We start from the raw sequence: 55,169 nt of genomic DNA, 5'->3' as shown, positions 1-55,169 counted from the left end.
CACCATAGCGAAAGCAGTCAACGATTAACAGCAACGTTAACCATGTGGACGCGACCCTGGCCGCGCTGGCCGATCCCACCCGGCGCAAGGTGATCGACCTGCTGCGCGACGGCCCGCGCCCGGCCGGCGAGCTGGCCCAGGCCGTCCAGATGAGCGCGCCCGCGCTGAGCAGGCACCTGCGCGTGCTGCGGGCGGGCGGCCTGGTGCGGGCGGAGGCCGGCGGTGACGACGCCCGCCTGCGCCTGTACTCCCTGCGGCAGGAGCCGTTCACCGCCTTGCAGGCGTGGCTGGACCAGGTTCAGGCGTTCTGGGCCGAACAGCTCGGCTCGTTCAAGGACCACGTCGAAGCCGCCCGGGAGGGCGATGCGCGATGAGCTCGGTCCAGGCCGTCGTCACCGTGCCGGTCGACCCCGGCACCGCCTTCCGCGTCTTCACCGACGAGATCGACCGCTGGTACGTACGCGGCCCGTACAGCTGGACCGACCCGGAGCGCGCGGTCGGGATCCGGTTCGAGGACGGGTTCCTCCGCGAGATGTGGTCGGACGGCGGCCATGTCGACACCGGCCGGATCGTCGCCTGGGAGCCGCCGCACCGCCTCGTCTGGGCGGACCTGCTCAACCCGACCGGCCGGATGGAGATCGAGGTCGCCTTCACCGCCGTCGAGGGCGGCACGCGGGTGCTGCTGGAGCACCGGGGGCTGGACACGCTGCCCCCCGCCGTGGCGGCGCGGATCAGGCGCGGCTACTCCTGGAACATCGTGCTCGGCTGGTTCGCCGGGCAGTGGAGCTAGCGTTTGCCGTACTTCTTGTGCACGGCCTGCTTGCTCACCCCGATCGCGTTCGCGATCTGCGCCCAGGCCAGGCCGGCCACCCGGGCCCGCCGCACGTGGACGGCCTCGATCCGCTCGAGCTCGTGGCGCAGCGCGGTGGTGGCCTCCAGCGCGCGCAGCGGATCGTCGTCCTGGGCCTGCCGCATCAGCGTCGCCAGATCGCTCGTCATGCTCTAAAGGTAGTCCAGCAGCAGCCCGGTGACCTCCGCAGGCCGTTCCAGCGCGGGCAGGTGCCCGGCCCAGTCCAGCTCGACCAGCTCGGCGTGCGGCAGCTCGGCGGCGATGTGGCGGGCGCTGCGCCGGAAGAACTCCAGGTCGTACGGGCCGGTGACGACCAGCGCGGGCGCCTGGATCGCGCCGAGGTCGTAGCCGGGCCGGAACTGCGACGGCTCGGGGTCGGCGGCGAGCTGCATGGTGAAGGCGTGGTGCTGCATGGCGACCACCCGCCGCCTGGTCTCGTCGTCGGCCTCCGGGCCGAGCCAGGTGCGGGCGTTCAGCTCGGCGGCGCCCTGCGCGTCGCCCGCCTCCAGCAGCCGGTCCTCCTCCTCGGCGAACGCCGTGAGGTCCGGGGTCCTGGGCAGGTCGGAGCCGGGGTTCATGAGCACCAGCCGGGTGGCGAGGTGGGCCAGCTCCAGGGCGACGGAGCAACCGTACGACGCGCCGACCAGCGCGGCCCGCGACACGCCGAGCACGGCGAGGATTTCCGCCACGTCACCCGAGTCGCTGTACGGCTCCGCCGCCGCGTAGGGCGTGTGGCCGAATCCGCGGTAGTCCACTCTGATCACCCGGAAGCGCTCGGCGAGCGGCTGCCACTGCGCGTCCCACATGCCGGCGTCGGCCGCGCTCGAAGCCAGCAGAACCACCGGCTCACCGGAGCCCGCCTCTTCGTACCAGATCGTCACTTGGCCTCCAGGACCAGTCGTATGCCGAAACCGATGAGAACGACGCCCGAGACGCGCTCCAGGCGGCGCCTGACCTCCGGGCGGCCGAAGAAAGCCTTGGCCGTGGCCACCGCCCAGATGAGCGCGGCGTACCAGAGCAGGTCGACCAGCACCCACACGACGGCGAGCACGGCCAGAGTGAGGGGGATGTTCTGCCCCTGCGGCACGAACTGCGGCAGGAACGACATCGCGAACACCGCCGCCTTGGGGTTGGCCACGCAGGTGCCCAGCCCGACGAGGTAGGACCTGCCCCGGCCGGGCACGGCCAGGGGTTCGGCCGCCGGCCGGTCCTTACGCGCCTGCCAAAGTGCCTGCGCACCCATCACGACCAGCACGATCGCGCCGACGACGCGCATCAGGTCGTAGGCCGCCTGCGAGGCCAGCAGGAGCGCGGACAGCCCGAAGGCGGCGGCCAGCCCCCACAGCAGGATGCCGGTCTCGTTGCCTAGCGTGGCCGCCAGGCCGGAGCCGCGCCCGGCGCGCAGCGTCTGCCTGAGGATGATCGCGGTGCTGACGCCCGGGACCATGGCCACCAGCAGGCACGCACCGATGAAGGCGACGAGGTACATGCCGGGCATCGTTTCAGATCAGGCCGGGATTCCCCCATACATTTTTCCGAGCTCCGCGACCGACTCGGCCATGAGGGCGCGCAGTTCGGGCGGGCCGAGCACCTCCACGCTCGCGCCCATGCGCAGCAGCAGCCAGCGGGCGTAGGTGAGGGACTCGACGGGCACGGTCAGGGTCCGCCAGCCTTCCGCGTCGGGCGCCGTATCGGACGCTGTGCCGTCGGCCAGTGCCGCGGCCACCACGTCGGCGCCCATCGTGTAGGAGAGCAGCTCCTCCATGCCGGGGGCCAGCTTGATCTCCGCCGTCGCGGTGTACATCCGCTCGCGGAACTCCGCCGCGTACGCCTTCCAGAACTGTCCCAGCTCGAAGTCCGGCGGCGGGTCGAAGTGGCCGGGCAGCGTCCGCACGGTGAGGACGCGCGCCACCCGGTAGGTGCGCGGGCTCGCGCCGGGCGGGGCGGCGACCATGTACCAGGAGCCGCCCTTGAGCACCAGCCCGTACGGGTGGACCACCCGCTCGACCTCCTGCTTGCCCCAGCGCCGGTAGGTCATCAGCAGCGGCCGCTGCTCCCACACCGCCTCCGACACCTCGCTCAGATGCGGCACGTCGTCGGCGCTGCGATACCAGCCGGGCACGTCCAGCAGGAACCGCTCGCGCATCCGTGCGGCGTGTGAGCGCGGCTCGGGCGGCAGCGCGGCCAGCAGCTTCAGCTCGGCGTTGGCCGCCACCTCCGCGAGCCCCAGCTCTGCGGCCGGTCCCGGCAGCCCGGCCAGGAACAGCGACGACGCCTCCGCCACCGTCAGGCCGTTCAGCCTGGTGCGGTAGCCGTCGAGCAGCTGGTAGCCGCCTGCGGGCCCCCGGTCGGCGTAGACCGGCACGCCGGCCGACGACAGCGCCTCCACGTCGCGGTAGACCGTCCGGACCGACACCTCCAGCTCTTCGGCCAGCTCGGGCGCGGTCATGCGGCCGCGCGTCTGCAGGAGCAACAGGAGGGAGAGCAGACGGCTGGCACGCATGCTGTCATTGTATTGCGCACATTTCCTGTGTTTATATGAACATATGGAGCGTTTACATCTCATCATGAACAGGCTGCGCACCAACGACTCCGTCTCCGTCGCCGAGCTGGCCGAGGAGCACGGCGTGTCCGACATGACGATCAGGCGTGACCTGGACGAGCTCGCCCAGCAGGGCGTCGTCCGCCGGATCAGGGGCGGCGCGCTGTCGCTGCTGCTGCGCGGCGAGGAGCCGCCGTTCGGCATCCGCGAGCGGGAGGCGGTCGAGGTCAAGCAGCGGATCGGCGCCGAGACGGCCGCGTTGATCGCCGACGGGGAGGCGGTGGTGCTCGACGGCGGCACGACCGCGCTGGAGGTGGCGCGCAGCCTGCTGGACCGCCGCCTGACCGTGCTGCCGCTGGCGTTGCAGGCGGTGTCGCTGCTCGCCGCCGCGCCGCGCGTGCGGCTCGTCCTCCCAGGAGGAGAGGTACGGCCCGGCGAGCTGAACTTCATGGGCCCGCTCACCGAGAGCTCGATCAGGGCGCTGCGCTTCGACACGGCGGTCATCGGCTGCTGCGGGCTGTCGTCCGAGCACGGGCTGACCGCGCACGACCTGCCCGAGGTGGCGGTCAAGCAGGCGGCCATCGCCGCCGCCCGCCGGGTGATCGCGGTCTGCGACTCGGGCAAGTTCACCCGGACGGCGTTCGGCGCCGTGTGCCCCATCTCGCGGCTGGACGTGGTGGTGACCGACGACGCCGTCCCGCGCGACCAGCACGACGCGCTGCTCGCCGCGGGCGTCACCGTCCGGCTGGTCAAGGAGCTCGCGTGACGCCGCTGCGGCGGGCCCGCGTCGCCGTCTACCTGCTGTTCCTGCTCGCCGGGGCGGCCGTCGGCACCTGGACGGCCCGGATCCCGGCCATCAAGGAGGGCCTCGGGATCGGCGACGGGCAGCTCAGCCTGGCGCTGCTGGCCATCGCGGCCGGGGCCGTCGCCGGCATGCAGGGGGTGGGCCGCCTGGTGGACCGCTACGGCAGCTCCCCTGTCATGCTCCCCGCCGCCCTGCTGCAGGGCGTGATGCTGGTGCCCGCCGCGTACGCGCCGAACCTGCTCACGCTGGCGGTGGCGTTGTTCGGCTTCGGCATCGTGCACGGGGTGCTGGACGTGTCCATGAACGCCAACGCCGTGGAGGTGGAGCTGGCGTGGGGAAAGCCGATCATGTCGTCGTTCCACGCCGTGTTCAGCATCGGCGGGTTCGCGGGCGCCACGCTCGGCGGCGTGTTCGCGCATGCCGGGCTGTCCCCCGCCGCGACGTTCTGGACAGGCGGCCTGGTGATCGCCGCGCTCGCCGCGTGGGCGGCCCGCTGGGCGCTGCGCTCGGCCCCGGCGCGCACGGCCACGGCGGGAGAAGAGGCCGGGCATCCCCGGCGGATCGTGTTCCTCGGCGTGCTGGCGTTCTGCTGCCTGGTGGGCGAGGGCGCGGCGGCCGACTGGAGCTCGGTCTACCTGCGCGAGGACCTGGGCTCCTCCGCCGGGTTCGCCGCCGCCGGGTACGCCGCGTTCGCCGCCATGATGACGGCCGGGCGGCTGGCCGGGGACCGGCTGGCGGCGCGGTTCGGCCCGGTGCCGCTGGTGCGGGCCTGCGGGCTGCTGGCCGCCTCCGGGCTCGGCGTGTCACTGCTGGCCGGACATCCGGTGGCGGCGGTGATCGGGTTCGGCTGCTTCGGCGCGGGCCTGTCGTGCATCGTGCCCCAGGTGTTCTCCGCCGCCGGCCACCGCGACCCGGCGTACGCGGGCAGGGCGCTGGCCAGGGTGGCGAGCATCGGCTATCTGGGCTTCCTGTCGGGGCCGGTGCTCATCGGCGCCGCCGCCGAGCTCACCGGTCTCCCGCGCGCCCTGGCCCTGCCGGCGCTGCTGGCCGCCTTCGTGGCCCTGGCCGCCACCGCGCTGCGCACACGGGTGCGGGCCTAGCCGAACTGCTGCCAGGCCATCCTGGTCACCATCGCCGCCACCACGCACAGCAGGATGATCCGGACGAACCCCGTACCGCGTCTGATGGCCATCCTCGCGCCGAGCTGCGCGCCCGCGATGTTGAACGCGGCCATACCCAGTCCCAGCCCCCACAGCACGTGCCCCTGCGCCCCGAACACGAAGAGCGCGCCCAGGTTCGTCCCGGTGTTGATGATCTTCGACGTGGCGGACGCGGACACGAAGTCGAGCCCGAGGATCGTGGTGAACGCGATGATCAGGAACGTCCCCGTACCCGGCCCCATGATCCCGTCGTAGAACGCGATGCCGACCCCCGCGACGGCCACCGCGACAGCGACCCGCGCGTTGGTGCGCAGGTGCGGATGCGCCACCGCGCCGAGCGCCGGCCGCAGCGTCACGAAGGCGGCCACGCCGAGCAGGATCACCATCACCGCCGGCCGCAGCACCTCGGCCGAGATCGCCGCCGCGGCCGAGGCGCCGAGCCCGGCGCTCAGCATCGCCAGCCCGGCTCCCGGCAGTGCCACCTGCCGGTCGAACTTGGCGGTCAGCGCATAGGTGACGGCCGCCGAGGCGGTCCCGAAGACGGAGGAGAACTTGTTGGTCGCCATGGCCTGCACGGGCGGGATGCCGGCCACCATCAGCGCGGGCAGTTGCAGCAGCCCGCCGCCGCCCACGACGGCGTCCACCCATCCCGCCCCCGCCGCCGCCACCAGCAACACGAGCACCTGTTCCAGCGGCACGCGACTCTCCGATTTCCCCCGATAAACCCCAAGAGACCCTATAACCCCGCCTTTTTTCGCCGGATACCGCCTAGGGACGTCGTGCGTTGAGCGCCTCGATCCCGTCGAGCAGCAGGTTGAGGCCGAACACGAAGTCGGCGTCCTCCACCCAGCCCTCGGCCCCCCGGAAGACCCCTGAGTGCACCGCGGCCGACAGGGCGGGGTAGCTCAGCGGATCGAGCACCTCGGCCAGCACCTCGCCGTATTCGGCCGCCCCGCCGATCCCGCCCTCGTCCGGCCCGCCCGCCTCCGCGCTCATGCCGTGCGCGCTCATGCCATGCGTGAGCGTGGCGTCGGACAGCGCGTAGCCGGTCAGCGCCGTGGCCGCCCTCACCTTCTCCCCCTCGTCGAGCGCGGTGCCGGCGAGCGCGTCCAGTGCCCGGTCCAGCCACAGCATGCGCCTGGGCCCCATCGGCGGGGTCATCCGGTCGAGGGACAGCAGCCACGGGCGTTCGAGCAGGAAGTCGCGATTGGCCCGCGTCCACAAGGCGAGATAGTCGCGCCAGGACAGCTCGCCGCGCGCGGGCGGCGCGGGGACGGCGCTGTCGGCCATCACGGTCAGCAACTCGTCCTTGCTGCCGACGTACCGGTACAGCGCCATGGTCGCCACGCCCACCCGGGCCGCCACGCTGCCCATGGAGACCCCGGTCAGCCCTTCGGTGTCGGCGAGCTCGATGGCGGCGGAGACGATCCGGGCCAGGTCCAGCCGTGGACGCGGCCCCCGGCGCGTCAGCGGCTCCCGCCCCCACATACGCGCCACGACGGGTGGCAACGCGCGCTCCTGTGCCATCTGACTCCCTTCACAGAACTGCGTACGTCATATAGCTTAGTATCTATGTACGGCATACACAGTACGACGCACGCAGTAGGCGGGGCGGCGATTCAGGCTCGCGGCCTGCACAAATCCTTCGGCGCCACCCATGTCCTCACCGGCGTCGACCTGACCGTCCCTGCGGGCACCCTGCAGGCCCTCCTCGGGCCGAACGGGTCCGGCAAGACGACGACCGTCCGGATCCTGACGACCCTGCTCGCCCCCGACCGCGGCACCGCCACCGTCGGGGGCCACGACGTCATCCGTGACAGCGCCGCCGTGCGCCGCGACATCGGCCTGACAGCCCAGCAGGCCACCGTCGACGACCTGCTCACCGGCAGGGAGAACCTGGAGTTGTTCGCCGGCCTCTACCACCTGGGCAGACGCGAGGCCCGCCGCCGGGCGGCCGAACTCCTCGACCGCTTCGACCTCGCCGCCGCCGCCGACCGCCGGGCCGCCACCTATTCAGGCGGCATGCGCCGCCGCCTGGACCTCGCGGCCAGCATGGTCGCCGCCCCCAGGATCCTCTTCCTGGACGAGCCCACCACCGGCCTCGACCCGCGCAGCCGGGCCGAGCTGTGGTCGGTGATCCGCGAACTGCTCGCCGCCGGCACCACCATCCTGCTGACCACCCAGTATCTGGAGGAGGCGGACCAGCTCGCGGACCGCATCGCGGTGATCGACGCCGGCCGCGTCGTCGCCGACGACACCCCCGCCGCGCTCAAACGCCAGGTGGGCTCCGAACGCCTGGCTCTCCGCCTGGCCCACGCCGACGACCTCCCCCGCGCCGCCGCCACCCTGGCCTCGGGCGACGCCGGCCCGCACCTCGACCCGGACGCCCGCGAGCTCACCCTCGCGGTCCAGAACCCCGACCACCTGCGCCACACCCTCGACCTCCTCCACCGGGCGGGCATCACGGTCGACCAGGTGGAGCTGCGCACCCCCACCCTGGACGACGTCTTCTTCGAGCTCACGGCGGCCACCACTCCCCCGACCCCCGCTACCCCATGACCCGGTGACCCCGCGACCCCCGTGATTCCCAGACCCCGCCCATGACCCTGACCCCGTGACCTGCTCCCACGAACCCGCGTCGCACCCCCTTTCCCGCCAACCCGAATCGGAGCCGGCATGACCACCACCACAGCGCCCAACCGCGCCCCCTCCCTCGCGACGAGCCTCGCCGACCTGCGCCGCCTCGTCACCCGCACACTGCGCCACGAGGCCCGCACGCTGGACGCCCTCATGGTGAACATCGCCCTGCCGGTCCTCATCATGATCATCTTCGTGTACGTCTTCGGCGGCGCGATCACCACCGGATCCAGCGGCCTGGCGTACATCGACTTCGTCGTCCCCACCGTCCTGCTCATGGCCGGCGGCTACGGCGCCGCGCTGTCCGCCGTCAACATCGCCGAAGAGATGACCGGAGGCATGATCGACCGCTTCCGCACCCTCCCCATCAGCGCCTGGACCCTCCCCGCCAGCCACGTCATCGCCTCACTGGTCCGCAACGTGGCCGCGACCGCGTGCGCCCTGACCGCGGCCATCCTCCTGGGCTTCCGCCCCAACGCCACCGCCACCGACTGGGCCCTCGTACTGGCCCTCATCACCGGCTACATCCTGGCGGTGTCCGCCATCGCGATGCTGTGGGGCCTGCTCGTCACCTCACCACAGGCGGCGGGTGCCTTCAGCTTCGTCGTCATCTTCTTCCCGTACCTGTCCGACGGCGTCGTCCCGGCGGAGACCATGCCGGCACTACTGCGCGGCTTCGCCGAGCACCAGCCCACCACCCCCATGGTGGAAACCCTCCGAGCCCTGCTGCTCGACCTGCCACTGGGCAACTCCGGCTGGCTGTCCGCAGCCTGGCTGACTGCGGGCGTGGTCATCAGCATGCCCATCGCCGCCCTCCTCTTCCGCCGCCGCACCGCCACATGACCCGCCCCTATCCCACCCTCGCCTCCCCTATCCAGACCCTCGCCTCCACCTCACCGCCTCCACCTCACCGGTTGAAGGGCGAGAGCAGGGCGGGAGGGGGAGCCCCCTGGCCTCTCGCCGCCGGCCGCTCGCCACCCGTCGTTGCCACCCTCGACCTACAGCCCATCGCTACCCGCACGCTCCCCGCCGGCTCGTCGCGCATCGCCCGGACTGCTCACCATCCGTCACCCGCCGTTCGCACTCCTGGCCGCCCATCGCCCCACCACTCACCGCCCCACCACTCATCGAACACTGCGAGTCCCGGAGATCACCGACTACCGATAGCCGCTCGCAGTTGTCGCTTGTCGCTTGTCGCGATCAGGGGTACGGCTCTGAACCGACGCGCGCAGACGCCTGCGACGGCCTACCTCCTCCGAGACCCACAGGACTCAGCAGGCAGCCGCCGTACGCCCTACAAGGCATGCTGTCGCCCGTAGGCCAACCGCTGCGTGTGGGACGCGGATTCGGCGGTCGGCGCGTGAGCGCCGGGCCGCGATCGCGCTGAACGGACGGACAGCCGGCCAGGGGCAGCCAGATTCTCACCAGTTGCACCCGTGGCGCACCAGGCCGCTCAGCTGCTACGACGAGCAGCTCGTCAACCTGGCCGAGCCCCGCGAACTGGCCGCCCAGGCGAAGAACGGGCAGCGGAGCAGGGACACCGTCATCGGCGCGATCACTTCCAAGAGGCTCGATCGGGTCTCCGCAGCACATAACTCCCGCCGGCCGACCCCGGCAACGAGTCTCGCCTGCACTGTCACGCTGACCTCGCGGGCCTGGTCAGCAGCGTGCAGAGCACGTTCACATTCGCCGATTGTCTCGACGAACCGGAGGACAAGGCCCTCCATGTCACTAGAAACCTCGGGCGCCCCGAAGTCTCCGAAGCCTAGACCCCCAGCTCAGCGCCTCGGACAGCAGCGGGACCCCCTCCTTCGGAGCACCTAACGTTCTTCTGAACTCAGGGCGTCTTTCGGTACCCGCTCTGGGGCTGGGGAGCTCTGGGGTCTGAGGGAGCTGGGGGTCGGGGGAGCCCTGAGGTGTTGGAGAGAAGGGTCCTGGGGGTGGTCCAGGGTTCCGGAACGCCTGGAGCGTCCAGGGCTTCCTGGGGGGTCAAGGTTCCGGGGTATCGGGGTTTCGTTGGTGGGGCGGGTTTTGGGGTGTCCGAGATGTTCGGAGGCGTTTTGAGGGAGGGCGTCGGCGTCTGGGGGCTCACCGGTTTGTGGAGTTGGGTGAGGGGTCAGTGGGTGGTGGTCAGGGTGCGTTTTCTGGAGGCGTAGATGTCGTCGATCAGGTGGTAGGTGCGGGCCTGCTCTGCCGTGAAGATGCGGTCTCGTTCGATGTCCTTGCGGATCTCCAGTGGGGTCCGGCCGGTGTGTCTGGCCAGGATCTCCTCCTGCTGGTCGCGCATGCGGAGGATCTCTCTGGCGTGGATCTCCAGGTCGCTGGACTGGCCGCGGCCGCCTTCGGTGGCGGGCTGGTGGAGGAGGATGCGGGCGTGGGGCAGGGCGGCGCGTTTGCCGGGGGTGCCCGCCGACAGCAGGACCGCCGCCGCCGAGGCCGCTTCGCCGATGCAGACGGTGTGGATGTCCGGCCGGATGAACTGCATCGTGTCGTAGATGGCCGTCATCGCGGTGAACGATCCGCCGGGCGAGTTGATGTAGAGGTTGATGTCCTGGTCGGGGTCGATCGACTCCAGGGTGAGCAGCTGCGCCATCACGTCGTTGGCTGAGGTGTCGTCGATGGGGGTGCCGATGAAGATGACCCGGTCCTCGAAGAGCTTGTTGTACGGGTTCATCTCCTTGATGCCGTAGGAGGTGCGCTCGGTGAAGGAGGGCAGCACGTAACGTCCGCTCATGTCAGTTCATCCCTTCGGCGATGTGGTCGACGAAGCCGTACTCCAGCGCCTCCCGGGCGGTGAACCAGCGGTCCCGGTCGGAGTCGGCCTGGATGCGCTCCAGCGGCTGGCCGGTGTGGTGGGCGATGAGCTCGGCCATCAGGCGCTTGGTGTAGAGGAGGTTTTCGGCCTGGATCTGGATGTCGGTGGCCGAGCCGCCGATGCCGCCGAGCGGCTGGTGCATCACGACCCGGGCATGGGGCAGGGCGTAGCGCTTGCCGGGAGCACCGGAGCAGAGCAGGAACTGGCCCATGGACGCGGCGAAGCCCATCGCGACCGTCGCCACGTCGCAGGGAATGAACTGCATCATGTCGTACAGCGCCATCCCGGCGGACACGGAACCGCCCGGGGAATTGATGTAGAGAGTTATGTCCGCCTTAGGATTCTCGGCCGCCAGCAAAAGGAGCTCGCCGCACAGCTTGTTGCAAATGTCGTCGTCGACCTCCTGGCCGAGAACGAGGATGCGCTGCTGCAGCAGGCGCTGACTGAGCTGGTCAGGCCACTGCGGGCGCAGAGTCTCCGTCATGGGCATCGCCTTTCCGTGGAATCAATTACACCGATGACGCTAGCCCCGGACGTCGCGCATAAAGGAATCTTTTCGCTGGCGGCGCATTTCTCTCAAGGCGCATTACTCCATGAGCGAATTAAGGTCGACATACAATCACTGCTGTGAGATGGAACCTCTTGCTGGCCCGGCGCTGGGCATGCCTGATCCTGGGCGGAGCCCTGTTGATGCCGTACATGATGGCGGGGGTTCTCATCTCCGGGCTGGCGCAGGGCGAGGCGGCCAACCTGCTGTTGCCCGCGCAGATCGGCGTCTTCGGCGCGGTGCTGCCCGTGGTCGCGCTCACCGGGCTGTTCCTGCCGGTGCGCTCGCTGGAGGTGAACGCCGCCCAGGGATTGTTGGGCGCCCGTGTGGAGTTCGCGTCCGGGCCCGCGCACGGTCGCCGGTCGTGGCAGGAGCGGCGGCGCACGGCCGCCTGGTTCACGCTGCACCTGGCGATCGGCGGTCTGGTCAGCGGGTTCACGCTGGCGGTGGTGCCGTTCACCCTGTTCTCCCTCTCGCTGCCGTTCGTCAGCCTGTCGACGGAGGTGCTGGGCCTGGCGGTGGAGCCCGGCTGGCCCGGGGTCGGCTGGGCGCTGTTCGGGCTGGTGATGCTCGGGCTGCTGGTCGTGGTGGCGGCCGGAGCGGGGGCGCTGCTGGCCCGGCTCGCTCCCGCACTGCTCGGCCCCACGCCCGCCGAGCGGCTCGCCGCCGCCGAGGAGCACGCCCGCACCCTGGCCGAGCGCAACCGGCTGGCACGGGAGCTGCACGACTCGGTGGGTCACGCGCTCAGCGTCGTCACCCTGCAGGCCGCCGCCGCGAGCCGGGTCCTCGACCGAGACCCGGCCACGGCGAGAACCGCCCTGGCGGCGATCGAGCAGTCCGCCCGCGCCGCCCTGGAGGATCTCGACCACGTCCTGGGCGTCCTGCGTGCGGGCGAGGATCGAGACGGGGACGTGCGAGGCGAAGGCGGGAAGCGGGGTGGCTCCCCTACCGCCGAAGACCGTTCATCAGGTGCTCCCGAAGAGGGCCGTGGAGGCCGGGGCAGCGGCGAGCCGGTGTCACGGGGCAGGTCGCCGCAGGCGACGCTGGCCGATCTCGACGCGCTCGTCGCCGCATCGGGCGCCGAGGTGCGGCGGGAGGTGAGCGACCTGTCCGGCGTCCCCGCCATGGTCTCCAGGGAGGCCTACCGCATCGTCCAGGAGGCACTCACCAACGCGATCAAACACGGTCAAGGTCCGGTGGACCTGACGGCCGGCGTACGAGAGGACGTGCTGGACCTCCAGGTCACCAACGCGACAGGCCGCTCCGCTGAAGACGGCGCCGAGCATGACGGCGGGGGCCGCGAGCTCAGGGGTGGCAGGGGGATCACCGGGATGGCGGAGCGGGTGCGGCTGCTGCGCGGTGAGCTGGACGCCGGCCCGGTGGAGGGTGGCTGGAGGGTGTCGGTGCGCCTGCCGCTACGGTCGCTGTCATGACAATCAGGGTCGTGATCGCCGACGACGAGGACCTCATCCGCACCGGTCTGCGCATCATCATCGACTCCGAGCCCGGCCTGAGCGTGGTCGGCGAGGCCGCTGACGGCGCGGCGGTGCTGCCGGTGGTGCGCCGCGAGCGGCCCGACGTGGTGCTGATGGACGTACGGATGCCGGCGGTGGACGGCATCCAGGCCACCAGCCGCCTCATGGAGCTGGAGGCGCCGCCGAAGGTGCTGGTGGTGACCACGTTCGAGAACGACGACTACGTCTACGACGCGCTCCGGGCGGGCGCCGACGGGTTCCTGCTCAAGCGCACCCGGCCGGACGAGCTGGTGCGGGCCGTCAAGCTGGTGGCCGCCGGCGAGTCGCTCCTGTTCCCGGCCGCGATCCGCACGCTCGCCGGCCGCCGGCCCGTCGCCGAGGTGCCCGGCATCGGCCGGCTGACCGGCCGCGAGGGTGACGTGCTGCGCCTGATGACCAAGGGGCTGTCCAACGGCGAGATCGCCGCCGAGCTGGTGGTCAGCCCGGAGACCGTCAAGACGCACGTCGGGAACGTGCTCACCAAGCTGGGCGCCCGCGACCGCACCCAGGCGGTCATCGCCGCTTACGAGTCCGGCTTCGTCTCACCTCGCTGACGTCCCGGGGGGCGATCCGTACAGGGGGTACGCGATCCGTACGAGCCGGAAAGCCCGCGACTACCTCCGCACGAGCTCCGCGACCGGCAGTCCCGTGGCCTGTGCCGCCGTCATGCCGGTGGCCGCGAGATGCTCCTCCACCAGGCGCAACCCCACCGCATATCCCGACATATCCGGAATGCCGCGCGGCTCTTGGCCGAACAGCCGCATCGCGCTGTCCCCCAGCACGTACGCGGACGTGTGCTGCATGCCCGCCAGCTCGAAGTCCGCCATGATCAGCTCGTAGGCCCGGTCGTACTCCTCCCCCCGCACCATGCCCGACCAGGGTCCCATGGCCTCCGGCCCGGACAACTCCCTGACGAAGGCCTCCGCCAGCCCTTCCGCCACGACGTGCTCGCCGACCGTCACGGTCGCCGGGTTCCACTCGACGTTGGTGTAGCGCACGTTGTGGTGGAACTCGTGCACGGCCAGGTGCGCGATCCGGCCGATGATCTCCTCGTCGGGCCAGGCCAGCAGGTACAGCCAGCCGGGCGCGCCGCCCATGCCGTAGTAGCCGCCGCTGACCTTCATCAGGTGCTCGTCGTCCGGGTTCCCGAGCACGAACATCACCTGCAGCGTCTCGGCCTGCTTCAGGTGGCTCAAGGCGCCGGCGGCGCGGGTCAGCTCCCGTTCGACCTGCCCGAGCACGTCGGCGGCGGCCAGCCGCTGGACGGCGTCGAGGTAGCGCGGGTCGTCGGCGTCGACGCGGAAGCCGCCGCCCTGGTGGTGGATGTCGACGATGTCCCCCGGCATCGGGACGGCGGAGCGGATCGGCGCGAGCAGCTCGCGGAGCGCGTCGGGCCGCCGATCCAGCGGCTGCCGCAGCAGTCCGGCCATGGCGGCGACGGTGTCGTGAACGATGAATCTCATGCCGTGGACGCTAGAGCCTCACGTCACGGGAGGCTCAACTCACAATTGCGGCTCCTGCGGCGGCTGATCCCCCGGCGACCGTCCGGGCGTCGGCTCGCCACTGCGCGGGGGCGACGGGGACGGCGACGGCTCCTGCGGGTAGGGCGTGGTGGGGATCGGCGGCGGGGTCGGCAGGAAGACCGTCGGCGGCAGCTGCCTGGGCATCGGATCGCTGCCGGACCTGCCCAGGAGCATCAGCAGCACGATCGTCACCAGGAGCAGCAGCAGCGCCAGGAGCACGGCCGTGGCGATCAGCACCCGCCGCCGCGTCTCGGTGAGCGGCCGGCGGCGCACCGGCGGCGCGAGCGCGGGAGCCCGGTCGGTCAGCCAGTAAGGGACGAAGTCGGGGCCGTGCGCGACGCCGATGAGCGTCCCGCCGACCATCACCGGCTCCAGGAACCGCTCGGCGCCCGGCCTGCCCGGCACGTACGCGACCGCGACCCAGGGCGCGTGCCCGGTGTTCATGTCGAGCACCGGCGGCGCGTCCTCGGTGACGGTCGCCCGCGTCCTCGCGCCCAGCCCGAGCCAGCTCCGCACGCCCGACCGGTCCCCCGCCGGCGCCGCCTCGCGCAGCGCGGTCACGAACCGCTCGCGGGCGGCCGCGTCGATCGCCGCCCCCCGGGTCAGTACGGCCAGCGAGACCGCACGCCCGTCGGCCGCCTGGCCGAGATAGACGAACCCCGCCGGGGCCGATTGCAGGCGGGCCTGCACCACGAACGGCCCCAGCCGTGGCGGATCACCGTACTGCAGCGGACTAGCCACATCTGCCATGAAAGCACAGACGTGGCGTCGTGCACGTTTGCGGCACGTTTGGTGGAATAGCGTCATGAGCGTCGCCGAAGAGCAGCCAGGCGGAACGGACGCGGCTCTGCTGCGTCAAACCCTCGACGAGGTACGGCGTGTCATCGTGGGGCAGGACCACATGGTGGAGAGATTGGTCGTCGCCCTGCTGGCGCGCGGCCACTGCCTGCTGGAGGGGGTGCCCGGTGTGGCCAAGACGCTGGCCGCCGCCACCTTGGCCACGGTCGTGGGCGGCACGTTCGCCCGCATCCAGTTCACCCCCGACCTGGTGCCCAGCGACATCGTCGGCACCCGTGTCTTCCATCCCTCCACCGAGAAGTTCGACGTCGAGCTGGGCCCGGTGTTCGTCAACTTCCTGCTCGCCGACGAGATCAACCGCGCCCCGGCCAAGGTGCAGTCGGCGCTCCTGGAGGTCATGGCCGAGCGTCAGGTCACGCTCGCGGGTGTCACCCACCCGCTGCCCAGGCCGTTCATCGTGCTGGCCACCCAGAACCCGATCGAGTCCGAGGGCGTCTACCCGCTGCCGGAGGTGCAGCGCGACCGGTTCCTGTTCCGGGTCCGGGTGCCCCATCCGAGCGCGCACGAGGAGCTGGAGATCCTGCACCGGATGAGCGTCACCCCGCCCACGCCCGCGCGGGTGCTCGACCCGCAGCAGCTGATGGCGCTGCAGGCGGCGGCCGAACAGGTCTCGGTGCACCAACTCGTCGCCGACTACGTGGTCCGCCTGGTCATGTCCACCCGCGCCCCCGCCGAGTACGGCCTGGCCGACCTGACCGACACGATCGAGATCGGCGTCAGCCCGCGCGCCACCCTGGGCCTGGTCGCGGCCGGGCGCGCGCTGGCCGTGCTGCGCGGCCGCGACTATCTGCTGCCCGACGACGTGCGCGACGTGGCCGTGGACGTGATGGCGCACCGCCTGATGCTCACCTTCGACGCGCTGGCCGACGGCGTCGATCCCGAGCAGGTCGTCAAGCAGATCCTGCACGCCGTGCCGCCGCCCCTCGTCGTCTGGAACCAGAACCGGTGAGCGACCTATGAATACCGCCGAGCAGGCACTGCGCCGGCTGGAGCTCACGGTGACCAGGCGGCTGGACGGCCTGCTGCACGGCGCGCACCAGGGCCTGCTGCCCGGCACCGGCAGCGAGGCCGGCGACAGCCGCGTCTACGTGCCCGGCGAGGACGACGTGCGCCGCATGGACTGGGCGGTCACCGCGCGCACGACCGTGCCGCACGTCCGCGACCTGATCGCCGACCGCGAGCTGGAGACGTGGGCGCTGGCCGACCTGTCGCCCAGCATGGACTTCGGCACCGCCGACACCGACAAGCGGGATCTGGTGGTGGCCGCGGTCGGCGCGATCGGCTTCCTGTCCAGCAGGATGGGCGACCGGTTCGGGGCGCTGGTGCTGCACGACGAGTTCCTGCACCGCATGCCGGCCCGCACCGGCAGGCCCGCGCTGTACGGGCTGCTGCACTCGCTGATGGACGCGCCGCGCGGCCAGGTGGTGCCCGACCCGCCCGACCTGGCCGAGGGCATCGACGTGCTGTCGGCCTCGCGCAGGCGGCGCGGCATGCGGGTGGTGGTGTCCGACTTCCTCGACGCGGAACCGAGCCTGGACCCGGAGGTGGAGCGCCCCTGGGAGCGGCCGATCAGGCGGCTGGCCGCCCGTCACCAGGTGCTGGCGGTGGAGGTGATCGACCCGCGCGAGCTGGAGTTGCCGGACGTGGGCCGCGTCGCGTTCGCCGACCCCGAGACCGGGAAAGTACGCGAAGTGCACCTTTCACCCAAAATCCGCCACGCGTACGCCGAGGCCGCCGCCCTGCAGCGGGACGGCACCCGGATCGCCCTCCGCCGTGCCGGCGTGGCCCACCTCGTGCTCCGCACGGACCGGGACTGGGTGTTCGACATCGCGCAGTTCGTCATGCGCCAGCGGCGCACCCGCCACCTGGCACACCGGAAGGTGACCTCTTGACTTTTCTGTCGCCTGGCTGGCTCTGGCTGTTCGCCCTGATGGCGTTGCTCCTGGCCGGATATGTCGCGGCGCAGTTCGCGCGGCGCCGCTACACCGTGCGCTTCACCAACCTGGCCCTGCTCAACCTCGTCGCGCCGGCCGGCCCCGGCTGGCGGCGGCACGTGCCGCCGGTCCTGTTCCTGCTCATGATGTCACTGCTGGTCGTCGGCGCCGCCAGACCCGCCGACGAGGTACGCGTGCCGCGCGACCGGGCCACCATCATGATCGCCCTCGACGTGTCGCTGTCCATGGACGCGGCCGACGTCGAGCCCGACCGGATCAGCGCCGCCAAGGCCGCGGCCCAGGCGTTCGTCGAGGAGCTGCCGGACCGGTTCAACGTCGGCGTCGTCTCCTTCGCCCGCTCCGCCAACGTGGTCGTCTCCCCCACCACCGACCACCAGGCCGTGGCGACCGCGATCGGCAACCTGACCACCCGGCCCGGCACCGCGATCGGCGAGGCGGTCTTCAACTCGCTCGACTCGGTGCGCTCCTTCGACCAGGACGCCGCCACCGACCCGCCGCCGGCCGCCATCGTGCTGCTGTCCGACGGCGACAACACCTCCGGCCGCTCGGTCAAGGAGGCCACCGACGCGGCCCAGCAGGCGAGCGTGCCGGTCAACACGATCGCGTACGGCACCCAGGAGGGGACGGTCTCCATCGACGGCCGGCCGGTGAACGTACCGGTCAACAAGCAGACCCTGCAGGCCCTGTCCGACGGCACCAGCGGCCGCGCCTACAGCGCCGAGTCGGGCAGCGAGCTGCGCGACGTCTACGAGCAGATCGGCACCTCGCTCGGGTTCAAGCTGGTCAACCAGGAGATCACCCAGCAGTTCATCGTGGCCGCGATCATCCTGGGCCTGCTGGTCGCGGGCGCCGCGGTCCTGTTCGGTACGCGTATCCCGTAACGTTTTCCCACGTGGCCCATTACTTCTCCGAGGACCCGGCGACCGCGAGCCGCCCCGGCTCGGTCGACCTGGTCCTGCCCGACCTGCACCTGCGGCTGGAGACCGACAGGGGCGTGTTCTCGCCCGAGCGGGTCGATCTCGGCACCCGGGTGCTGCTGGAGACGGTGCCGCCGCCGCCCCAGCACGGCGACCTGCTCGACCTGGGCTGCGGTTACGGCCCGATCGCGCTGACCATGGCGACGCGGGCCCCCGAGGCGACCGTCTGGGCCGTGGACGTCAACCGCCGCAGCGTGGAGCTGACTGAGCGCAACGCACGGGCCGCCCGCCTTTACAAAGTACGGTCGGTGCATGTGGATGAGATGCCCCCCGACGTCACGTTCAAGGCCATCTGGTCCAACCCCGCCATCCGCATCGGCAAGGCGGCCCTGCACGACATGCTCACCAGGTGGCTGTCGCGGCTGACACCCGACGGCGTCGCCCACCTGGTCGTCCAGAAACATCTCGGCTCCGACTCCCTGCAGCGCTGGCTCGGCGAGCAGGGCTGGCAGGCCTCCCGCGAGGCCTCCCGGGCCGCCTACCGAATCCTGAAGGTGCACCGATGAGAAGGCAACTGCGCCCCACCGACGTCAAGCGGCTCAACCGCACCTGGCGCAGGAACACCGGGAACAGGCTCGCGCTGATCCTGGAGTCGGTCACCGGCCCGTTCAACGTCGGCTCGATCTTCCGCAGCGCCGCCGCGTTCGGCGTCGACACGATCTGGCTGGCCGGCAACGCCACCCCGCCGACCAACCCGAAGGCGGGCAAGACCGCGCTCGGCACCGAGCGCCTGGTCACCTGGCACGACGCGGTGCCCGCCACCGAGGCCGTCAAGGCCGCCAGGGACGACGGCTACACCGTGCTGGCCATCGAGCTCACCGGCGACGCCGTCCCGCTGCACCGCGCGGACCTGGCCCGCGACGTGTGCCTGGTGGTCGGCAGCGAGGACCACGGCTGCTCCCCCGCCCTGCTGGACGCCTCCGACGGCGTCTGCTATATCCCACAGGTCGGGCGGGTCGGCTCGTTCAACGTCTCGGTGGCGGCGGCCATCGCGCTCGCCGAGGCCCGCCGTCAGGAATGGCAGAATCTCCCTGATTCGTAACCTCATTGTTCACCCGCGAAAGGCATACTGCAGACCGTGCTCAGCCGTCGATTCTCCTTTCTCGACCACCCGGGCCCGCTCGCCTTCGCCCACCGCGGCGGCGCCGCCGAAGGCGCCGAGAACTCGGCGGCGGCGTTCGAGCGGGCCGTGCGACTCGGCTACACCCACCTGGAGACCGACGCGCACGCCACCGCCGACGGGGTGCTGCTCGCCTTCCACGACCACACCCTGGACCGGGTGACCGATCGCCGCGGCCGCATCTCCGAGCTGCCCTACAGCGCGGTCAAGCGGGCCCGCATCGGCGGCACGCACGAGATCCCGCTGCTGGAGGACCTGCTCGGCACCTGGCCGGACATCCGCTTCAACATCGATGTCAAGGAGGCCGCCGCCATCGCGCCGCTGGCCGAGGCGGTCAGGCGCACCGACTCCTACGACCGGATCTGCCTGACCTCCTTCTCCGACGAGCGCCTGGTGCTGGCCAGGGCGGCGCTCGGCCGCGAGGTCTGCTCGGCGCTCGGCCCGCGCGGCGTCGCCACCCTGCGCGCCGCCGCCACCACCTCCGGCTACGGCCGCCTGCTGGCCCGCCTGTCCCGGGCGGGCATCCCGTGCGCCCAGGTCCCGATGGGCTTCCGCGGGCTGCGCGTGACCACCCGGCGCCTGGTCCGCACGGCGCACGCCGTCGGCATGCAGGTGCACGTCTGGACGATCAACGACGCCGCGCAGATGGAGCAGCTGCTCGATCTGGGCGTCGACGGCATCATGACCGACAACATCACCGGGCTGCGCGACGTGCTCGAGCGGCGCGACCAGTGGCATCCCGGCCGCATGGCCGCTTAGGAGCGACTCGACACATGCCCACCACCGCACCCCCCGCGGACCCCACCGCCGAATCCCCCGCGGCACGCAGGCGCGAGCAGCGTGGCTGGTATCTCTACGACTGGGCCAACTCCGCCTTCTACACCACCATCATCTCGGTCTTCCTCGGCCCGTACCTGATCCCGGTCGCCAAGACCGCGGCCTGCGCCAAGGACTTCCCGCAGATCGCGTCCGCGACCTGTGTGGCGGGCTTCGACGAGCTGGCCGTACAGAATCCCGGGCTCGGCTACGTCGACGTGCTCGGCATGGACATCAGGCCGGCCGCGTTCTTCGGGCTGATCACGACCGTGGCGGTGCTGGGGCAGATCCTCATCCTGCCGATCGTGGGCGCGCTGGCCGACCACATCGGCCGCAAGCGGGAGATGCTCGGCGTCTTCGCCTACGCGGGCGCGCTGGCGGCGATGGGCCTCTACTTCGTCGAGGGCGACCGCTACCTGCTCGGCGGGGTCCTGTTCGTCCTGGCCAACCTGGCCTACGGCGCCTCGATCGTGGTCTACGACTCGTTCCTGCCGCAGATCTCCACGCCGCAGGAGCGCGACCACGTCTCCTCGCGGGGCTGGGCCATCGGCTATCTGGGCGGCGGCCTGCTGCTGGCCCTCAACCTGGCGCTCTACCTCAACCACGAGGGTCTCGGCCTGACCGAGGGCGAGTCGGTGCGGATCAGCATGATGTCGGCGGGGCTGTGGTGGGCCACGTTCACGATCGTCCCGCTGCTGAGGCTGCGCAACCGGCCGGTCCCGGCGCACGAGCACACCACGCGGGCCGCGGTCGGCGGCAGCTTCCGCCAGCTCGGCCGCACGCTCAAGGGGCTGCGCCAGTATCCGCTGACGCTGCTGTTCCTGGTGGCCTACCTGGTCTACAACGACGGCATCCAGACCGTCATCGGCAACAGCGCGGCCTTCGCCTCGGAGGCGCTCAAGCTGGACCGGACGGTGCAGATCAGCGCGATCCTGATGGTGCAGTTCGTCGCCTTCTTCGGCGCGCTGCTGCTGGGCACGCTGGCCCGCCGGTTCGGCACCAAGCGCACGGTGCTGGCCAGCCTGGTGCTGTGGACGGTCATCGTGGTGATGGCGCTGTTCGTGCGCGAGGGCGACGCGCTGCAGTTCTATCTGATGGCCTTCGCCATCGCGATCGTGCTGGGCGGCAGCCAGGCGCTGTCGCGCTCGCTGTTCTCCCAGGTGATCCCGAAGGGCAAGGAGGCGGAGTACTTCAGCCTCCTGCAGATCAGCGACAAGGGCTCGGCCTTCATCGGCGCGCTCACCGTGACGATCGCGCTGCAGCTCACCAACAGCTATCGCATCGCGATTCTGTCGATGATCGTGTTCTTCGTGCTGGGCTTCGTCCTGCTGGCCCTGGTCAACCTGCCGAAGGCCATCCGCGCCGCGGGCAACGAGGTCCCCGAGGGGATCTGAGGCCGGGATCTCGACGCCTCAAGAGCCCCCGCCGTCCAACTGCTAGCCGGTAGCGCGATTGGATCACGCCGTGGATGGGAATCCCATCACGGTACCAAGCGTTACACACCGTGGGAGACAGACCCCCCACGCATGGGGGCCCTGTAGGAGGCATTTAAACATGGGCGAGCGCGCGCTTCGTGGCACCCGGCTCGGGGCAACCAGCTACGAGAACGACCGTAACACGGATCTGGCCCCCCGCCAGGAGGTGTCCTACACCTGCCCAAAGGGTCATCACTTCGACGTTCCGCTTGCCGCCGAGGCCGAGATCCCCGCTACCTGGGAGTGCCGCATGTGCGGCGCGACCGCGCTGCGGGTGGACGGCGAGCAGCCGGAGTCGAAGAAGACGAAGCCCCCGCGGACACACTGGGACATGCTTCTAGAGCGGAGGTCCATCGAGGACCTGGAAGAGGTGCTCAACGAGAGGCTGGCGGTCCTGAGGGCCCAGCGTCGCAAGAGCGCCTGACGACATCTCACGGTGAAAACCCCCGGGCCCATGGCCCGGGGGTTTCTCTCTGCCGTGACCACGTGCCGGTCGCCGGATGGGCGTCTCGGGTGAGGCGCGTGGGCGGCCCAGGTGGGACCGTTCGCTCAGCGTGCGGCCGGGGCCCGGCCGAAGAGCCGCCCGGCCAGGTCGACGCCCACGATCGCGCCGCCGTCGTCGCGGGTGAAGAAGCCGCGCTGCCCCTTCAGACCACCCTCGGTGATGATGTACTCCTCGCCGTCGCCGGCCAGGAAGCCCATGGTGGCCGGCGCGTGGTCCGGAGGCATCTCGGCCTCCGAGGCCTGGCGGATCTCCGGCTTGATCCCTACCTCCAGGGTGAGCCGGTGGCCGTCGGTAACGACGTCGAGGTTCATGGCGTCGATCTCGTAGCGGCCGGCGACCTCCCGCGCTCGCGCCTCGTCGTACGGGATCGGCTCGGGGTCCCGCTCGGCCACGCCCAGGTAGTGCTCCAGCGCCCAGCGGACGACGGCCTGGTTGAAGGGATAGCCGTTCGGGCCGGCGTTGGCCAGGGAGACGACGGCAAAGTCGTGTTCGGGCACGATGAGCAGTTCGGCGAACTGCCCGTTGCCCGATCCGCCGTGCCCGATGGTGCGGACGCCGTCCACCTCGCGCAGGAACCAGCAGATCCCGAAGGCGTCGCCGAGCGTGCTGGCCCGCAGCTCGACCGTCGGCTCCCGCATGCGCCGCAGCGCCCCGCCCGGCAGCGTCTCGTCCCCGGCGCCGAGGTGGAACCCGGCCCAGCGCAGCAGGTCGCTCACCGAGGACGCCAGGCCCCCGCCGGGGTTGTTGGCGCGCGAGCCGGCCCGCCACGACGTCCACGGCCGGGCGGACCGCGGTTCCCCGTCCTCGCCCGGGTTGTGGCCCACGGCGAACCTCCGGACCATCACCTCGTCCGGCTCGAAGAAGGTGTTCGACAGCCCGGCCGGCTCCAGGACCAGCGCGGCCACGGCCTTCTCGAAGGTCAGGCCGGTGACCTTCTCGATGACCCGCCCGGCCAGGTTGTAGCCGGCCTGGCTGTAGGAGGCCCGCGCCCCGGGCGGCGCGATCAGGCTGAGCCCGGCCATCCTCGCCACGAACCCCGGCAGGGAGTCGTCCTCCTCCCCGGTGTCGATCAGGTTCCAGTCGAGGCCGGCGGTGTGGTTGAGCAGGTTCAGCACAGTGATCCGCGCCGCGGCCCCCTCGTCGGCGAGCGTGAGCTCGGGAACGTACCGGCGCACCGGCGCGTCCAGATCCACCTTCCCCTCCGCGGCCAGGCGCATCAACGCGGTCGCCGTGAAGGTCTTGGTCACCGAGGCCAGGTGGAACAGCGTCCGCTCATCGACCGGCAGTGGAGTGTCCAGGCTCGTCACACCGTGGGACGCGTAGGTCTCCCGGCCGCCGGTCAGCACCCCGGCGGACACCCCCGGCACGCCGAACTCCCCGGCCGCCGCCGCCACGAAATCGGACAGCTTCTCCTGCGACATGAATGCCCGCCCTCCGCCACTTGAACTATGTACAAGTGGAGGCTACGCAGGTCTTGAACAATGTGCAAGTAGCCGCTTGAACTTTGATCAAGCAGGGCGGTCAGGCGTCGCGGTCCTCGCGGATGACCTCGCCGTGCACGACCCGGCCCTGCGGCGACTCCGCTCGCGCCGCGCCCGCGGGCGCCGCACCGGGCGCCGGGAAGAGGTTCGCGTACGGCGAGGCCGCCGCCATCCTCTTGACCCGCCGGTCGAAGAACCACATGCCGAGCCGCCGCATCGCCGGCCGGGTGAACGGCATGATGCACAGCAGACCCAGCACGTCACTGAAGAACCCGGGCGTCAGCAGCAGCACGCCGCCCACCAGGATCAGCCCGCCGTCGGCCAGCTCGCGGTCGGGCATCCGGCCCGCCTGCAGCGAGCTCTGCAGGTTGTTCCAGGCCCTGCGCCCCTCGCGGCGGACCAGCCAGGTGCCCAGCAGGCTGATGATGACCAGCAGGCCCACGGTCGGCCAGCCGCCGATCACCGTGCCCACCTGAATGAGCAGCCAGATCTCCAGCACGGGGATCAGCAGGAAGGCCAGGAAAAGCAGGAGCCGCATCGTCGCCTCGCTTCAGCATTCGTCTACATCAAGGACAACGCCCGGTGCGGCCGATGCGTTCCGGGGGACCGGGATCAGACCCGCCGTCTGCGCAGCCTGGCCGGCAGGCCGGTGATCCCCCACTGGGTAACGCGCCAGAACGCCTCGGCCATGACCCGGCCGCTCATCTTGCTGGTGCCCACGGTGCGCTCCACGAACGTGATCGGCACCTCGGCCACCCGCAGCCCGTGCCGGGCCGTACGCAGGGTGAGGTCGACCTGGAAGCAGTAGCCCTGCGACTCCACGTCGGCCAGGCCGACCTTCTCCAGGGTGGCCGCCGGGTAGGCGCGGAAGCCCGCCGTCGCGTCGCGGACCGGCAGGCCGAGCATGATCCGCGTGTAGAGGTTGGCGCCCCTGGACAGGAACTCCCGCGAGGCCGGCCAGTTGGTCACCCGGCCGCCGGGGACGTAGCGCGAGCCGATCGCCAGGTCGGCGCCGTCGACCAGGGCCGCGAGCAGCTTGTGCAGCTCCTCGGGCTGGTGCGAGCCGTCGGCGTCCATCTCCACCAGCACGTCGAAGCCCTCCGACAGGCCCCAGCGGAATCCGGCGATGTAGGCGGCGCCCAGCCCCTGCTTGGCGGGCCGGTGCAGGACGTGGACGTGATCGTCGCCGGCGGCGAGCGCATCGGCGATCTCGCCGGTGCCGTCGGGGCTGCTGTCATCGGCCACCAGCAGGTGCGCCTCCGGCAGCGCGGCCCGCAACCGCTCGGCGATCTTCGGCAGGTTGTCGCGCTCGTTGTAGGTCGGGACGACGACCAGCACCCGCCCAAGAGTCTCCATCGTCACTCATTCCCCATCCGGTCGTGCCGCCGCCTGCGCCATACGGCCGCGAAGGCCGCCACCGCTCCCAACCCGATCAATGCCCACTCGGGTGCCGCTCCGACCTTGGTGGCGACCGTCATTTCGGTCCGCACCGGCACCTTCACCACGGTCATGTCGGCGACCAGCTCGCGAGTCTGCCAGGAGACTTTACCGTCAGGGGTGACAAACGCGGATATACCGGTGGTTGCGGCGGTGACGAAGGCCCTGTTGTGCTCGACCGCCCGCAGCTTTGACATGGCGAGTTGCTGCGCGGGCAGATTGGTCAGCGCGTAGGAGGCGTTGTTGGTCTGCACCACCATCGGCGTGGCACCGGTCCGCACGGTCTCGCGCACGGTGTCGTCGTAGGCGACCTCGTAGCAGTTGACCGCGCCGATGGTGACCGGCCCCAGCTTCAGGTCGCCCGGCCCCACGCCGGGGACCGACTGCCTGCCGACCATCGCGGCCCGGTCGTACAGGGCCATCACGAGGTCCTTGAACGGGGTGTACTCGCCGAAGGGGACCAGCCGCTGCTTGTCGTAGTAGGCGCCCGGTCCGGTGGCCGGGTCCCACACCAGGCTGCGGGTGGCCCGGTGTTCCTCGCCGACCGCCACCACGGCGCCGACCAGCGTGGGCACGCCGACGTCCTTCACCGCCTCGTCGATCGTCCGGTAGGCGGAGGTGTCGCGGTAGGGGTCGATGTCGGTGGAGTTCTCCGGCAGGACCACCACGTCGGGCTTGGGCAGCTCGCCGGCCCGCACGGCCCGCGCCAGCCGCTTGGTCTCCTCGGCGTGGTTCTTCAGCACGACGGCGGGCTCGTCGCCGAGGAAGTACATGCCCCGGCCGGGCACGTTGCCCTGGACGATGCCCACGTTGACGGTGCGCCCCTCGTCGGTGTGCCGCGGCACGGCCAGGCCGAGCAGCGGCACGGCCAGGGCGAGCGCCAGCGGGATCGCCTGCCGCAGGCCCGCGGCGGGCCGCAGGAGCGCGTAGGCGAGCAGGGCCCCGCACAGGGCCACGGCGAACGACACCAGCGGCGCGCCGCCCAGCGCGGCGTAGGGGGTGAACACCGACTCGCCCTGGCTGAAGGCGATCCGCGCCCAGGGGAAGCCGCCGATCGGCACCAGGCCGCGGATCCACTCCATGGCCACCCAGAGCGCGGCGAAGTAGACCGGCCACAGCCGCAGCCTGAACACCAGCGAGACCGGCACCGCCAAGGCGGCGTAGAACAGGCTCTCGACGCCCACCAGCATCAGCCAGACGTCGTCGCCGATCGGCCGCACCCAGGACAACGCCGGCAGCAGGAACACCACGGCGCCCACGTAAGCCACCCAGGCCGCCCGTCTGGGCCTGGCGCCGTAGAGCGACGCCACGACCAGCCCCAGCCCCAGCGGGGCGCACAGCCACCAGTCCAGCGGCGGGAAGGACAGGAAGAGCAGCGCGCCCCCGGCGACGGCGGCGGCCACCCGGCCGGACAGGATCCACCTCGACTCGGGAGCGGGCGCGCGGCGACGCGGCTCGGCGGCAACCGAACCGGGCGCGAGGGTGGGCGATGTGCCCGTCTTTTCCTGCACCACTCAGGTTCTCCTCGCGACTCGCACGCCTTCTCAGCGAAAACGCTACCGCCCCGGGGCCGCGCTCAGGTCACGGCACGACGAAGGGATCCGGCCGTCATCGGCCGTCATCGGGCGGTGTCGTACCGGATCGGGCTCCGGCGAGCGGCGCGCGGCGCGACGCCGGGCGCGAGGAGCGGCAGGGTGATCCCGTCGCTGACGAGACCACCCGGCGCGCTGACATCCCGCGCACGAGAGCGGGAAGAGGGCCCGAGAACCCTTCGGACCGGATCCGTCTCGTCGGCGGCGAGCGCGAAATTCCGTTGTCTACTGGGCTCCCGGGCCCGTCCCGGGTCCAACCCCCCGCCCGGCTGGGGTGCCCCGACTCGACGGACCGACGGCCCTGCACCTGGCTGTGTGGACGGAGCTCGCTCCGTCACGGGCGCAGGATCCGACGATGTCAGAGACGGCCAACCGGCCAAGTCCCGTGCTGGACTGGGCAGCAAACTACCGACTCCACCTCAGATGTCAACCGTGTCCCGATCAGCGAGAACATCAAGTTTTCGCAGGTGGGAGCGTCTGGGCCAGCACCACTAAAGCACGTTAATCACCATTTGCAGGCCCGTTCGAGCGGCTTGGCAAGCCGCTCAACGCCTGCGACAGGGGCCGTTCGTGGACGACTCCGAGCCGTTGCGTGGCACGGGTGAGAGCGACGTAGAGGTCGCTCGGCCCGCGCGGCGACTGCCCCGCGATGAGGTCGGGCTCGGCGACGATCACCGAGTCGAACTCCAGCCCCTTGGCGTCGGCCACCGCGAGCACGGCCACCGGGGCGTCGAGAGCCGCCGCGCCGTGCGCCCGGCCCGCCCCCGGCGCGATCACCACCGCGCCGTCGACCGCGCCGAGGACCACCTCGCCCAGCTCGGCGAGCATCGCGTCGGGCACCACCACGGCCACCTTGCCGCCCTCCCCGACCTCCGCCTTGACCAGCTCCGGCAACGCCGCCAGCGGCGCCGACCAGGGCTCGACACCGCCTTCGCGGACCGAGGTCGGCGGCTCCAGCTCCGGATCGATGGTGGCGAGCACCCGGGAGGCCAGCGCCATCAACTCCACCGGCGTGCGGTAGTTGACGCTCAGCCGTTCCTGCCGCCAGCGCCCGGCCACGTACGGGTCGAGCACGTCGGCCCAGGAGCGGGCCCCGGCGGTCGAACCGGTCTGCGCGATGTCGCCGACGATCGTCATCGAACGGGTGGGGATGCGGCGCATGATCGAACGCCAGGCCATCGGCGACAGCTCCTGCGCCTCGTCCACGATCACGTGCCCGTAGGCCCAGTTGCGGTCGGCCGCCGCGCGCTCGGCGGTGGTCAGATAGGGGCCGTCACCGCGGTGCCGCTCGGCGAGGCGCTCGGCCTCCATGACGTCCGACAGGCCCGTCAGCTCCAGGACCTCGCGGGCGTAGGAGAGCTCGGCCTCGCGCTCGTGCTCCTCGGCCTCCCGGGCCGCGGCGAGCTCCTCCTCGGCCTGCATCGCGCTGGCGCGCAGCACCTGCTCGTCGATCTCGCCCAACAGCTCGGCCGCCTCGTCGAGCAGCGGCACGTCGGACTCGGTCCACTCGGCGGCCCCGTCGCGCCGCAGCAGCTCCCGCTCCCGCGGGGACAGCGCCGAGGCGGCGTGGTCGAGCCGCTCCGCGGAGCCGTACAGGCTCAGCAGCAGGCGCTGCGGGGTGAGATAGGGCCACAGCCGGTTGAGCGCGGCTCGGACGACCGGCTCGGTCCGCAGCTCCTCGCGCAGATCGGCGAGCTCGTCGTCGTCGATCAGCCCCTTGCCGAGCTTTCTGGCCACCTGCCTGGCCAGGGCGTTGAGCAGGGACCTGACGAAGGTGGCGCGCGCCTGGTTGTGCGGGCGGCGGGACCGGGTGGCCTTGCCGCGCGCCGACTCCAGCATGTTGCGGTCGATGGTGAGGGTGTAGCGGCCCAGGTTCAGCTCGACGGGCTTGCGGGGCACCCGCTGCCGCTCGCGCACGGCCTTGGCGAGCACCTCGGCCATGCGCAGGTCGCCCTTGAGCGCGGCCACCTCGGACCGTTCCCTGGCGCCGGCGACCAGGCCGGGGTAGAGCTCGCCGACGGTGGACAACAGCACGTCCGTCTCGCCGAGCGAGGGCAGCACCTGCTCGATGTAGCGCAGGAAGGTGAGGTTCGGGCCGAGGATGAGCACGCCGCGGCGCTCCAGGCGCTCCCGGTGCGTGTAGAGCAGGTAGGCGGCGCGATGCAGGGCGACGACGGTCTTGCCGGTGCCGGGGCCGCCCTGGACGACGAGCACGCCGTTGAGGTCGGACCTGATGACGCGGTCCTGCTCGGACTGGATGGTGGCGACGATGTCGCGCATCCGGCCGGTGCGCCGCTCGTCCAGCGCGGCCAGCAGCGCGGCCTCACCGTTGAGCGTGGCGCGGTCGTCGTCGGTGAGCGCGTCGAAGTCGAGCAGGTCGTCCTCGACGGCCTTGACCACACGTCCCTTGGTCTGCAGGTGGCGGCGCCTGGTCACGCCCATCGGCGCGGACGGGGTGGCGCGGTAGAACGGCTGCGCGATCGGCGCCCGCCAGTCGATGAGCAGCCGCTCCTGCTCGTCGTCGCTCAGACCGAGCTTGCCGATGTAGAGCCGGCCCTCGTCGACGTGGTCCAGCCGGCCGAAGGCCAGCCCGCGCTCCACCGCCCACAACCTGGCCAGCCTGGTGGCGTACATCTCGGCGAAGGTGTCACGCTCCGACCTGTTCTGCATCGTCCCGACGGCGCCGGCCGCCAGCACGTCCTTGAGTTGCCCCTGGGTGCGCTCACGCAGCACGTCGAGACGGTCATAGAGGCGGGTGACGTACGCCTGCTCCTTGGCGAGCTCTGTTTGACGCGTTGCCGCCAGACCATTAATGTGGGTAATGGGACACTCCGGGCTATTCTGCTTGTTGTTACGACAAACGATGACATTAGCATGCCCGTCGAGGGACGCCCACTCTTTCGCGTGATCCCCCCTTCCGCCGGTGATCACGGCTCGGTTTCGACTCTTGACCGAACCCCCTCGCACTCCTTACGTTCCTTTTCGTTAGGAAAGTTTCCTAACGTTGCGAAGGGGTGACAGTGAGCGCTCCCGTACCGGGCACTCCCAGTCTGCTACGCGCCATCAATGATCGCGCCGCTCTGCGCGTGCTTCTGGAGCGCGGCCCGCTGACCCGCCCCGAGATCGGCACGCTGACCGGCCTGTCCAAGCCGACGGCCTCCCAGCTCCTGTTCCGGCTGCAGGAGGCGGGCCTGGTGGTCCTGGACGGCGTCCGGCACGGGCTGCCGGGCCGCACGGCCGAGCTCTACCGCATCAACCCCGCGGCGGCGTACGCGGCGGCGCTCGACGTCACCGCCACCCGCGTCGAGGCCAGGGTGGCCGACCTGTCCGGCGCCGTCGTCGGCGAGCACACCCTCGTCACCGGGCCGCGCCCGCGCGGCACCCTGATCGACCGGTTGCGCGCGGCGCTGGCCGGCGCGAACCCGCCCGCGCCGCCGCGCCGCGTGGTGATCGGCGTCCAGGCGGCGCTCGACCCCGCCACCGGCAGGCTCGGGTACGCCACCGCGCGGGACATGCCGGGATGGCACATCGACGACCTGGAGCCGGCCCTCACCGAAGGGCTGGGCGTGCCGGTCTCGGTGGAGAACAACGTCAACCTGGTGGCCCTGGCCGAGCAGGCGCACGGCTCGGCACGCGGCACGCCCGACTTCGTGCTGCTGTGGGCCGACGAGGGCATCGGCGCGGCCATCGTGCTCGGCGGCCGGCTGCATCGCGGCGCCACCGGCGGCGCGGGCGAGGTCGGTTACATGCCCGCGCCGGGCGCGCCCACGGCCCGCGAGACCGGTCAGTACGCCGACCACGGCTACCAGGCGCTCACCGGCGGCGCGGCCGTGCTGCGCGTGCTGCGCTCCCACGGCGTGCCGGGCGCCGACCTCCGCCAGGCCGTCTCCCACGCGGCGGCCGCAGCCGCGGGCCCCGCGACGGTCAGCCCCACAACGGTCGGACCCGCGATGGTCGGCCCGGCGACGGTCGGACCCGCGACGGTGGGGGCCGAGGTGGCCGTGGTGGCGTTGCGGGAGGTCGCGGCGCGGCTGGCGGTGGGGCTGGCCGCGATCACGTCCGTGGTGGATCCGGGGCTGATCGTGCTGACCGGCGGGGTCGTCCTGGCTGGTGGGGAGACGTTGCGCGGGCTGATCGAGGAGGAGCTGCACGCGCTGACGATCGCCCGCCCTCGGGTGCGGTTGTCGGCGGTGCGGGGGAACCCGGTGCTGGCCGGGGCGCTCGACCTCGCCCTGGCGACCGTCCAGGACGAGATCTTCGACTCCACGGGGCCCAGACGGTGAGCCTCCCGGGAGCGCGACCATGACAGGAGTGAACGGTTGAGACTGGCTGTGGTCGGGGGCGGTTCGACGTACACGCCCGAGTTGATCGACGGTTTCGCGCGGCTCAGCGATGAGCTGCCCGTCACGGAGATCGCCCTCATAGATCCTGATAAATCGAGACTCGACGCGGTGGCGGGGATGGCGCGGCGGATGCTCGCGCACGCCGGGCATCCGGCCCGGATCGTGGCCACCTCCTCCGTCGAGGAGGGGGTCGCGGGAGCGCGGGCCGTGCTGTTCCAGCTCCGGGTCGGCGGCCAGGCCGCTCGCGACGTGGACGAGACGCTGCCGCTGCGCTGCGGCTGCGTGGGACAGGAGACGACGGGCGCGGGCGGCCTGGCCAAGGCGCTGCGGACGGTCCCGGTGGTGCTGGAGATCGCCGACGTGGTGCGGCGCGAGGCCCCCGGCGCCTGGATCGTCGACTTCACCAACCCGGTCGGCATCGTGACCAGGGCGCTGCTGGACGCGGGGCACCGGGCGATCGGGCTGTGCAACGTGGCCATCGGCCTCCAGCGGCGCTTCGCCGCCACGCTGGGGGTCGAGCCCGCGCGGGTGTCGCTCGGCCACGTCGGGCTCAACCACCTGTCCTGGGAGCGGGCGGTGTTCCTGGACGGGCGGGACGTGCTGCCGTCGCTGCTGGCCGGCCACGCCGAGGAGATCGCGGCCGACGTGGGCCTGCGCGCCGGGCTGCTGCGCAGGCTCGGCTCGGTGCCGTCCTACTACCTGCGGTACTTCTACGCCCACGACGAGGTGGTGGCCGAGCAGCGCGCCAAGCCGTCGCGCGCGGCGGAGGTGGCGGCGATGGAGAGGCGGCTGCTGGCGATGTACGCCGACCCGGCGGTGGTGACCAAGCCGGAGCTGCTGTCGGAGCGGGGTGGCGCCTTCTACTCCGAGGCCGCGGTCGCACTGATCGCCTCCCTGCTGGGCGATCGGGGTGACACCCAGGTGGTGAACGTGCGCAACGGCGGCACGCTGCCGTTCCTGGACCCGGAGGCGGTGATCGAGGTGCCGGCGACGGTCAGCGCGTCGGGGGCCGCGCCGCTGCCGGTGACGCCGGTGGAGCCGCTGTACGCGGGACTGATCGCGCATGTGTCGGCGTACGAGACTCTCGCGCTGCGCGCGGCCCTGCACGGCGGGGCGGACCGCGTGCGGGACGCTCTGCTGGCGCACCCGCTGGTCGGCCAGGACGCGGTCGCGCAGGAGCTGACCGGCCTGCTGCTGGAGGCCAACCGCGGCCACCTGCCGTGGGCGGTGGGTTAGTGGCGGGCTCGCGGGACGCGGCCTTGGGCGCCGGGTTAGCGGCGGGCTCGCGGGACGCTGTCGCGGGCGGTGGGCCGGTGGCGGCTCGCCGGCTGCTGCTGGCGGTGGACGGCGGCAACAGCAAGACCGACGTGGCGGTGGTGACCGAGGACGGCGAGGTGCTGGCGACCGGCCGCGCGGGCCCGTTCCTCCCGCAGAGCGCGGGCGTGGCGGCGGCGGTCGACGTGGTGGAGCAGGCGCTGGCCGCCGCGCGGGCGGACGGTGGGCCGGAGGGGGCGCTGTCGTCGGCGTGGCCGGGTGGGGTGGGGTTCGACCATGTGGCCGCGTTTCTGGCGGGGGCGGATCTGCCGGTGGAGGAGGAGGCGCTGGCGCGGGAGTTCGCCGCGAGGGGGTTCGGCGCCGACGTCGTGGTCCGTAACGACGCCTTCGCGTTGCTGCGCGCGGGCGTGTCGGGTTCGTGGGGTGTCGCGGTGGTGTGCGGGGCGGGGATCAACGCGGTGGGCGCCTCCCCCACCGGGCAGGTCGCCCGCTTCCCCGCGCTCGGGCGGCTCAGCGGCGACTGGGGCGGCGGCGAGGGCCTCGGCCAGGAGGCGCTGTGGCACGCGGTCCGCGCCGAGGACGGCCGTGGCCGGGCGACCGCCCTGGCCGAGCTGGTGACGACCCACTTCGCCGCCGCCACGGTCGAGCAGGTCGTCCTGGCGATGCACTTCGGCGAGCTGGACGTGAACCGGCTGCACGAGCTCGCCCCCGGGGTCTTCGCCGCCGCCGAGGCGGGTGACGAGGTGGCGGGCGCGCTGGTGGACCGGCTTGCGGACGAGGTGGTGGTGCTCGCGGAGGTGTGCCTGCGCCGCCTGTCGTTGCTGGACACGCCCGCGCAGGTGGTGCTGGGCGGCGGGATACTCACCGCCGGGCATCGGCGGCTGACGGGCCGTCTGGAGGCCGCGTTCGCGTCCAGGGCGCCGAAGGCGGAGCTGGTGCCGGCGCGGCTCGCGCCCATCGCCGGGGCCGCGCTCAGCGGCCTGGACCACCTGGGCGCCACGCAGGCCGCCAAGGCGCGGCTCCGCGCCCACTACGCCACCGGGGGCTCCCGGTGAATGGGCGATTGTGCGGCGCGAGTGCCCTGACCGGCGTCATCCTGCGGTCATGGACGGGTTTCTGGACACCAGCACCGCGGGAGTGACCGAGTTGCGCGTGCACGGCGTTTCCGGCACGCCGCCGAACTCGATGCTCAACCACCCTCATCCCCACCCGGTGGCCGGCGACCGGACCACCGGGTTCTACCGGCGCTGGTGGCCGTCCGGCAGGCCCGCCGGGCGGGACGCGGACGTGCCGGGCGTGCGGCATCGGGAGGCGTACGCGTGGGGCGGGCTCACCTCCGGCGGGCGGACCATCGCGCTGTGGCTGCTCCTGCTGCCGTTCTCGATGGCGAACCTGGCGTACTTCATGCTGCCGCGACCGGACGGCGGGCGGCGGCTGCGCCATACCGTCGAGGCGGCGCAGCGGCTGTTCGCGCTGCTGCTCACCGGGACGCTCGTCGGCGCCCTGGTCCGGGCGAGCGTCGATCTCGTCGGCTGGCAGTGCACGGCGGCCGGGCGGGCCTGCGCGCGGGAGGGCGCGCCGGTGTGGGTGCACTGGATGAGCCAGTTGTGGGGGACGGAGGAGTCCCGGCGGCTGGCCGTCACCGCGCTGGTGCCGCTCGCGGTCGTCGGGGTGCTGTGGGCGATCGCGCGGCGTACGTGGCGGCGGGACGAGCGCACGGTGCTGCCTCCCGACGGGTTCGGCCATCCGGGGGTGCTGCTGGCCCGGCGGCGGCTGTGGCACGGTGGCGCCCCGGTGTGGCGGCTGCGGAGCGTGCACATCGCCTTCGCGCTCGGCGCGATCGGGCTGGCCGTGTCCGCGCCGTTCGCCCGTTCGGCGGGCGGGGCGGCGCTGACCGTGGCGAACGCGGCCGTCCAGGTGGCCGCGGTGGTGCTGGTGGTGCTCCCGGGGATCGGCCGCCGGGTGGATCCCGAGGCCGGCGACGCGGACGGCGGGTGGCTGACCCGTGCCTGCCGGGCGCTGGAGATCGCGGCACCCGTGCTCTTCCTGGTGACGTTCGGGTGGGCGCTGGCCGGGCTGCCGCTCGGCGTGCCGCGCGAGGCGCTGAGCGCGCAGTTGCCCGGAGTCGGGGCTGGAACGGTCCAACTCGGGATGACGATGGTGCTGGCGGTGGTCGTCGGGGCGGGGACCTGGGCGCTCGCCCGGATGGACCGGCCCGCCGGTCGGGCGGCGGACCGGATCGGCCGGGCGGCGGTTCCGGGCGAGCGGCGCGCGATGGGCGGGATGGCGAGCTGGTTCACGCTGATGGCGGCCGCGGGCAGTGCCAACGCGCTGGCGCTCGGCCTGATGTTCTGGACGGCGTCCTTCTTCGGCATCCCGGAGTCCCCCTCCAGGCCCGCGGACCTCGGCACCGACCTCTTCCTCGACGACCCGGTCTGGTGGACGGCGGCGCTGGTCCCGGTCATGGTGGCGGGCGTCGTCCTGGTCGCGGTCGTGCTGTGGCGGATCCGCGAGGCGGCCACCGCGAAGCTGGCCCCGAAGCTGGCGGCCTCCTACGGGCCGCACGCCGCCGAGGTGGCCGGGAAGTGGTCGCTGGCGGCGCTCTCCGACCGGGCCGGGCTGGTGCTGGGGCTGCTGGTGGGCACCGGGCTGACCGGGTTCGCCGTGGTGACCGTGATCTACCGGTTGGGGCTGGTCACGCCGGTGGAGGGCACCGCGGGGCTGTTCGCGACCCTGGGCAGCTGGGCGATGGCGGCGTTCGCCGTCGGCCTGGTGCTGCTGGGGCGGCGCACGTACAGCGACTCCCGGCTGCGCAGGACCGTCGGCATCCTGTGGGACGTCGCCACCTTCTGGCCGCGCGCCATTCACCCGCTGGCGCCGCCCTGCTACACCGAGCGGGTCGTGCCCGAGCTGGTCGCCCGGCTGGACGCGCTCACCCGGGACGAGGAGGACCAGGTGCTCATCTCCGGGCACAGCCAGGGCAGCGTCATCGCCGCCGCCGTGGTGCTGCAGCTCAGGCCGGCCGTACGGGAGCGGGTCCGGCTGCTCACGCACGGCTCGCCGCTGTGCCGGTTGTACGCCGCGTACTTCCCCGCGTACTTCGGCGCGGCGAGCCTGTCGGCGGTGCGCGACGCGGTGCGGTGGGTGAACCTCTACCGGCTGAGCGACCCGATCGGCGGTCCCGTCTTCGACCGGGCCGACCCGTTCGGGCCGGAGGACGAGCCGGAGGGCGGGCGGGAGCGGGGTGAGGGGGAGGTGGACGTGTTCTGCTGGGACCCGCCGCTGTGGGAGGCGGGCGAGCCGCTCGCCGCTGCGCGCTGGCATGTCGGCTACTGGTTCGACCCGCCATACGACGAGGCGCTGGGCCGGCTGACGAGCCGATCCTGAAATTTCCCCCATAGGGGATGTGCGGTGATCTCCGGGGCACTAGGTCATCGATGTCGACACCAGACCTCCTCCTCGCCATCGGCGGCGGCGCCGCCCTGCTCGCCGCCCTGCTGCCCGGCATCCTCGCCAAGCGGGCGATCTCGCTGCCGCTGGCCTATCTGATCGGCGGCGTGCTGCTGTTCCTGCTGCCGATCGGGTTACCCGCGCCCGATCCGATCGCGTACCGGGTGGCGCTGGAGCACATCACCGAGCTCTGCGTCGTCATCTCGCTGATGGGCGCGGGCCTGGCGATCAACCGGCGGACCGGGCTGCGCGGCTGGGCCACGACGTGGCGGCTGCTCGGCTGGGCGATGCCGCTCACCATCGCCGCCGTCGCCGCCGCGGCCCTGTTCCTGCTGGGCTGGCCGATCGGGGCGGCGCTCCTGCTCGGGGCGGTGCTGGCGCCCACCGACCCGGTGCTCGCCTCCGACGTCAACGTCGGCGAACCGGTCGACGCGGCCAACGCCGACGACGAGGTCCGCTTCTCGCTGACCTCGGAGGCCGGGCTGAACGACGGGCTGGCCTTCCCGATCGTGTACGCGGCCATCGCCGTCGCGGCGGTCGGCGGCGTGGGCTGGGTGGGCGAGTGGGCCCTGGTGGACGTGCTGTACCGGACCGCCGCCGGGGCGATCTGCGGGCTGCTGCTGGGCCGGCTGCTCGGCCGGCTCTTCTTCCACGCCGGGGTGGAGAAGCTGCGGCTGGCCGAGCACCGCGACGGCTTCGTCGCCCTGGCCGCCACCCTTCTCACCTACGGCCTGACCGAGCTCGTGCACGGCTACGGCTTCGTCGCGGTCTTCGTCACCGCGTGCACCATCAGGAGCGCCGAGCACGGCCACGGCTACAACAACGTCCTGCACGGCTTCGTGGAGCAGATCGAGCGGCTGCTGACCGCCTGGCTGCTGCTCCTTCTCGGCGGCTTCGCCGCGACCGGCGGGCTGGCGGCGCTCACCTGGCGGGGCGCGGCCGTCGGCCTCCTGCTGGTGCTGGTGATCCGGCCGGTGGCAGGGTGGCTGACCCAGCTGGGCGGCGCGGCCGGGCCCCGGGAGCGCATCGCGATCTCGTTCTTCGGCGTGCGCGGCGTCGGCTCGCTGTTCTATCTGGCCTACGCGCTGGGTCAGGCGGACTTCGGGGTGCCTGCGGAGGAGCTGTGGGCGGTGGTGGCCTTCGCCGTGCTGGCCTCCGTGGTGCTGCACGGGATCACCGCCACCCCCATCATGAACCGCCTGGACAACATCCGCGACGGCCGGGCCGGACGTTGAACGCGGTCCTCGACGCCCGGCGCGTCACTCCGCTTCGGGCGGTTCGTCCGTGCCCTTCACGTCGGGGGCGCGGTGCTCGTACGGGGTGCTGAGCACGACCGTGGTGCGGGTGGAGACGTTGGCGAGGGCGCGGATCTGCTGCAGCAGTTCCTCGAGCCCGACCGGCGAGGCGACCCGCACCTTGAGGATGTAGCTCTCGTCGCCCGCCACGCTGTGGCACGCCTCGATGGCCGTCAGGTGGGACAGCCGGTCGGGGGCGTCATCGGGCGCGGCCGGGTCGATCGGCTTGATCGACACGAAGGCGGTCATCGGCAGCCCGACCGCGTCGTAGTCGATGATCGCGGCATATCCCCGCAGCACGCCGCGCTTCTCCAGGCGGCGCACCCGCTGATGCACCGCCGAGACCGAGAGCCCGGTCTCCCTGGCCAGCTCGGTGAAGCTCATCCGGCCGTCCTCGGCCAGCAATGTGACGATCCTGCGGTCGATCTCCTCCATCGGTCAAAGGTAGCCGGTAGAGGTCACGACATCGTCCCGACCGGGGAGGCGCCCATGCGCAGCGCGTGCTCCACGAGCGTGACCAGGACGTCCCTGCTGGAGTCGCGCCTGCGGGCGTCGCAGCGCACGATCGGGACACCCGGATCCAGGCCCAGCGCCTGCCGCACCTCGCCGACGGTGAACGGGCGGGCGCCGTCGAAGCAGTTGAGCGCCACCACGAACGGCTGGCGGCGCTTCTCGAAGTAGTCGATGGCCGGGAAGCAGTCGGCCAGGCGGCGGGTGTCGGCCAGCACCACGGCGCCGAGCGCGCCCATGGCCAGGTCGTCCCAGACGAACAGGAACCGCTCCTGACCGGGGGTGCCGAACAGGTAGAGCATGTAGTCGCCGCGGATGGTGATGCGGCCGAAGTCCATGGCCACGGTGGTGGTCGGCTTGGCCTCGACACCGGACAGGTCGTCGATGTGCCGGCCGATGTGGGTGAGCGCCTCCTCGGTGCGCAGCGGCCGGGTCTCCGACACCGCGTCCACCATGGTGGTCTTGCCCGCGCCGAAGCCGCCCGCGATCAGAATCTTGATCGGGGTGGGCAGCCGCCACCGCTCAGAGCGACCGAAGTCCATCCAGCACCGCCTGCACTTCCCTCCACGTCCGCGCGACCCTCAGCCTGCGGTGCCGTGGTCAGTGGCTCCTGTCAAGGCGTCGAGAAGATTGATCCACTTGCCTGGCATCGAGACACCCTAGCAACGCGACATATTCCACTCAAGCGCCCAAGACCCCCGGGACATCGATATGTCACCGTTTGTCGTCTATAACCTCTTTGGTGGGGCAGAAATTGGCGCTGGGTAAAACGAGTTGTCATGCTATCTGACATCTCGGTTACTCATAGACGTCCATAGTCCGAAATGTTGTTATATCCAGCGTTAAAACCCATTTGTCGCCATAAGTAGTCGGCCGCACGCGGGCTACGTTGCCGTACCCGGTCGATCAGCTCGGCCGCCTCGCCCGCGAGGCCGGCCATCGCGTCCGTCACCTCGCCCCTGCTGACGCCGAGCGTGAGCACGTTGAGATCGCCCCAGCTCACGTCCCGCCGGTAGGAGGCCAGGTCGCCGAGCAGGTGCAGATAGCGCTGCACCCGCTCGCTGGCCGCCCGCAGCTCCTCCAGGTGTCCCTTGGCCCACGCGTCGCCGGCGTAGATCCAGTGCGACAGATCCACGAAGCAGGTGCCGCGGCTGTCGGCGTTGCCGACGAACCGCGCCAGCGTGATCTCGGCCCGGGTGTCCCGCCACACCCAGGCCCTGGCCATCCCGGCCAGCATCCTGGCGAGCTGGTCCCGCCAGAGCCGGTGCAGCTCGGCGAACCCCTCGACGGTGGCCAGCTCGTCACGCAGATCGGCCAGGAATCGGGTGACGGCCGCCCGCGGCGCCCCGCCGTCGGCGACCGCCAGGCAGTCGCGGATCAGCGTGTTCACCTGCTCAAGGCTGGCGGTGGTGTGGTCCACGAGCCGGTCCAGGGCCAGCACCCACAGCGCGGTACGGCCCGCCATCTTCAGCCGGTCGGCGCTCGCCCAGGGCGCGCAGAACGCGGCGGTCAGCGAGTGCGCGGTGTAGAAGTCGCCGTCGAAGGTCGCCGCCGGGAACAACCCGGCGTACATCTCGGCGCAGCGCCGCAGGTCCCTGCCGCACTCGGCGGCCAGCGCGCACGTCCTGCCAAGCTCGAACGCCTCGTCCGGCAGGCCACCCGGCATCCTAGGTCCGCTCGATCGGCACTCGGATCATGCGAGACCCCCCAACACCCGCGGTTACCCCTTTGTGATTAATTGTCACATGATCACAAGCGTCCGATCAAGGTGACAGCAGGGTGGCCGGATCCTCGCCGCCGGCCCTGGGCGTACGACGCGGGTGGCCGGCCTGGACCCTCGCCACCGGGCCGGCCATCACGCCGGCGACCACCGCGGCCGCGCCGGGGAGGCGGCGAGCGTCGCGTACGGGCGCGCAGTGAGTGTCCCAGGGTGTGCTCGCGCGACCGCTCGGCCCGTTCGGGCAGCGGCCGCCCGGAGACTGCCGACCCCTCCGGCGGCAACTCCGGCGCACCTGCCGGGTCGGCTCCCGGCTCCCTGGGATCTCCCGCCCGTCGCTCACCGCCTCCCTGGCGTCGTCCTCAAGGCGGCGAGCCTCCCCAGGCCCGCCGCCTCCCCGGCACCCCCGCCGCCCGGCCGGGGTGAGGGTGCGGCGCGTCAGGGCCGATCCCCACCGCCGGCCCTTCGATCACCACCGTGCGCGCGGCTTCGTCCCGGGCCGGGCGTGGCGCCGCGCACGGCGAGGCGACAGACGCCATCCGTCCGACGCGCATCCCGCCTCCCTTGCCCTCGCACTCTCAGAGCGCGCGGCGCCGGATTTGATACACCGAAACGCCGGCGAAGTACGGCGGAACTTCCCAGAAGGCGAGGACGGGAGAGGCGGCGTCACGCGCGCCTAGACGATCACCAGCTCGCGGGTGGTGTTGTTGAGGCGCTCCCCGCCGGACTCGGTGCACACGACGATGTCCTCGATGCGCGCGCCGTGCCGGCCGGCCAGGTAGATGCCCGGCTCGACGGAGAAGGCGAACCCGGCCTCCATCGGCTCGCCGTTGCCCGCGACGATGTACGGCTCCTCGTGCGTCTCGATGCCGATGCCGTGGCCGGTGCGGTGGATGAAGTGCTCGCCGTGGCCGGCGTCGGCGATGATCTCGCGGGCGGCGGCGTCGATGGACTCGCACGGCACGCCGGGCCGTACGGCGTCGCAGGCGGCGGCCTGGGCGCGGCGCAGCACCTCGTAGTAGGCGGCGAAGTCGGCGGGCGGCTCGCCGACGCTGTAGGTGCGGGTGGAGTCGGAGCAGTAGCCGTTGTGCAGCTGGCCGCCGATGTCGACGACGACCGGCTCGCCCGGCTGGATGACCCGGTCGGACACCTCGTGGTGCGGGCTGGCCCCGTTGGGGCCGGAGGCGACGATGACGAAGTCGACCGTGTCGTGGCCGGAGGCCAGGATGGCCTCCGCGATGTCGCGGGCGACCTCACGCTCGGTGCGTCCGGCGCGCAGGAACCCGGGCACCTGCCGGTGTACGGAGTCGATCGCCTCGCCGGCCTCGCGCAGCGCCGCCACCTCGCCGGGGGACTTGCGCATCCGCAACTCCCGCAGCACGCTGCCGGCCAGCACCTGCTCGGCGCCGGGCAGCGCGTCGCGGAAGCGCAGGGAGGACATCGCCCACATCCGGTCGGCCAGCCCGACCCTGGCCACCTCGCCGAGGCGGCGGGCGGCGATCCGGTAAGGGTCGTCGGTCTCGTCCCAGGCCACGAAGTCAAGGCCGAGCCTGGACGCGGGCGAGGCCTGCGCGGCCGGCAGCTCCAGGCGGGGCACCATCATGTACGGCTCGGCGGTGGCGGGCACCACCAGGCACGTCAACCGCTCCAGCGGCTTGGCGTCATAGCCACTGACGTAACGCAGGTCGGGGCCCGGGGTCAGCAGCAGCGCGTCCAGTCCGGCTTTGGCGGTGGCCTCCTGGACTGCGGCGAGGCGGGACACGGGGTACAGGTCTGAAGCGGTCACGGGCCCCAATCTACTCGGATCGCGCATCCTAAAATCCGCGAAAAGCTCTCACAACACGGCAAGCTCTAGCTACACTCCGTTGAGGATCGATCACGTATTGTGAGGCCAATTGTCCTGTTCCCGCGCCGTTTGAGAGTGAGATCATGGTCGATGCCATCGGAGGTCACCAGCACGGTCACCGGCATCGCCCGATGAACGCGGCGACCGGGGTCGGCGGCCACATCGACTCCGAGCTGCTGGCGGTGCGGCTCGCGCACGCCCAGCGGCTGGGCAACATGGGCTGGGCCGAGTGGAACCTGCGCACCGGCTGCATCATCTGGTCCGACCAGGCGTACGCCATCTTCGGCCGCGATCCGGACGACGGGCCGCTGTGCCTGTCCGAGCTGGCCGACTACGTCGAGCCCGCCGACCTGGCCGCGCTGGACGAGCTGCTGTGGACGGTCGGGCAGGGCGTGGAGCCGGTGCAGGCGGAGTTCCGCATCAGGCGCGGCGCCGGCGACGTGCGCAACCTGCGCATGGTGCTGGAGCCGCTGATGGCCCCCGGCGGGCCCACCGGCGTGCACGGCGTGATCCAGGACATCACCGGCCGCCGCCGCGCCGAGCGGATCATGTCCGAGTCGCGCCGCCAGCTCCTGGAGGCCCGGGTGCAGGCGGCCGAGGAGCGGCACGTGATGCTCGCGCTGCGCGAGGCGATCCTGCCCGAGCCGGTCGGCTGCCTCGACCTGCCGCGCACCCGGATCGCCGTCCGGTACGTCCCGGCGGAGAAGACGGCCAGCCTCGGCGGCGACTGGTTCGAGGCCGCGGCCCTGCCCGACGACCGGGTGCTGCTGGCCATCGGCGACGTGTCCGGGCACGGCCTGCCCGCCATCGCGCACATGGCGCAGCTCCGCCACGCCCTGATCGGCCTCACCATGACGGGCGCGCCGCCCAACCGGCTGCTGGCCTGGCTGAACGACCTGGTGCTGCACCGGCTGGCCGACACCACGGCCACCGCGATCGTCGGGCATCTCGACACCGCGGCCGGGGTGTTCACCTGGGGGCAGGCGGGCAACCTGGCGCCGATCCTGGTGCGTGACGGCGTGGCCTCCCAGCTCACCCCGCCCAGAGGGGTGCTGCTCGGCGCCGCCTGCGACCGGCCGTACCGGCTGGCCACGACCGAGCTGCGCGACGGCGACCTGCTGCTCATGTTCACCGACGGGCTGGTGGAGCGGCGCGACCGTGACATCGACGAGGGCCTGGACCTGGTCATGACAGCGGCCTGCAAGCTGCCGGGCTGCGATCTCGACGAGGGGCTGGACCGGCTGCTGACCGACATCGGCGGTCCCAATCCGGAAGATGACGCGTGTTTGCTGGCGGTGGGCATACTGGGCTGGTGCTGATGCTTCTGGACACCCCGTCGCTGTACTTCCGGGCCTTCTACGGCATCCCGGAGTCGATCACCGCCCCGGACGGCATGCCCGTCAACGCCGTGCGCGGCCTCATCGACATGATCGCCACGCTGGTGCGCGGGCACTCCCCCAGCGAGCTGGCGGCGACCATGGACGCCGACTGGCGGCCCGCCTTCCGGGTGGCCGCGATCCCCACGTACAAGGCGCACCGGGTCGCCCACGGCGACACCGAGGAGGTGCCCGACCTGCTGGTGCCGCAGATCCCGGTGATCGAGCAGGTGCTCGACGCGGTCGGCGTCGCCCGGCTGGAGTCGCCCGGCTACGAGGCCGACGACGTCATCGGCACCCTCACCCACCAGGCGTCCGGCGCGGTCGACATCGTGACCGGCGACCGTGACCTGTTCCAGCTCGTCGACGACGCCCGCCCGGTCCGCGTCCTCTACACCGCCCGCGGCCTGCGCAACCTGCAGCTGGTCGACGAGGCGTTCGTGACGGCCAAGTACGGCGTGCCCGGCCGTGCTTACGCCGACTTCGCCACGCTGCGCGGCGACCCCAGCGACGGCCTGCCCGGTGTCGCGGGGGTGGGCGACAAGACCGCGGCCGCGCTCATCACCCGCTTCGGCTCGCTGGACGCGCTGCTGGCGGCGCTCGACGAGGGCGTCACCGACGGCTTCCCGGCGGGCAGCCGGACCAAGCTGGCCGCCTCCCGCGACTACCTGGCGGCCGCGCCCGCGGTGGTCCGGGTGGCGCCCGACGCGCCGCTGCCGGACGCCGACCTGACGCTGCCGGTCAAGCCGCGCGACCCGGAGGCGCTGGTGCGCCTGGCCGACCGCTACGGCCTGGACGGCCCGCTCAACCGCCTGCTGGAGGTCCTGGGGCGGTAGGCGTGCGACCCCGGTTGTAGGTTGAGCGCGTGTCGAGTACGAGCATCCACGTTCCAGGCGAGGTTCCCGCCCGCCTCGAAGACGGTTTCGACCGCGTCCGCCGCGAGCTCAAGCTGCCCGCGGACTTCCCCCAGGCCGTGCTCACCGAGGCGGAGTGGGTCGCCGAGGTGCCCCGGCTCAGCGGCCTGGACCTGACGGACCTGCCGTTCATCACCGTCGACCCGCCCGGCTCGATGGATCTCGACCAGGCCCTGCACCTGGAGCGGCTGCCCGGCGGCTACCGCGTCTGGTACGCCATCGCCGACGTGGGCGCGTTCGTGCGGCCGGGCGGCGTGATCGACGCCGAGGCCCGCGCCCGGGGCGCGACGGTCTACCTGCCGACCGGCAACGTGCCGCTGCACCCCCGGGTGCTGTCGGAGGGCGCGGCCAGCCTGCTGCCGGGCGCGACCCGGCCGGCCGCGGTGTGGCGGGTCGACCTCGACCCCGACGGCCGCACGGTGGGCGCGGACGTGCAGCGGGCGCTGGTGCGCAGCCGCGAGCGGCTGGACTACGCCTACGTGCAGGCGGCCGTCGACACCGGCACCGCCGACGGCACGCTCGGCCTGCTCGCCGAGATCGGCCGGCTCCGGCTGGAGCTGGAACGCGAGCGGGGCGGGGTCACGCTGCCGACGCCGGATCAGGAGATGGTGCCCGCCGAGGGCGGCTACCGCCTCGAATACCGGCTGCCGCTGGCGGCCGAGGCGTGGAACGCCCAGCTCTCCCTGCTCACCGGCATGGCCGCGGCCGCCATGATGCTGGACGCGGAGATCGGTGTGCTGCGGGTGCTGCCCGCGCCGCGCCCGGCCGACCTGGCCAAGGTCCGGCGGGTGGCCCAGGCGCTGGAGGTGCCCTGGCCCGAGGGGGCCGCCTACGGGTCCGTGGTGCACGACCTCGACGCGAAGATCCCGCAGCAGGCGGCGTTCCTGCATGAGGCGCGGGTGCTGCTGCGCGGGGCCGGTTACGTGGCCTTCGACGGCGCCCCGCCGAAGCTGGCCGACCACGCCGCGGTCGCCGCGCCGTACGCGCACGTGACGGCGCCGCTGCGGCGGCTGGCGGACCGCTACGCGACGGAGGTGTGCCTGGCGGTCGCCGCCGGGGAGCCGGTCCCGGCGGACGTGCGGGCGGGGCTGGCGGCGCTGCCGGAGGCGATGTCGGCGAGCGGGCGGCGGGCGGGGGCGGCCGAGCGCGCCTGCGTGGACCTGGTGGAGGCGTTCCTGCTGCGCGACCGGGTCGGGCAGGCGTTCAGCGCGATGGTGATCGACACCGACGAGCGCGGCGGTGGGCTGGTGCAGCTCGCCGATCCCGCGGTGATCGCGCGCTGCGACGGTGAGCTGCCGCTGGGCGAGCGCGTGACCGTGCGGCTCGTCCAGGCCGACCCGGCGGCCCGTGCGGTCCGCTTCACACTCTCTTGATCGAACTCTTGTGCTCCTCACACCGATTACGGCAATGGCATGGCCGTCTAAACGGGAGGTGTTCTCATCTCGGTGTCGGCATCAACATCCTGCCGCACGCCGTACGCGAGCTGACCGAGCTCGGCCTGGGTGAGCGGCTGGCCGCCATCGGCCTGGCCACGGCGGATCTCACCTTCGTCAACCGCTACGGCCAGGCCATCTGGTCGGAGGTGCGGGGGGGGTGGCCGCCGGCCACCACTGGCCGCAGTACTCCGTCCATCGCGGGCGGCTGCAGTTCATGCTGCTGGAGGCGGTCAAGGAGCGGCTCGGGCCGGACTCCGTCGTCACCGGCTCGCCGGTCACCGGGCTCGACCACGACGCCGACCTGCTGGTGGGCGCCGACGGCATCCGCTCGGCCGTGCGGGCGGCGATGTTCCCCGAGGAGGGCGAGCCGCTGTGGAGCGGCCAGGTGTTATGGCGCGGCACCACCATCAGCAAGCCGTTCATGACCGGCAGGTCCATGCTGATGGCCGGTGACGACGTGCAGAAGGTCGTCGTCTACCCCATCGCGCCGCCGGACGAGGACGGCAACGTGCTCATCAACTGGGCCATCCAGCGCCAGGCCGAGGAGACCGTGCCGCGGGGCGACTGGAACCGGGAGGTGTCCATCGACACGTTCTTCCACCACGTGGCCGACTGGCGCTTCGACTGGCTCGACATCCCCGCCCTGGTGTCGAACGCGCAGGCCGTCTACGAGTATCCGATGGTCGACCGCGACCCGCTGCCGCACTGGTCGACGGACCGGGTCACGCTGCTCGGCGACGCCGCGCACCCCATGTACCCCACCGGCTCCAACGGCGGCACGCAGTCCGTCGTCGACGCCCGCGTGCTGGCCAACGCCCTGGCCGGCGGGCGAGGGCTGGAGTTCTACGAGGAGCAGCGCCGGCCCATGTGCACCGCCATCGTGCACGCCAACCGCAAGGACGGCCCGGAGGTCGTCATGCGGCTCGCGCACGAGCGCGCCCCCGAGGGGTTCGACGACATCGACGAGGTCATGCCGCTGGCCGAGCGTGAGGAGATCGCGCTGCGTTACAAGCAGATGGCCGGGTTCGATCCGGCCACACTGAATGAGCGCGCGTCCTGGTCGGTCTGAACGGCCCGTACCCGCGGGAACGAGCCGCGCGCCGGGCGGCGCGCGGCTTCGCCCTCCGGGAAGCGGAGCGAGCGCTGCCTCCGGGAGGATCGCCTTCTACGCTCACGCCTCGACCGGCCGGTCGGCCCGCGGGCGGCCGTCCAGCATGAGGCGGCGCCCCACGCCCGTCATCCAGATGAAGGTGAAGGCGATGACGGTGGGATTCTTCACCGAGACGAGCACCGCCGTGACGAGTTCGCGCCGCTCCTCGGCGACCCACTGTGCGATGGCCAGGCCGGGCAGCACGTCCAGCAGGACGAAGGCCAGGCCGAGCACGGCGAACTGCACGGCGAAGCCGAGCCGGCCGCGGTCGATCCCGGCGCCCAGCCGCTGCCAGAGGGCCTGAAGGGTGAGCCCCCGCAGCTCCGGCTCGGACCGTACGGCCAGCCGGAGGATCACGTACAGCAGCACGAGGCGGGTGGCCCCGGTGAGCACCTCGGCCGCGACGTTGACGTCGCCGGGGAGCTCCGCGCCCCAGCGGACGGCGACGAACCGCTGCACCGTGGGGATCAGCGACAGCCCGAGAACCAGGAGGAAGTGCCGCGCGTACAGCCGCCCTCCCCAGACGGCGGCGTCACGGGACAGGGCGAGTCCGGCTCGAAGAGTCATACCCGCTAAGATAATTCATTGGATTGAATTATTCACTACGTTGAATCAAATGAGGAGCGGCATGGACGGCGCGGAGATGGGATGGGAGCTCAGCACGGCGGTCGTGCTCTTCCACGAGGCGGTCGCGCGCAGGCTCGGGCTGAGCGCCGTCGACCACAAGGCGCTCGGCGTGATCAGCCGCACCGGGCCGCTGCCCGCCGGGGCGCTCGCCGCGCGGCTCGGCATGAACGCCAGTGCCGTCACCGCCCTGGTCGACCGGCTGGAGCGGGCCGGCCACGTCCGCAGGGTCCCCGACCCCGGCGATCGCCGCCGCGTGCTCGTCGAGGCCGCCCCCGGGCGCCGGCCCGACCTCGCGGGCGTCTTCGCCGAGCTGGGCACGGAGATGAACGCCTTCATGACCCGCTACGACGAGCACGAGCTGGCCGCGATCGCCGACTACCTCACCCGGACGATCGCGGTGCTCAGGGCCCAGACCGAGCGGCTGGCCGAGGAGCCTCAGGTCAGCGACGAGTAGGCGACCACGCCCCGGCGCATCCCGTCCATGGCCTTGGCCGCCGTCTGCCTGATCTTGCTGCCCTCCGGGGCGGCGCCGCCGAGCTGACCGAGCAGGTCCATGAGCTGCTTGATCCACCGGACGAAGTCACCGGCCGCGAGCTCGTTGCCGTTGACGCCGTCCATCAGCACGGCGTCCAAATTGTGGCCCTTGGTCCACCGGAACGCCGCCCACGCGAAGCCCAGGTCCGGCTCGCGGATGGTGGACAGGCCGTGGTCGGACTCGATGCCCTCCAGCTCCGCCCACAGCCGCGTCATCGCCGTCAGCGCGTCCTGGGCGCGACCGGCCGGGATCTTGGGCCGCCTGGCGTCCTCCGACTGGCGCGACTCGAACACCAGCGCCGACACGCACGCCGCCAGCTCCGCCGGCTCCAGCTCCTCCCACAGCCCGCTACGCAGGCACTCGGCGGTGAGCAGGTCGAGCTCGGTGTAGATGCGGCCCAGCCGGCGGCCCTCGTCGGTGACGGCCTCCTCCCGCAGATAGCCGAGCTGCTCCAGCACCGAGCAGATCCGGTCGAAGGTGCGCGAGATGACGTGCGAGCGGCCCTCCACCCGGCGGCGCAGCCCCTCGGTCTCGCGCAGCAGCTTGTGATAGCGCTCGGCCCAGCGGGCGTGGTCCTCCCGCTCGTCGCAGCCGTGGCAGGGATGCTGCCGGATGCGCCGCCGCAGCTCGTTGATCTCGTCGTCCTCCATCGCGTGGTCGCGCGCCCTGGCCGGCTTGCCCAGGTCACGGTCGCCGATCTTGGCGAGCAGCGTGGAGACGAGGTTGGCGCGCTCCTTGGGGGCGCGGGCGTTGAAGTTCTTCGGGATGCGCAGCTTCTCGATCGGCTCGACCGGGACCGGGAAGTCCGCCGGGTCGAGCTTCTTGACCTGCTTGCCGATCGTCAGCACCAGCGGGTTGGGGCCGTTGCCGCGCGGGTTGCGGCCCGGGTCGAGCACGATCGCCAGCCCGGCGCGCCGCCCGCCCGGCACCCGGATCACGTCGCCCGGCTGCAGCGCCTCCAGCGACCGCACGGCCGCCGCCCGGCGCGCGGTCCCGCGCTGCTTGGACAGCTCCGCCTCGCGGTCCGACAGCCGCCTGCGCAGCCCGGCGTACTCGGTGAAGTCGCCCAGGTGGCAGGTCATCGCCTCCTGGTAGCCCTCCAGCGCCTCCTCGTGCTTGCGCAGCTGCTTGGCCAGCCCGACGACCGCCCGGTCGGCCTGGAACTGCGCGAACGACTCCTCCAGCAGCGCTCTGGCCCGCTCGCGGCCGAACTGGCCGACCAGGTTGACGGCCATGTTGTAGGAGGGCTGGAAGCTGGAGCGCAGCGGGTAGGTGCGGGTGCTCGCCAGGCCGGCCACCGACAGCGGGTCCATGCCCGGCTGCCACAGCACCACGGCGTGGCCCTCGACGTCGATGCCGCGCCGCCCCGCCCGGCCGGTGAGCTGGGTGTACTCGCCCGGGGTGAGGTCGGCGTGGGTCTCGCCGTTCCACTTGTCGAGCTTCTCGATCACCACGCTGCGGGCTGGCATGTTGATGCCCAGCGCCAGCGTCTCGGTGGCGAACACCGCCTTGACCAGGCCGCGGGTGAACAGCTCCTCGACGACCTCCTTGAAGGCCGGCAGCATGCCCGCGTGGTGGGCCGCCAGCCCGCGCTCCAGGCAGTCGCGCCACTCCAGATAGCCCAGCACCGCCAGGTCCTCGTCCGGCAGGTGCGCGGTCCGCTCGTCGACGAGTTGCCTGATCTCGTGCCGCTCCCGCTCGGTGGTGAGCCGGATCCCGGCGTACAGGCACTGCTTGACGGCCGCCTGGCAGCCCGCCCTGGAGAAGATGAACGTGATCGCCGGCAGCAGCCCCTCGGCGTCGAGCTTCTCGATCACCTGGGCCCGGTCCGGCGGCCCCGACCTGCCCGGCCTGCTGAAGCCGCGCCGCCCCCGGCCGCCGTTGAGCCGCTCGGCGTCGCGCGTCACCCGCATCAGCGTCGGGTTGATGCGCGGGGTCTCGTCGTCGGTCATGAACAGGTCGTAGATCCGGTTGGCGATCATCATGTGCTGCCACAGCGGCACCGGCCGGACCTCGTCGACGATCACGGTCGTGTCGCCGCGCACCTCGCCGAGCCACTCGCCGAACTCCTCGGCGTTGCTCACCGTCGCCGACAGCGCCGCCAGCCTGACCGACTCGGGCAGGTGGATGATGACCTCTTCCCACACCGCGCCGCGGAAGCGGTCGGCCAGGTAGTGGACCTCGTCCATGACGGCGAACCCCAGCCCCGTCAGCGTGGCGGAGCCGGCGTAGAGCATGTTGCGCAGCACCTCGGTCGTCATGACGACGATCGGGGCCTCACCGTTGACGCTGTTGTCGCCGGTCAGCAACCCCACCTTGGCGGTGCCGTACCGCTTCACCAGGTCGTTGTACTTCTGGTTGGACAGCGCCTTGATGGGGGTGGTGTAGAAGCACTTGCGGCCCTGCTCCAGGGCGAGGTGGACGGCGAACTCCCCGACGACCGTCTTGCCCGACCCGGTGGGCGCGGCCACCAGCACCCCGTCGCCGGCCTCCAGCGCCCGGCAGGCGTCGATCTGGAAGTCGTCGAGCTCGAAGTCGTACAGGCCCCGGAACGACCTGAGAGCGGCCCCGTCGTCGGCGTATCTCTGACGGAAGGCCGCGTAGCGTTCCGCTGGCGTTGTCATAACCGCCAGCCTACCGAAATCGGTATTCCGGTCGGCCCCCACGGGCCTGTTGAGATCATCCTCCCGCCCCGACGCCTTTACAAAGTACGGCTCAGGTCAGGACGCGTAAGGCGCCGGGCCGGATCTCGCACGTGACCGGAACCGGCCCGATGCGTTCCCCGTCGGCGTAGGCCACCACGCCGGGCGCCTCCAGCGTGACGCTCCTGGCCTGCCACACCGACACGGCCGGGTGGGCGATGTGCGAGCCGCGGTAGACGCTCGGGAACACGCGCAGGAACTGCCGCTTGGACACCGCCTCCACCATCACCACGTCCAGCAGCCCGTCGTCGGGCAGCGCGCCGGGGCAGACGCGCATGCCGGCGCCGTAGGAGCAGGTGTTGGCCACCGCGACCATCATGGCCTCCCGCTCGATCGGCTCGCCGCCGTCCAGCGTGACCCGGAACGGGACGGGCTCGAACGCGCGCAACTCCCGCACGGTGGCGACCAGGTAGCGGGCCATCCCGGGTGGCCAGGTGAGCGCGTTGGCCCGCTCGTTCACCCGCGAGTCGAACCCGCCGCACAGCACCCCGGCGAACAGCTCCCACCCGGCGCCGGAGCTGACGGACGCCGCGTCGACCACCCGCGGCCGCATCCGCAGCACGGTCCTGGCCGCGGCGATCGGATCCCGGCCCGGCAGGCCGAGCGCGGTGGCGATGTCGTTGCCCGTCCCGGCGGGGATGATGCCGAGCGGCACGTCGGTGCCCGCCACCGCCTGCACGGCCAGGTGGACCAGGCCGTCGCCGCCGAAGGCCACGAGCGCGTCGGGCCGCTCGGCCACCGCGGCGCAGGCCCGCTCCAGGGCGTCGGCGGCGTCCACGCCGACGATCACCGAAAGCTCGGCGCCGCCCGCGCGCAGGCGGCGGGCCACGGGATCGAGCAGGCGGAGCGTCCTGCCGCCGCGGGCGGCGGGGTTCACGAGCAGGGCTAGGTGAGGGGCCACGCCCGGAACTTATCGCCTATCGAGTGGAACTGGAATCCTCTTCTAGTGGCGAGGCCTCGTCATCGTCCAGACCGGCGAACTCGTCGGCCGGCAGGCGCCTCTCGCGGACGTACATGAACAGCTCCGCCACGAAGTACAGAGCGATCATGGGCAGGGCGAGAGCGATCATCGCGAACGGATCGCCGCCGGGCGTGATGACCGCGCCGAAGGCGAACATCGCCACGATGATGGTGCGCCGGTGCTTGGTCACGGTGGCCCGCGACAGCGCGCCGATGACGTTGAGGAACACCAGCAGCAGCGGCAGCTCGAACGAGATGCCGAAGATCACCAGCATGATGAGGACGTAGTTGACGTAGTCGTCGATCTGGATCGTGGCCACCGCGTCGCTGGGCGAGAAGCCCAGCATGATCGCCAGGCTGGTGTCCATGATCAGGTAGGCCAGCACGGCGCCCAGCAGGAACAGCGGGATCGCCACCGCCAGGAACGTCAGCGAGTAGCGCTTCTCGTTGCGGTAGAGGGCGGGGGTGACGAAGGCCCAGAGCTGGTAGAGCCAGACCGGCGAGGAGACGACGAGGCCCACCATCGCCGAGACCTTCAACGTCAGGAAGAAGGACTGGAAGATGCCGCTGTAGGTGAGCGTGCAGGTGCCCTCGCGCAACTGCTGGGCCTGCGGCGTCTCGCAGAAGGGCGCCTTGATGAACGCCCACACCGGGTCGAAGACGAACCAGCCGACGATGATGCCGACGACCACGGCGATCGTCGCGATCAGCAACCGGTTACGCAGCTCACGCAGGTGCTCCATGAGCGGCATGCGACCCTCGGGGTCGGCGTCGGCGGCCGGTGCTTGTGGTCGTGACCGTTTGAGCAGCGCCATCTAGCGGTCCAGGTGATGAGGAGGGATGAGGTCAGGCTTGCTTGTTGGCCTGCCCGGCCCCGGCGCGCAGCCTGGCCGCCTGCTCCTCGAGCTGGCGGGCCTGCTCCTCGGCCGAGATCACCGGCGCGGCGGCCGGGATCTGCTGGGGCGCGGCCGACTGCGGCTGCGGGGTGGTGGTCTGCGTGGCCTGCACGGTGGGCTGCGCCTGCGCGGCCGGCTGGGCGTCATCGTCGTCGTCGCGCAGCTTGGCGGTCTCCGACTTGAAGATGCGCAGCGACCTGCCGACACCTCGGGCCACGTCCGGCAGCTTCTTGGCGCCGAACAGCAGGACGAGCACGCCTGCGATGATCAGAAGTTCGGGAACTCCGAGTTGCGACATGGGACGTCCTTATGATGCGAAGGCTCTTATCAGCCACGATCGTACGCTGCCCTGGGGGTGGTCTCACCCCTGAGGGCCGCCCGATCTGACCTGCCTCGGCTCGAGCTGAGCCCGCGCCTCGGCTATTTCTCTGTCAAGAGTACGTGCCGCGACCGCCACACGGCCACCCGCGATCGCGAGCACGACGAGTCCCGCCACGCCGAGACCCGTCGCCAGGAAGATCACCGTCATGCCTGATGAGCGTACAGGGACAGGGCCCGCTCGGCCTCCTGCCGCACCCGGACGGCCATCGCGGCGGGCGCCACGACCCTGCCGGTGTCGCCCAGCCGCAGCGCCAGCTTGACGATCCAGTCCTCGTCGCGGGCGCGCAGCGTGATCCGCAGCCGGCCCTCGCCCAGCTCGGTCACCTGCTCGCAGGGGTAGTACTCCGCCACCCACCGCCCGGCGGCGGTGACCTCTAGGTCCACCAGCTCGTCGGTCGGCGACGGCCGGAAGACCCCCTGGGCGACGTCGATGGGCTCGGCCCCCGCGGGCGGGTCGGCCGGCACGTCCAGCACCTGCACGCCGAGCATCCGGTCCAGCCGGAACAGCCGCATCGCCTCGGCGCGGTAGCACCAGCACTCCAGGTAGGTGCGGCCGTCGGCGACCACGATCCGCATCGGGTCCACCTCGCGCGGCGTCACCTCGTCGCGGCCCGGCACGTAGTAGGACAGGGACAGCCTGCGCCGCAGGGTCAGGCCCTCCCGCACCCGCGGCAGCGCGTCCGGGGCGGCGTCCACGTCCACCGCGACCTGATTGCTCACCTGGGCGGCGCCCTCTCCGGCGGCCTGCTCCAGCTTGGCCACCACGCGGGGCAGCGCGTCGCCGCGCACCTCGGCGAGGTCCGGGCTGGCGGCCAGCATGCGCAGCGCCACCAGCAGGGCGCTGGCCTCGTCGATGCCCAGGCGCAGCGGCCTGGCGATGGTGTCGGCGTTGTCGATGAGGATCTCACCGCCGTCCCACGACACGTCGATGAGGTCGCCGGGGGTGTGCCCCGGCAGCCCGCACATCCACACGAGCTGCAGGTCGTCGATGAGCTGCTTCTCGCTCAGCCCGAACACCTCGGCCACCTCGCCCACCTGCGCGCCCGGGTGGGACATCAGGTAGGGGACGAGCGCGAGGAGTCTTGGCAGCCGGTCGGCGGATCCACTCACGCCAGCGCCCCCTTCAGTCGGCGGATGACGGCTTCGCGGGCGTCCGGCGGCTCGACCACCTCGACGTCCGCGCCCAGGCTGGCCATCCATCCGGCCAGCCGGTCCGGGTCGGTGAAGGACAGCTCGGCCTCGTCCCACCCGCCGGCGCCCGCGCGCACGGCGCCGGACAGCTGGCGCAGGCCTTCACAGGTGCCCTGCCGGACCCGGACGAGCGCGGTGCGCGCCCGCGCGGGCTCGTCCGGGAAGTTCACCATGGCGCGCAGGTCGACGCCCTGCGGCACCTCGACGGCGCCGCTCCGGCCCACGGTGGAGACCGGGCCGGTGATGCGGCTCAGCCGGAAGGCCCGCGGCGCGTCGCGGCCCCGGTCGAACCCGGCCAGATACCAGCGGCCGCGGCGGCTCACCACACCCCACGGCTCGACGGTGCGGGTGTGCACGTTCTCGCTGCCCGCGCCGCGATAGTCGAAGCGCACCACCCGGCGGTCGCGTACGGCCTCCCACAGCGCGGGGAAGGCCGGGTCGCGGGTGTCGACCCGCAGCTCCAGCGCCCCTCCCCCGACGCTCCCGCCGACCGTCTCGTCGGTGGCGACGCCGCCGGCGCGCAGCTTCAGCAGCGCGCCGGAGGCGGCCTCGGCCAGGCTGGCCCGCTGCCACACCTGCGCGGCCATGCCCAGCACCGCCGCCTCGTCGGGCTCCAGGACGATCTCCGGCAGCTCGTAGGACTGCCGCTCGATGCGGTAGCCGGGCTCGTCCTCCCACGGGTCGCGCACCACGTCGATCGGGATGCCGATCTCGCGCAACTCGTTCTTGTCCCGCTCGAACATCCGCTGGAACGCCTCGTCGCCGTCGCGGTCGTAGCCGGGGACGGCGTGCCGGATCTGCTCGGCCGACAACGGGCGGCGGGTGGCGAGCAGGCAGATCACCAGGTTCAGCAACCGCTCGGTCTTACGGCGCGACATCTGCTCACTCCTCCTTCGACGACGCTACCCTGCCCCCGTGATCAGATGGCGCAAGGGCGAGGTTGTGCGGATCCGGCGCGAGTGGCCGGGAGCGATGGAACTGGATGTCGCCGTCCCCGAAGGGGACAACCCGCCGGGCGCGGAGCCCGGCGCGTTGTACCGGGCACTGGCCTATCCAGCGTTGGTGGGCCGCCCGGAGCCCGGCGACGAGGTGCTGCTCAACACGACGGCACTCGCAATGGGTCTCGGTACGGGAGGTTACGCCATGGTGGTGGCCGTGCCGAACCGTTTGCCGCAAGATCCGCAGGGTCCCGGGCACCTGGTGAAGGCCCGCTACACGCCGCTGCAGGCCACCGTGCTGGGCGCGGACGAGCAGGACTCCCCGTTCCATGACCGGTTGCGCGAGGCGGACAGCGTGGACGGGATGCCGGTCGTGGTCGCCGACCTGCACTCGGCGCTGCCGCCGATCCTGTGCGGGCTGTACGACGCGGCCGCGCGGGACCTGCGGGTGGCGTACGTGATGCTGGACGGCGGGGCGTTGCCCGCGTGGTTCTCCATGGCGGCCGCCCGGCTGCGGGAGATCGGCTGGCTGTCCGGGGTGGTCACGGTCGGGCAGGCGTTCGGCGGCGACGTGGAGGCCGTCACCACCCACACCGGGCTGCTGGCGGCCAGGCACGTGCTGGAGGCCGACGTGGCGATCGTCGCCCAGGGCCCCGGCAACCTGGGCACGGGCACCCGCTGGGGGTTCTCCGGGGTGTCGGCGGGCGAGGCGGTCAACGCGGCGTCGGTGCTGGGAGGTCGGCCGGTGGCGGCGTTGCGGGTGAGCGAGGGCGACCTGCGCGAGCGTCACCTCGGCGTCTCCCACCACTCGCTGACCGCCTACGGGCGGGTGGCGCTGACGCGGGCGCAGGTGCCGGTGCCGATGCTGCCGGGCGCGTTCGGCGAGCGGGTCAGGGACCAGGCGGAGCTGCTGGCGGTCCGGCACGAACTGGTGCCGGTGCCGGTCGACGGCCTGCACGAGGCGCTGCGCGCCTCGCCGGTCAGGCTGTCGACGATGGGCCGGGGGCTGGAGGAGGAC

The 55,169-nt window shown here is 72.0% G+C and carries 54 protein-coding genes (1 of these 54 cut by a window edge); 27 read left to right on the top strand and 27 right to left on the bottom strand.

All coding sequences use genetic code 11. The features are described from left to right. The first annotated feature begins 44 nt into the window (after window positions 1–44). Both ACTMTF_RS24055 and ACTMTF_RS24050 read left to right on the top strand, forming a co-directional pair. A complete protein-coding gene (locus ACTMTF_RS24055) occupies window positions 45–374 on the top strand; it encodes an ArsR/SmtB family transcription factor (protein ID WP_441112692.1) in 330 nt (109 codons plus the stop codon). Beyond that, window positions 371–790 (top strand): SRPBCC domain-containing protein, encoded by a 420-nt coding sequence (locus tag ACTMTF_RS24050; protein ID WP_397013010.1) that lies wholly within the window; start codon window positions 371–373, stop codon window positions 788–790. Before ACTMTF_RS24055 ends, ACTMTF_RS24050 begins: the two co-directional genes overlap by 4 nt. Here the strand turns inward: ACTMTF_RS24050 and ACTMTF_RS24045 are convergent. The 4 genes from ACTMTF_RS24045 to ACTMTF_RS24030 are packed head-to-tail and all read right to left on the bottom strand — an operon-like array spanning window position 787 to window position 3,353. Beyond that, a complete protein-coding gene (locus ACTMTF_RS24045) occupies window positions 787–999 on the bottom strand; it encodes a hypothetical protein (RefSeq protein ID WP_397013012.1) in 213 nt (70 codons plus the stop codon). The two genes, ACTMTF_RS24050 and ACTMTF_RS24045, sit on opposite strands and share 4 nt — an antisense overlap. Before the next feature lie 3 nt (window positions 1,000–1,002). After that, window positions 1,003–1,731, bottom strand: a complete 729-nt coding sequence (locus ACTMTF_RS24040; protein ID WP_441112691.1) for an alpha/beta fold hydrolase — start codon at window positions 1,729–1,731, stop codon at window positions 1,003–1,005. Then, window positions 1,728–2,339 carry a LysE family translocator gene (locus tag ACTMTF_RS24035; RefSeq protein ID WP_441112690.1) on the bottom strand — a complete coding sequence of 204 codons (612 nt, stop codon included), beginning with the start codon at window positions 2,337–2,339 and terminating at the stop codon, window positions 1,728–1,730. Before ACTMTF_RS24035 ends, ACTMTF_RS24040 begins: the two co-directional genes overlap by 4 nt. Window positions 2,340–2,357: 18 nt before the next feature. Continuing rightward, complete coding sequence (locus ACTMTF_RS24030; RefSeq protein ID WP_441112689.1) at window positions 2,358–3,353, bottom strand: helix-turn-helix transcriptional regulator; 996 nt, start codon at window positions 3,351–3,353, stop codon at window positions 2,358–2,360. Here ACTMTF_RS24030 and ACTMTF_RS24025 point away from each other — a divergent pair. Together ACTMTF_RS24025 and ACTMTF_RS24020 are read left to right on the top strand one after the other, a co-directional pair. Continuing rightward, window positions 3,352–4,158, top strand: a complete 807-nt coding sequence (locus tag ACTMTF_RS24025) for a DeoR/GlpR family DNA-binding transcription regulator (RefSeq protein ID WP_441112688.1) — start codon at window positions 3,352–3,354, stop codon at window positions 4,156–4,158. The genes ACTMTF_RS24030 and ACTMTF_RS24025 overlap by 2 nt on opposite strands. Beyond that, window positions 4,044–5,297 (top strand): MFS transporter, encoded by a 1,254-nt coding sequence (locus ACTMTF_RS24020; protein WP_441112687.1) that lies wholly within the window; start codon window positions 4,044–4,046, stop codon window positions 5,295–5,297. The genes ACTMTF_RS24025 and ACTMTF_RS24020 overlap by 115 nt, the downstream gene beginning before the upstream one ends. Here ACTMTF_RS24020 and ACTMTF_RS24015 read toward each other — a convergent pair. Both ACTMTF_RS24015 and ACTMTF_RS24010 read right to left on the bottom strand, forming a co-directional pair. Next, the gene (locus ACTMTF_RS24015; protein WP_397013023.1) at window positions 5,294–6,055 is read right to left on the bottom strand and encodes a sulfite exporter TauE/SafE family protein; all 762 of its coding nucleotides are present in this window, start codon (window positions 6,053–6,055) and stop codon (window positions 5,294–5,296) included. The two genes, ACTMTF_RS24020 and ACTMTF_RS24015, sit on opposite strands and share 4 nt — an antisense overlap. A 70-nt stretch (window positions 6,056–6,125) precedes the next feature. Then, complete coding sequence (locus ACTMTF_RS24010; RefSeq protein WP_441112686.1) at window positions 6,126–6,884, bottom strand: TetR/AcrR family transcriptional regulator; 759 nt, start codon at window positions 6,882–6,884, stop codon at window positions 6,126–6,128. 45 nt (window positions 6,885–6,929) lie between these two features. On the opposite strand from ACTMTF_RS24010, the gene ACTMTF_RS24005 reads away from it, so the two are divergent. Together ACTMTF_RS24005 and ACTMTF_RS24000 are read left to right on the top strand one after the other, a co-directional pair. Continuing rightward, complete coding sequence (locus ACTMTF_RS24005; RefSeq protein ID WP_441112685.1) at window positions 6,930–7,916, top strand: ATP-binding cassette domain-containing protein; 987 nt, start codon at window positions 6,930–6,932, stop codon at window positions 7,914–7,916. Between the two features lie 117 nt (window positions 7,917–8,033). Next, window positions 8,034–8,837, top strand: coding sequence for an ABC transporter permease (locus ACTMTF_RS24000; RefSeq protein WP_441112684.1), 804 nt, complete (start codon window positions 8,034–8,036; stop codon window positions 8,835–8,837). Between the two features lie 1,273 nt (window positions 8,838–10,110). Here the strand turns inward: ACTMTF_RS24000 and ACTMTF_RS23995 are convergent. Together ACTMTF_RS23995 and ACTMTF_RS23990 are read right to left on the bottom strand one after the other, a co-directional pair. Further along, the gene (locus ACTMTF_RS23995; RefSeq protein WP_441112683.1) at window positions 10,111–10,728 is read right to left on the bottom strand and encodes an ATP-dependent Clp protease proteolytic subunit; all 618 of its coding nucleotides are present in this window, start codon (window positions 10,726–10,728) and stop codon (window positions 10,111–10,113) included. Between the two features lies 1 nt (window position 10,729). After that, entirely contained in the window at window positions 10,730–11,293 is a 564-nt protein-coding gene (locus tag ACTMTF_RS23990; protein WP_441112682.1) for a ClpP family protease, read from the bottom strand. A gap of 143 nt (window positions 11,294–11,436) precedes the next feature. On the opposite strand from ACTMTF_RS23990, the gene ACTMTF_RS23985 reads away from it, so the two are divergent. Both ACTMTF_RS23985 and ACTMTF_RS23980 read left to right on the top strand, forming a co-directional pair. Beyond that, the gene (locus ACTMTF_RS23985; RefSeq protein ID WP_441112681.1) at window positions 11,437–12,789 is read left to right on the top strand and encodes a sensor histidine kinase; all 1,353 of its coding nucleotides are present in this window, start codon (window positions 11,437–11,439) and stop codon (window positions 12,787–12,789) included. Continuing rightward, the gene (locus tag ACTMTF_RS23980; RefSeq protein ID WP_397013051.1) at window positions 12,786–13,424 is read left to right on the top strand and encodes a response regulator; all 639 of its coding nucleotides are present in this window, start codon (window positions 12,786–12,788) and stop codon (window positions 13,422–13,424) included. Before ACTMTF_RS23985 ends, ACTMTF_RS23980 begins: the two co-directional genes overlap by 4 nt. 60 nt (window positions 13,425–13,484) lie before the next feature. Here ACTMTF_RS23980 and ACTMTF_RS23975 read toward each other — a convergent pair whose 3' ends face one another. Together ACTMTF_RS23975 and ACTMTF_RS23970 are read right to left on the bottom strand one after the other, a co-directional pair. Then, complete coding sequence (locus tag ACTMTF_RS23975; protein WP_441112680.1) at window positions 13,485–14,333, bottom strand: DUF2268 domain-containing protein; 849 nt, start codon at window positions 14,331–14,333, stop codon at window positions 13,485–13,487. Between the two features lie 39 nt (window positions 14,334–14,372). Further along, window positions 14,373–15,143: a hypothetical protein gene (locus ACTMTF_RS23970; RefSeq protein WP_441112679.1), complete on the bottom strand. Its 771-nt coding sequence runs from the start codon at window positions 15,141–15,143 to the stop codon at window positions 14,373–14,375. A 55-nt stretch (window positions 15,144–15,198) separates the two neighbouring features. Between ACTMTF_RS23970 and ACTMTF_RS23965 the strand changes: the two genes are divergently transcribed. The 8 genes from ACTMTF_RS23965 to ACTMTF_RS23930 all read left to right on the top strand — a co-directional run bounded on the left by ACTMTF_RS23965 (window position 15,199) and on the right by ACTMTF_RS23930 (window position 22,018). Then, on the top strand, window positions 15,199–16,200 hold the full coding sequence (locus ACTMTF_RS23965; RefSeq protein ID WP_397013057.1) for an AAA family ATPase: 1,002 nt from the start codon (window positions 15,199–15,201) through the stop codon (window positions 16,198–16,200). A 7-nt stretch (window positions 16,201–16,207) separates the two neighbouring features. Beyond that, window positions 16,208–17,143 (top strand): DUF58 domain-containing protein, encoded by a 936-nt coding sequence (locus tag ACTMTF_RS23960; RefSeq protein ID WP_397013059.1) that lies wholly within the window; start codon window positions 16,208–16,210, stop codon window positions 17,141–17,143. Then, on the top strand, window positions 17,140–18,087 hold the full coding sequence (locus tag ACTMTF_RS23955; protein ID WP_441112678.1) for a VWA domain-containing protein: 948 nt from the start codon (window positions 17,140–17,142) through the stop codon (window positions 18,085–18,087). Before ACTMTF_RS23960 ends, ACTMTF_RS23955 begins: the two co-directional genes overlap by 4 nt. 11 nt (window positions 18,088–18,098) lie before the next feature. Next, on the top strand, window positions 18,099–18,689 hold the full coding sequence (locus ACTMTF_RS23950) for a class I SAM-dependent methyltransferase (protein ID WP_397013063.1): 591 nt from the start codon (window positions 18,099–18,101) through the stop codon (window positions 18,687–18,689). Next, window positions 18,686–19,225, top strand: a complete 540-nt coding sequence (locus ACTMTF_RS23945; protein WP_397013065.1) for a TrmH family RNA methyltransferase — start codon at window positions 18,686–18,688, stop codon at window positions 19,223–19,225. Before ACTMTF_RS23950 ends, ACTMTF_RS23945 begins: the two co-directional genes overlap by 4 nt. A 36-nt stretch (window positions 19,226–19,261) precedes the next feature. Further along, entirely contained in the window at window positions 19,262–20,062 is an 801-nt protein-coding gene (locus ACTMTF_RS23940) for a glycerophosphodiester phosphodiesterase family protein (protein ID WP_441112677.1), read from the top strand. A gap of 14 nt (window positions 20,063–20,076) precedes the next feature. Further along, complete coding sequence (locus ACTMTF_RS23935) at window positions 20,077–21,513, top strand: MFS transporter (RefSeq protein ID WP_441112676.1); 1,437 nt, start codon at window positions 20,077–20,079, stop codon at window positions 21,511–21,513. 160 nt (window positions 21,514–21,673) lie between these two features. Then, entirely contained in the window at window positions 21,674–22,018 is a 345-nt protein-coding gene (locus tag ACTMTF_RS23930; protein ID WP_189140545.1) for an RNA polymerase-binding protein RbpA, read from the top strand. A gap of 125 nt (window positions 22,019–22,143) precedes the next feature. Here ACTMTF_RS23930 and ACTMTF_RS23925 read toward each other — a convergent pair whose 3' ends face one another. The 5 genes from ACTMTF_RS23925 to ACTMTF_RS23905 form a co-directional block, all read right to left on the bottom strand. Further along, on the bottom strand, window positions 22,144–23,520 hold the full coding sequence (locus ACTMTF_RS23925) for a serine hydrolase domain-containing protein (RefSeq protein ID WP_441112675.1): 1,377 nt from the start codon (window positions 23,518–23,520) through the stop codon (window positions 22,144–22,146). Window positions 23,521–23,620: 100 nt separating this feature from the next. Further along, the gene (locus ACTMTF_RS23920; RefSeq protein WP_441112674.1) at window positions 23,621–24,118 is read right to left on the bottom strand and encodes an FxsA family protein; all 498 of its coding nucleotides are present in this window, start codon (window positions 24,116–24,118) and stop codon (window positions 23,621–23,623) included. 74 nt (window positions 24,119–24,192) lie between these two features. After that, window positions 24,193–24,936 (bottom strand): polyprenol monophosphomannose synthase, encoded by a 744-nt coding sequence (locus ACTMTF_RS23915; RefSeq protein ID WP_441112673.1) that lies wholly within the window; start codon window positions 24,934–24,936, stop codon window positions 24,193–24,195. A gap of 2 nt (window positions 24,937–24,938) precedes the next feature. After that, window positions 24,939–26,531 carry an apolipoprotein N-acyltransferase gene (gene lnt, locus ACTMTF_RS23910; protein WP_441112672.1) on the bottom strand — a complete coding sequence of 531 codons (1,593 nt, stop codon included), beginning with the start codon at window positions 26,529–26,531 and terminating at the stop codon, window positions 24,939–24,941. Between the two features lie 579 nt (window positions 26,532–27,110). Next, window positions 27,111–29,279 carry a HelD family protein gene (locus ACTMTF_RS23905; protein ID WP_441112778.1) on the bottom strand — a complete coding sequence of 723 codons (2,169 nt, stop codon included), beginning with the start codon at window positions 29,277–29,279 and terminating at the stop codon, window positions 27,111–27,113. Window positions 29,280–29,629: 350 nt separating this feature from the next. Between ACTMTF_RS23905 and ACTMTF_RS23900 the strand changes: the two genes are divergently transcribed. From ACTMTF_RS23900 to ACTMTF_RS23880, 5 genes are read left to right on the top strand one after another with little or no spacing between them, the layout of a single operon-like run. Beyond that, entirely contained in the window at window positions 29,630–30,892 is a 1,263-nt protein-coding gene (locus tag ACTMTF_RS23900) for an ROK family transcriptional regulator (RefSeq protein ID WP_441112671.1), read from the top strand. A gap of 36 nt (window positions 30,893–30,928) precedes the next feature. After that, window positions 30,929–32,188 carry a 6-phospho-beta-glucosidase gene (locus ACTMTF_RS23895; RefSeq protein WP_441112670.1) on the top strand — a complete coding sequence of 420 codons (1,260 nt, stop codon included), beginning with the start codon at window positions 30,929–30,931 and terminating at the stop codon, window positions 32,186–32,188. After that, a complete protein-coding gene (locus tag ACTMTF_RS23890) occupies window positions 32,188–33,282 on the top strand; it encodes an N-acetylglucosamine kinase (RefSeq protein ID WP_441112669.1) in 1,095 nt (364 codons plus the stop codon). Before ACTMTF_RS23895 ends, ACTMTF_RS23890 begins: the two co-directional genes overlap by 1 nt. Window positions 33,283–33,331: 49 nt before the next feature. After that, window positions 33,332–35,614 carry a hypothetical protein gene (locus ACTMTF_RS23885; protein ID WP_441112668.1) on the top strand — a complete coding sequence of 761 codons (2,283 nt, stop codon included), beginning with the start codon at window positions 33,332–33,334 and terminating at the stop codon, window positions 35,612–35,614. A 50-nt stretch (window positions 35,615–35,664) separates the two neighbouring features. Then, on the top strand, window positions 35,665–36,912 hold the full coding sequence (locus tag ACTMTF_RS23880; protein WP_441112667.1) for a cation:proton antiporter: 1,248 nt from the start codon (window positions 35,665–35,667) through the stop codon (window positions 36,910–36,912). A 24-nt stretch (window positions 36,913–36,936) separates the two neighbouring features. Here ACTMTF_RS23880 and ACTMTF_RS23875 read toward each other — a convergent pair whose 3' ends face one another. The 4 genes from ACTMTF_RS23875 to ACTMTF_RS23860 form a co-directional block, all read right to left on the bottom strand. Then, window positions 36,937–37,407 (bottom strand): Lrp/AsnC family transcriptional regulator, encoded by a 471-nt coding sequence (locus ACTMTF_RS23875; RefSeq protein WP_397013086.1) that lies wholly within the window; start codon window positions 37,405–37,407, stop codon window positions 36,937–36,939. A gap of 23 nt (window positions 37,408–37,430) precedes the next feature. After that, on the bottom strand, window positions 37,431–38,024 hold the full coding sequence (locus tag ACTMTF_RS23870; RefSeq protein WP_397013088.1) for a GTP-binding protein: 594 nt from the start codon (window positions 38,022–38,024) through the stop codon (window positions 37,431–37,433). A 260-nt stretch (window positions 38,025–38,284) separates the two neighbouring features. Next, window positions 38,285–39,148 (bottom strand): terpene synthase family protein, encoded by an 864-nt coding sequence (locus ACTMTF_RS23865; protein ID WP_441112666.1) that lies wholly within the window; start codon window positions 39,146–39,148, stop codon window positions 38,285–38,287. 727 nt (window positions 39,149–39,875) lie between these two features. Further along, a complete protein-coding gene (locus tag ACTMTF_RS23860; RefSeq protein ID WP_441112665.1) occupies window positions 39,876–41,012 on the bottom strand; it encodes a M24 family metallopeptidase in 1,137 nt (378 codons plus the stop codon). Between the two features lie 116 nt (window positions 41,013–41,128). On the opposite strand from ACTMTF_RS23860, the gene ACTMTF_RS23855 reads away from it, so the two are divergent. The 4 genes from ACTMTF_RS23855 to ACTMTF_RS23840 all read left to right on the top strand — a co-directional run bounded on the left by ACTMTF_RS23855 (window position 41,129) and on the right by ACTMTF_RS23840 (window position 45,840). Beyond that, window positions 41,129–42,364 (top strand): PP2C family protein-serine/threonine phosphatase, encoded by a 1,236-nt coding sequence (locus ACTMTF_RS23855; protein WP_397013094.1) that lies wholly within the window; start codon window positions 41,129–41,131, stop codon window positions 42,362–42,364. Next, window positions 42,364–43,257: a 5'-3' exonuclease gene (locus tag ACTMTF_RS23850; RefSeq protein WP_397013482.1), complete on the top strand. Its 894-nt coding sequence runs from the start codon at window positions 42,364–42,366 to the stop codon at window positions 43,255–43,257. The genes ACTMTF_RS23855 and ACTMTF_RS23850 overlap by 1 nt, the downstream gene beginning before the upstream one ends. Before the next feature lie 29 nt (window positions 43,258–43,286). Next, window positions 43,287–44,708: an RNB domain-containing ribonuclease gene (locus ACTMTF_RS23845; RefSeq protein WP_441112664.1), complete on the top strand. Its 1,422-nt coding sequence runs from the start codon at window positions 43,287–43,289 to the stop codon at window positions 44,706–44,708. 220 nt (window positions 44,709–44,928) lie between these two features. Beyond that, on the top strand, window positions 44,929–45,840 hold the full coding sequence (locus ACTMTF_RS23840; protein ID WP_441112663.1) for an FAD-dependent monooxygenase: 912 nt from the start codon (window positions 44,929–44,931) through the stop codon (window positions 45,838–45,840). 102 nt (window positions 45,841–45,942) lie between these two features. Here ACTMTF_RS23840 and ACTMTF_RS23835 read toward each other — a convergent pair whose 3' ends face one another. After that, window positions 45,943–46,488, bottom strand: a complete 546-nt coding sequence (locus ACTMTF_RS23835; protein WP_441112662.1) for a hypothetical protein — start codon at window positions 46,486–46,488, stop codon at window positions 45,943–45,945. 49 nt (window positions 46,489–46,537) lie between these two features. Between ACTMTF_RS23835 and ACTMTF_RS23830 the strand changes: the two genes are divergently transcribed. Next, on the top strand, window positions 46,538–47,002 hold the full coding sequence (locus ACTMTF_RS23830; RefSeq protein WP_441112661.1) for a MarR family winged helix-turn-helix transcriptional regulator: 465 nt from the start codon (window positions 46,538–46,540) through the stop codon (window positions 47,000–47,002). Here the strand turns inward: ACTMTF_RS23830 and ACTMTF_RS23825 are convergent. The 7 genes from ACTMTF_RS23825 to ACTMTF_RS23795 all read right to left on the bottom strand — a co-directional run bounded on the left by ACTMTF_RS23825 (window position 46,984) and on the right by ACTMTF_RS23795 (window position 54,091). Continuing rightward, window positions 46,984–49,707: a DEAD/DEAH box helicase gene (locus ACTMTF_RS23825; RefSeq protein ID WP_441112660.1), complete on the bottom strand. Its 2,724-nt coding sequence runs from the start codon at window positions 49,705–49,707 to the stop codon at window positions 46,984–46,986. The genes ACTMTF_RS23830 and ACTMTF_RS23825 overlap by 19 nt on opposite strands. Before the next feature lie 91 nt (window positions 49,708–49,798). Beyond that, window positions 49,799–50,686 (bottom strand): diacylglycerol/lipid kinase family protein, encoded by an 888-nt coding sequence (locus tag ACTMTF_RS23820; protein ID WP_397013103.1) that lies wholly within the window; start codon window positions 50,684–50,686, stop codon window positions 49,799–49,801. 16 nt (window positions 50,687–50,702) lie between these two features. Beyond that, on the bottom strand, window positions 50,703–51,560 hold the full coding sequence (gene tatC / locus ACTMTF_RS23815) for a twin-arginine translocase subunit TatC (protein ID WP_397013105.1): 858 nt from the start codon (window positions 51,558–51,560) through the stop codon (window positions 50,703–50,705). A gap of 31 nt (window positions 51,561–51,591) precedes the next feature. Then, complete coding sequence (gene tatA / locus ACTMTF_RS23810) at window positions 51,592–51,939, bottom strand: Sec-independent protein translocase subunit TatA (protein WP_441112659.1); 348 nt, start codon at window positions 51,937–51,939, stop codon at window positions 51,592–51,594. A gap of 63 nt (window positions 51,940–52,002) precedes the next feature. Continuing rightward, window positions 52,003–52,170 (bottom strand): hypothetical protein, encoded by a 168-nt coding sequence (locus ACTMTF_RS23805; protein WP_397013109.1) that lies wholly within the window; start codon window positions 52,168–52,170, stop codon window positions 52,003–52,005. Continuing rightward, on the bottom strand, window positions 52,167–53,132 hold the full coding sequence (locus ACTMTF_RS23800) for a helix-turn-helix transcriptional regulator (RefSeq protein WP_441112658.1): 966 nt from the start codon (window positions 53,130–53,132) through the stop codon (window positions 52,167–52,169). The genes ACTMTF_RS23805 and ACTMTF_RS23800 overlap by 4 nt, the downstream gene beginning before the upstream one ends. Then, window positions 53,129–54,091: a helix-turn-helix transcriptional regulator gene (locus ACTMTF_RS23795; protein ID WP_397013113.1), complete on the bottom strand. Its 963-nt coding sequence runs from the start codon at window positions 54,089–54,091 to the stop codon at window positions 53,129–53,131. The genes ACTMTF_RS23800 and ACTMTF_RS23795 overlap by 4 nt, the downstream gene beginning before the upstream one ends. Window positions 54,092–54,128: 37 nt before the next feature. Between ACTMTF_RS23795 and ACTMTF_RS23790 the strand changes: the two genes are divergently transcribed. Continuing rightward, window positions 54,129–55,169: the 5' portion of a DUF3866 family protein gene (locus tag ACTMTF_RS23790; RefSeq protein ID WP_441112657.1), read on the top strand. It continues 60 nt past the right edge of the window; the window shows 1,041 of its 1,101 coding nt (coding positions 1–1,041); it begins with the start codon at window positions 54,129–54,131; its stop codon lies beyond the right edge, outside the window.

Origin of the sequence: Nonomuraea sp. ZG12 (assembly GCF_052068115.1) — a bacterium.
Taxonomy (GTDB): domain Bacteria; phylum Actinomycetota; class Actinomycetes; order Streptosporangiales; family Streptosporangiaceae; genus Nonomuraea.
This window is presented reverse-complemented; position numbering and strand designations above follow the sequence as displayed.

Excerpts from the sequence above, each read along its gene's own strand:
- ACTMTF_RS24050 (WP_397013010.1), top strand. The coding sequence starts at position 371 with ATGAGCTCGGTCCAGGCCGTCGTCACCGTGCCGGTCGACCCCGGCACC.
- ACTMTF_RS24045 (WP_397013012.1), bottom strand. The coding sequence starts at position 999 with ATGACGAGCGATCTGGCGACGCTGATGCGGCAGGCCCAGGACGACGAT.
- ACTMTF_RS24035 (WP_441112690.1), bottom strand. The coding sequence starts at position 2,339 with ATGTACCTCGTCGCCTTCATCGGTGCGTGCCTGCTGGTGGCCATGGTC.
- ACTMTF_RS24025 (WP_441112688.1), top strand. The coding sequence starts at position 3,352 with ATGCTGTCATTGTATTGCGCACATTTCCTGTGTTTATATGAACATATG.
- ACTMTF_RS24030 (WP_441112689.1), bottom strand. The coding sequence starts at position 3,353 with ATGCGTGCCAGCCGTCTGCTCTCCCTCCTGTTGCTCCTGCAGACGCGC.
- ACTMTF_RS24010 (WP_441112686.1), bottom strand. The coding sequence starts at position 6,884 with ATGGCACAGGAGCGCGCGTTGCCACCCGTCGTGGCGCGTATGTGGGGG.
- ACTMTF_RS24005 (WP_441112685.1), top strand. The coding sequence starts at position 6,930 with ATGTACGGCATACACAGTACGACGCACGCAGTAGGCGGGGCGGCGATT.
- ACTMTF_RS24000 (WP_441112684.1), top strand. The coding sequence starts at position 8,034 with ATGACCACCACCACAGCGCCCAACCGCGCCCCCTCCCTCGCGACGAGC.
- ACTMTF_RS23995 (WP_441112683.1), bottom strand. The coding sequence starts at position 10,728 with ATGAGCGGACGTTACGTGCTGCCCTCCTTCACCGAGCGCACCTCCTAC.
- ACTMTF_RS23990 (WP_441112682.1), bottom strand. The coding sequence starts at position 11,293 with ATGACGGAGACTCTGCGCCCGCAGTGGCCTGACCAGCTCAGTCAGCGC.
- ACTMTF_RS23980 (WP_397013051.1), top strand. The coding sequence starts at position 12,786 with ATGACAATCAGGGTCGTGATCGCCGACGACGAGGACCTCATCCGCACC.
- ACTMTF_RS23975 (WP_441112680.1), bottom strand. The coding sequence starts at position 14,333 with ATGAGATTCATCGTTCACGACACCGTCGCCGCCATGGCCGGACTGCTG.
- ACTMTF_RS23970 (WP_441112679.1), bottom strand. The coding sequence starts at position 15,143 with ATGGCAGATGTGGCTAGTCCGCTGCAGTACGGTGATCCGCCACGGCTG.
- ACTMTF_RS23965 (WP_397013057.1), top strand. The coding sequence starts at position 15,199 with ATGAGCGTCGCCGAAGAGCAGCCAGGCGGAACGGACGCGGCTCTGCTG.
- ACTMTF_RS23960 (WP_397013059.1), top strand. The coding sequence starts at position 16,208 with ATGAATACCGCCGAGCAGGCACTGCGCCGGCTGGAGCTCACGGTGACC.
- ACTMTF_RS23945 (WP_397013065.1), top strand. The coding sequence starts at position 18,686 with ATGAGAAGGCAACTGCGCCCCACCGACGTCAAGCGGCTCAACCGCACC.
- ACTMTF_RS23935 (WP_441112676.1), top strand. The coding sequence starts at position 20,077 with ATGCCCACCACCGCACCCCCCGCGGACCCCACCGCCGAATCCCCCGCG.
- ACTMTF_RS23930 (WP_189140545.1), top strand. The coding sequence starts at position 21,674 with ATGGGCGAGCGCGCGCTTCGTGGCACCCGGCTCGGGGCAACCAGCTAC.
- ACTMTF_RS23925 (WP_441112675.1), bottom strand. The coding sequence starts at position 23,520 with ATGTCGCAGGAGAAGCTGTCCGATTTCGTGGCGGCGGCGGCCGGGGAG.
- ACTMTF_RS23920 (WP_441112674.1), bottom strand. The coding sequence starts at position 24,118 with ATGCGGCTCCTGCTTTTCCTGGCCTTCCTGCTGATCCCCGTGCTGGAG.
- ACTMTF_RS23915 (WP_441112673.1), bottom strand. The coding sequence starts at position 24,936 with ATGGAGACTCTTGGGCGGGTGCTGGTCGTCGTCCCGACCTACAACGAG.
- ACTMTF_RS23905 (WP_441112778.1), bottom strand. The coding sequence starts at position 29,279 with ATGCAGAACAGGTCGGAGCGTGACACCTTCGCCGAGATGTACGCCACC.
- ACTMTF_RS23885 (WP_441112668.1), top strand. The coding sequence starts at position 33,332 with ATGGACGGGTTTCTGGACACCAGCACCGCGGGAGTGACCGAGTTGCGC.
- ACTMTF_RS23880 (WP_441112667.1), top strand. The coding sequence starts at position 35,665 with ATGTCGACACCAGACCTCCTCCTCGCCATCGGCGGCGGCGCCGCCCTG.
- ACTMTF_RS23875 (WP_397013086.1), bottom strand. The coding sequence starts at position 37,407 with ATGGAGGAGATCGACCGCAGGATCGTCACATTGCTGGCCGAGGACGGC.
- ACTMTF_RS23870 (WP_397013088.1), bottom strand. The coding sequence starts at position 38,024 with ATGGACTTCGGTCGCTCTGAGCGGTGGCGGCTGCCCACCCCGATCAAG.
- ACTMTF_RS23865 (WP_441112666.1), bottom strand. The coding sequence starts at position 39,148 with ATGCCGGGTGGCCTGCCGGACGAGGCGTTCGAGCTTGGCAGGACGTGC.
- ACTMTF_RS23860 (WP_441112665.1), bottom strand. The coding sequence starts at position 41,012 with ATGCGCGATCCGAGTAGATTGGGGCCCGTGACCGCTTCAGACCTGTAC.
- ACTMTF_RS23855 (WP_397013094.1), top strand. The coding sequence starts at position 41,129 with ATGGTCGATGCCATCGGAGGTCACCAGCACGGTCACCGGCATCGCCCG.
- ACTMTF_RS23850 (WP_397013482.1), top strand. The coding sequence starts at position 42,364 with ATGCTTCTGGACACCCCGTCGCTGTACTTCCGGGCCTTCTACGGCATC.
- ACTMTF_RS23835 (WP_441112662.1), bottom strand. The coding sequence starts at position 46,488 with ATGACTCTTCGAGCCGGACTCGCCCTGTCCCGTGACGCCGCCGTCTGG.
- ACTMTF_RS23830 (WP_441112661.1), top strand. The coding sequence starts at position 46,538 with ATGAGGAGCGGCATGGACGGCGCGGAGATGGGATGGGAGCTCAGCACG.
- ACTMTF_RS23825 (WP_441112660.1), bottom strand. The coding sequence starts at position 49,707 with ATGACAACGCCAGCGGAACGCTACGCGGCCTTCCGTCAGAGATACGCC.
- tatC (WP_397013105.1), bottom strand. The coding sequence starts at position 51,560 with ATGGCGCTGCTCAAACGGTCACGACCACAAGCACCGGCCGCCGACGCC.
- tatA (WP_441112659.1), bottom strand. The coding sequence starts at position 51,939 with ATGTCGCAACTCGGAGTTCCCGAACTTCTGATCATCGCAGGCGTGCTC.
- ACTMTF_RS23805 (WP_397013109.1), bottom strand. The coding sequence starts at position 52,170 with ATGACGGTGATCTTCCTGGCGACGGGTCTCGGCGTGGCGGGACTCGTC.
- ACTMTF_RS23795 (WP_397013113.1), bottom strand. The coding sequence starts at position 54,091 with ATGTCGCGCCGTAAGACCGAGCGGTTGCTGAACCTGGTGATCTGCCTG.